At 70.5% G+C, this 55,613-nt stretch carries 55 protein-coding genes (1 of these 55 cut by a window edge); 22 read left to right on the top strand and 33 right to left on the bottom strand.

The window, feature by feature from the left end; translation table 11 throughout:
- Positions 1-128: 128 nt before the first annotated feature.
- Positions 129-338, bottom strand: a complete 210-nt coding sequence (locus ACIRRY_RS27960; protein WP_200691709.1) for a hypothetical protein — start codon at positions 336-338, stop codon at positions 129-131.
- A gap of 212 nt (positions 339-550) precedes the next feature.
- On the bottom strand, positions 551-826 hold the full coding sequence (locus tag ACIRRY_RS27955) for a hypothetical protein (RefSeq protein ID WP_033282228.1): 276 nt from the start codon (positions 824-826) through the stop codon (positions 551-553).
- 196 nt (positions 827-1,022) lie between these two features.
- Here ACIRRY_RS27955 and ACIRRY_RS27950 point away from each other — a divergent pair, with 196 nt between their 5' ends.
- Positions 1,023-2,396 (top strand): serine/threonine-protein kinase, encoded by a 1,374-nt coding sequence (locus ACIRRY_RS27950; RefSeq protein ID WP_403977540.1) that lies wholly within the window; start codon positions 1,023-1,025, stop codon positions 2,394-2,396.
- 188 nt (positions 2,397-2,584) lie between these two features.
- On the opposite strand, the gene ACIRRY_RS27945 is transcribed toward ACIRRY_RS27950, so the two are convergent.
- The 10 genes from ACIRRY_RS27945 to ACIRRY_RS27900 all read right to left on the bottom strand — a co-directional run bounded on the left by ACIRRY_RS27945 (position 2,585) and on the right by ACIRRY_RS27900 (position 15,483).
- Positions 2,585-2,980 (bottom strand): NUDIX domain-containing protein, encoded by a 396-nt coding sequence (locus ACIRRY_RS27945; protein WP_403977538.1) that lies wholly within the window; start codon positions 2,978-2,980, stop codon positions 2,585-2,587.
- 9 nt (positions 2,981-2,989) lie between these two features.
- Entirely contained in the window at positions 2,990-3,808 is an 819-nt protein-coding gene (locus tag ACIRRY_RS27940) for an RNA methyltransferase (RefSeq protein ID WP_093624585.1), read from the bottom strand.
- 64 nt (positions 3,809-3,872) lie between these two features.
- Positions 3,873-5,105 (bottom strand): uroporphyrinogen-III C-methyltransferase, encoded by a 1,233-nt coding sequence (gene cobA / locus ACIRRY_RS27935; protein WP_403977536.1) that lies wholly within the window; start codon positions 5,103-5,105, stop codon positions 3,873-3,875.
- Positions 5,106-5,254: 149 nt separating this feature from the next.
- Entirely contained in the window at positions 5,255-9,229 is a 3,975-nt protein-coding gene (cobT, locus tag ACIRRY_RS27930; RefSeq protein WP_403977534.1) for a nicotinate-nucleotide--dimethylbenzimidazole phosphoribosyltransferase, read from the bottom strand.
- Positions 9,230-9,625: 396 nt separating this feature from the next.
- Positions 9,626-10,849: a precorrin-6y C5,15-methyltransferase (decarboxylating) subunit CbiE gene (gene cbiE, locus ACIRRY_RS27925; RefSeq protein ID WP_403977532.1), complete on the bottom strand. Its 1,224-nt coding sequence runs from the start codon at positions 10,847-10,849 to the stop codon at positions 9,626-9,628.
- Between the two features lie 115 nt (positions 10,850-10,964).
- Entirely contained in the window at positions 10,965-11,603 is a 639-nt protein-coding gene (locus tag ACIRRY_RS27920) for a GNAT family N-acetyltransferase (protein ID WP_403977530.1), read from the bottom strand.
- 196 nt (positions 11,604-11,799) lie between these two features.
- On the bottom strand, positions 11,800-12,639 hold the full coding sequence (locus ACIRRY_RS27915) for a MetQ/NlpA family ABC transporter substrate-binding protein (RefSeq protein ID WP_403977528.1): 840 nt from the start codon (positions 12,637-12,639) through the stop codon (positions 11,800-11,802).
- 132 nt (positions 12,640-12,771) lie between these two features.
- Entirely contained in the window at positions 12,772-13,476 is a 705-nt protein-coding gene (locus ACIRRY_RS27910; protein WP_403977526.1) for a methionine ABC transporter permease, read from the bottom strand.
- Positions 13,473-14,507 carry a methionine ABC transporter ATP-binding protein gene (locus ACIRRY_RS27905; RefSeq protein ID WP_403977524.1) on the bottom strand — a complete coding sequence of 345 codons (1,035 nt, stop codon included), beginning with the start codon at positions 14,505-14,507 and terminating at the stop codon, positions 13,473-13,475. Before ACIRRY_RS27905 ends, ACIRRY_RS27910 begins: the two co-directional genes overlap by 4 nt.
- Positions 14,508-14,832: 325 nt before the next feature.
- Entirely contained in the window at positions 14,833-15,483 is a 651-nt protein-coding gene (locus tag ACIRRY_RS27900; protein ID WP_403977522.1) for an HAD family hydrolase, read from the bottom strand.
- 50 nt (positions 15,484-15,533) lie between these two features.
- Between ACIRRY_RS27900 and ACIRRY_RS27895 the strand changes: the two genes are divergently transcribed.
- Together ACIRRY_RS27895 and ACIRRY_RS27890 are read left to right on the top strand one after the other, a co-directional pair.
- Complete coding sequence (locus ACIRRY_RS27895) at positions 15,534-15,893, top strand: hypothetical protein (RefSeq protein ID WP_403977520.1); 360 nt, start codon at positions 15,534-15,536, stop codon at positions 15,891-15,893.
- A 1-nt stretch (position 15,894) separates the two neighbouring features.
- Positions 15,895-16,344 carry a hypothetical protein gene (locus ACIRRY_RS27890; protein ID WP_403977518.1) on the top strand — a complete coding sequence of 150 codons (450 nt, stop codon included), beginning with the start codon at positions 15,895-15,897 and terminating at the stop codon, positions 16,342-16,344.
- On the opposite strand, the gene ACIRRY_RS27885 is transcribed toward ACIRRY_RS27890, so the two are convergent.
- The 3 genes from ACIRRY_RS27885 to ACIRRY_RS27875 all read right to left on the bottom strand — a co-directional run bounded on the left by ACIRRY_RS27885 (position 16,334) and on the right by ACIRRY_RS27875 (position 18,639).
- The gene (locus ACIRRY_RS27885; RefSeq protein WP_403977516.1) at positions 16,334-16,831 is read right to left on the bottom strand and encodes a GNAT family N-acetyltransferase; all 498 of its coding nucleotides are present in this window, start codon (positions 16,829-16,831) and stop codon (positions 16,334-16,336) included. The two genes, ACIRRY_RS27890 and ACIRRY_RS27885, sit on opposite strands and share 11 nt — an antisense overlap.
- Before the next feature lie 46 nt (positions 16,832-16,877).
- Entirely contained in the window at positions 16,878-17,384 is a 507-nt protein-coding gene (locus ACIRRY_RS27880; RefSeq protein ID WP_403977514.1) for an RNA polymerase sigma factor, read from the bottom strand.
- Positions 17,385-17,457: 73 nt separating this feature from the next.
- Positions 17,458-18,639 carry a glycerophosphodiester phosphodiesterase gene (locus tag ACIRRY_RS27875; protein ID WP_403977512.1) on the bottom strand — a complete coding sequence of 394 codons (1,182 nt, stop codon included), beginning with the start codon at positions 18,637-18,639 and terminating at the stop codon, positions 17,458-17,460.
- A 320-nt stretch (positions 18,640-18,959) separates the two neighbouring features.
- On the opposite strand from ACIRRY_RS27875, the gene ACIRRY_RS27870 reads away from it, so the two are divergent.
- On the top strand, positions 18,960-19,631 hold the full coding sequence (locus ACIRRY_RS27870; RefSeq protein ID WP_403977598.1) for a lysophospholipid acyltransferase family protein: 672 nt from the start codon (positions 18,960-18,962) through the stop codon (positions 19,629-19,631).
- Between the two features lie 304 nt (positions 19,632-19,935).
- On the opposite strand, the gene ACIRRY_RS27865 is transcribed toward ACIRRY_RS27870, so the two are convergent.
- The 4 genes from ACIRRY_RS27865 to argH form a co-directional block, all read right to left on the bottom strand.
- Positions 19,936-21,462, bottom strand: coding sequence for an MFS transporter (locus ACIRRY_RS27865; protein WP_403977510.1), 1,527 nt, complete (start codon positions 21,460-21,462; stop codon positions 19,936-19,938).
- Complete coding sequence (locus ACIRRY_RS27860) at positions 21,459-22,040, bottom strand: TetR/AcrR family transcriptional regulator (protein WP_403977508.1); 582 nt, start codon at positions 22,038-22,040, stop codon at positions 21,459-21,461. Before ACIRRY_RS27860 ends, ACIRRY_RS27865 begins: the two co-directional genes overlap by 4 nt.
- Before the next feature lie 117 nt (positions 22,041-22,157).
- Entirely contained in the window at positions 22,158-23,129 is a 972-nt protein-coding gene (locus ACIRRY_RS27855; RefSeq protein WP_403977506.1) for an aldo/keto reductase, read from the bottom strand.
- A gap of 179 nt (positions 23,130-23,308) precedes the next feature.
- Positions 23,309-24,739 (bottom strand): argininosuccinate lyase, encoded by a 1,431-nt coding sequence (argH, locus tag ACIRRY_RS27850; RefSeq protein ID WP_403977504.1) that lies wholly within the window; start codon positions 24,737-24,739, stop codon positions 23,309-23,311.
- A 255-nt stretch (positions 24,740-24,994) separates the two neighbouring features.
- Between argH and ACIRRY_RS27845 the strand changes: the two genes are divergently transcribed.
- Together ACIRRY_RS27845 and ACIRRY_RS27840 are read left to right on the top strand one after the other, a co-directional pair.
- On the top strand, positions 24,995-25,861 hold the full coding sequence (locus ACIRRY_RS27845; protein WP_403977502.1) for a hypothetical protein: 867 nt from the start codon (positions 24,995-24,997) through the stop codon (positions 25,859-25,861).
- 131 nt (positions 25,862-25,992) lie between these two features.
- Entirely contained in the window at positions 25,993-26,709 is a 717-nt protein-coding gene (locus tag ACIRRY_RS27840; protein WP_403977500.1) for a L,D-transpeptidase, read from the top strand.
- Positions 26,710-26,788: 79 nt separating this feature from the next.
- On the opposite strand, the gene ACIRRY_RS27835 is transcribed toward ACIRRY_RS27840, so the two are convergent.
- The gene (locus ACIRRY_RS27835; RefSeq protein WP_403977498.1) at positions 26,789-28,303 is read right to left on the bottom strand and encodes a sensor histidine kinase; all 1,515 of its coding nucleotides are present in this window, start codon (positions 28,301-28,303) and stop codon (positions 26,789-26,791) included.
- Positions 28,303-29,040 carry a response regulator transcription factor gene (locus ACIRRY_RS27830; RefSeq protein WP_403977496.1) on the bottom strand — a complete coding sequence of 246 codons (738 nt, stop codon included), beginning with the start codon at positions 29,038-29,040 and terminating at the stop codon, positions 28,303-28,305. Before ACIRRY_RS27830 ends, ACIRRY_RS27835 begins: the two co-directional genes overlap by 1 nt.
- Before the next feature lie 151 nt (positions 29,041-29,191).
- Here ACIRRY_RS27830 and ACIRRY_RS27825 point away from each other — a divergent pair, with 151 nt between their 5' ends.
- The 5 genes from ACIRRY_RS27825 (at position 29,192) to ACIRRY_RS27805 (ending at position 34,080) form a co-directional block, all read left to right on the top strand.
- Positions 29,192-30,544 carry a ferric reductase-like transmembrane domain-containing protein gene (locus tag ACIRRY_RS27825; protein WP_403977494.1) on the top strand — a complete coding sequence of 451 codons (1,353 nt, stop codon included), beginning with the start codon at positions 29,192-29,194 and terminating at the stop codon, positions 30,542-30,544.
- A gap of 7 nt (positions 30,545-30,551) precedes the next feature.
- Entirely contained in the window at positions 30,552-31,016 is a 465-nt protein-coding gene (locus ACIRRY_RS27820; protein WP_403977492.1) for an FMN-binding protein, read from the top strand.
- A 77-nt stretch (positions 31,017-31,093) separates the two neighbouring features.
- Positions 31,094-32,476 carry a ferric reductase-like transmembrane domain-containing protein gene (locus ACIRRY_RS27815; protein WP_403977490.1) on the top strand — a complete coding sequence of 461 codons (1,383 nt, stop codon included), beginning with the start codon at positions 31,094-31,096 and terminating at the stop codon, positions 32,474-32,476.
- 19 nt (positions 32,477-32,495) lie between these two features.
- Positions 32,496-33,284, top strand: a complete 789-nt coding sequence (locus ACIRRY_RS27810; RefSeq protein ID WP_403977488.1) for an FMN-binding protein — start codon at positions 32,496-32,498, stop codon at positions 33,282-33,284.
- The gene (locus ACIRRY_RS27805) at positions 33,277-34,080 is read left to right on the top strand and encodes an FAD:protein FMN transferase (RefSeq protein WP_403977486.1); all 804 of its coding nucleotides are present in this window, start codon (positions 33,277-33,279) and stop codon (positions 34,078-34,080) included. Before ACIRRY_RS27810 ends, ACIRRY_RS27805 begins: the two co-directional genes overlap by 8 nt.
- Before the next feature lie 176 nt (positions 34,081-34,256).
- Here the strand turns inward: ACIRRY_RS27805 and ACIRRY_RS27800 are convergent, their stop codons facing one another.
- The 5 genes from ACIRRY_RS27800 to argC are packed head-to-tail and all read right to left on the bottom strand — an operon-like array spanning position 34,257 to position 39,153.
- Positions 34,257-34,796, bottom strand: a complete 540-nt coding sequence (locus ACIRRY_RS27800) for an arginine repressor (protein ID WP_200684196.1) — start codon at positions 34,794-34,796, stop codon at positions 34,257-34,259.
- 19 nt (positions 34,797-34,815) lie between these two features.
- Positions 34,816-36,012, bottom strand: a complete 1,197-nt coding sequence (locus ACIRRY_RS27795) for an acetylornithine transaminase (protein ID WP_403977484.1) — start codon at positions 36,010-36,012, stop codon at positions 34,816-34,818.
- The gene (gene argB, locus ACIRRY_RS27790) at positions 36,009-36,977 is read right to left on the bottom strand and encodes an acetylglutamate kinase (protein WP_403977482.1); all 969 of its coding nucleotides are present in this window, start codon (positions 36,975-36,977) and stop codon (positions 36,009-36,011) included. The genes ACIRRY_RS27795 and argB overlap by 4 nt, the downstream gene beginning before the upstream one ends.
- The gene (gene argJ, locus ACIRRY_RS27785; protein ID WP_403977480.1) at positions 36,974-38,128 is read right to left on the bottom strand and encodes a bifunctional glutamate N-acetyltransferase/amino-acid acetyltransferase ArgJ; all 1,155 of its coding nucleotides are present in this window, start codon (positions 38,126-38,128) and stop codon (positions 36,974-36,976) included. Before argJ ends, argB begins: the two co-directional genes overlap by 4 nt.
- Positions 38,125-39,153, bottom strand: a complete 1,029-nt coding sequence (gene argC, locus ACIRRY_RS27780) for an N-acetyl-gamma-glutamyl-phosphate reductase (protein ID WP_403977478.1) — start codon at positions 39,151-39,153, stop codon at positions 38,125-38,127. Before argC ends, argJ begins: the two co-directional genes overlap by 4 nt.
- Before the next feature lie 170 nt (positions 39,154-39,323).
- Here argC and ACIRRY_RS27775 point away from each other — a divergent pair, with 170 nt between their 5' ends.
- The 5 genes from ACIRRY_RS27775 (at position 39,324) to ACIRRY_RS27755 (ending at position 43,600) form a co-directional block, all read left to right on the top strand.
- On the top strand, positions 39,324-40,064 hold the full coding sequence (locus ACIRRY_RS27775; RefSeq protein ID WP_403977476.1) for a DUF6193 family natural product biosynthesis protein: 741 nt from the start codon (positions 39,324-39,326) through the stop codon (positions 40,062-40,064).
- Positions 40,065-40,128: 64 nt separating this feature from the next.
- Positions 40,129-40,767, top strand: a complete 639-nt coding sequence (locus tag ACIRRY_RS27770; RefSeq protein WP_403977474.1) for a TMEM175 family protein — start codon at positions 40,129-40,131, stop codon at positions 40,765-40,767.
- Between the two features lie 60 nt (positions 40,768-40,827).
- Positions 40,828-42,618: an SMI1/KNR4 family protein gene (locus tag ACIRRY_RS27765; protein WP_403977472.1), complete on the top strand. Its 1,791-nt coding sequence runs from the start codon at positions 40,828-40,830 to the stop codon at positions 42,616-42,618.
- 47 nt (positions 42,619-42,665) lie between these two features.
- Positions 42,666-43,154 (top strand): MerR family transcriptional regulator, encoded by a 489-nt coding sequence (locus tag ACIRRY_RS27760; protein WP_403977470.1) that lies wholly within the window; start codon positions 42,666-42,668, stop codon positions 43,152-43,154.
- Positions 43,151-43,600 (top strand): carboxymuconolactone decarboxylase family protein, encoded by a 450-nt coding sequence (locus ACIRRY_RS27755; RefSeq protein WP_403977468.1) that lies wholly within the window; start codon positions 43,151-43,153, stop codon positions 43,598-43,600. Before ACIRRY_RS27760 ends, ACIRRY_RS27755 begins: the two co-directional genes overlap by 4 nt.
- On the opposite strand, the gene ACIRRY_RS27750 is transcribed toward ACIRRY_RS27755, so the two are convergent.
- Entirely contained in the window at positions 43,587-46,073 is a 2,487-nt protein-coding gene (locus ACIRRY_RS27750) for an alpha-L-arabinofuranosidase C-terminal domain-containing protein (RefSeq protein WP_403977466.1), read from the bottom strand. The genes ACIRRY_RS27755 and ACIRRY_RS27750 overlap by 14 nt on opposite strands.
- A gap of 151 nt (positions 46,074-46,224) precedes the next feature.
- On the opposite strand from ACIRRY_RS27750, the gene ACIRRY_RS27745 reads away from it, so the two are divergent.
- On the top strand, positions 46,225-46,476 hold the full coding sequence (locus tag ACIRRY_RS27745; protein ID WP_403977464.1) for a hypothetical protein: 252 nt from the start codon (positions 46,225-46,227) through the stop codon (positions 46,474-46,476).
- Between the two features lie 2 nt (positions 46,477-46,478).
- Positions 46,479-46,922 carry a DUF6314 family protein gene (locus ACIRRY_RS27740; RefSeq protein ID WP_403977462.1) on the top strand — a complete coding sequence of 148 codons (444 nt, stop codon included), beginning with the start codon at positions 46,479-46,481 and terminating at the stop codon, positions 46,920-46,922.
- A gap of 127 nt (positions 46,923-47,049) precedes the next feature.
- Here ACIRRY_RS27740 and ACIRRY_RS27735 read toward each other — a convergent pair whose 3' ends face one another.
- Positions 47,050-47,643, bottom strand: coding sequence for a histidine phosphatase family protein (locus tag ACIRRY_RS27735; RefSeq protein ID WP_403977460.1), 594 nt, complete (start codon positions 47,641-47,643; stop codon positions 47,050-47,052).
- A gap of 104 nt (positions 47,644-47,747) precedes the next feature.
- Positions 47,748-48,185, bottom strand: coding sequence for a GNAT family N-acetyltransferase (locus ACIRRY_RS27730; RefSeq protein WP_403977458.1), 438 nt, complete (start codon positions 48,183-48,185; stop codon positions 47,748-47,750).
- Between the two features lie 91 nt (positions 48,186-48,276).
- Here ACIRRY_RS27730 and ACIRRY_RS27725 point away from each other — a divergent pair, with 91 nt between their 5' ends.
- A complete protein-coding gene (locus ACIRRY_RS27725; protein WP_403977456.1) occupies positions 48,277-48,903 on the top strand; it encodes a DUF6461 domain-containing protein in 627 nt (208 codons plus the stop codon).
- Positions 48,904-48,909: 6 nt separating this feature from the next.
- Here the strand turns inward: ACIRRY_RS27725 and ACIRRY_RS27720 are convergent, their stop codons facing one another.
- Positions 48,910-50,349: a PLP-dependent aminotransferase family protein gene (locus ACIRRY_RS27720; RefSeq protein WP_403977454.1), complete on the bottom strand. Its 1,440-nt coding sequence runs from the start codon at positions 50,347-50,349 to the stop codon at positions 48,910-48,912.
- Between ACIRRY_RS27720 and ACIRRY_RS27715 the strand changes: the two genes are divergently transcribed.
- Positions 50,348-51,289 (top strand): DMT family transporter, encoded by a 942-nt coding sequence (locus tag ACIRRY_RS27715; RefSeq protein ID WP_403977452.1) that lies wholly within the window; start codon positions 50,348-50,350, stop codon positions 51,287-51,289. The genes ACIRRY_RS27720 and ACIRRY_RS27715 overlap by 2 nt on opposite strands.
- Positions 51,290-51,329: 40 nt before the next feature.
- Here ACIRRY_RS27715 and ACIRRY_RS27710 read toward each other — a convergent pair whose 3' ends face one another.
- Positions 51,330-52,574, bottom strand: a complete 1,245-nt coding sequence (locus ACIRRY_RS27710; RefSeq protein ID WP_403977450.1) for a glycoside hydrolase family 10 protein — start codon at positions 52,572-52,574, stop codon at positions 51,330-51,332.
- 170 nt (positions 52,575-52,744) lie between these two features.
- Between ACIRRY_RS27710 and ACIRRY_RS27705 the strand changes: the two genes are divergently transcribed.
- Both ACIRRY_RS27705 and ACIRRY_RS27700 read left to right on the top strand, forming a co-directional pair.
- Positions 52,745-53,620 carry a 3-hydroxybutyryl-CoA dehydrogenase gene (locus ACIRRY_RS27705; RefSeq protein ID WP_403977448.1) on the top strand — a complete coding sequence of 292 codons (876 nt, stop codon included), beginning with the start codon at positions 52,745-52,747 and terminating at the stop codon, positions 53,618-53,620.
- 209 nt (positions 53,621-53,829) lie between these two features.
- A complete protein-coding gene (locus ACIRRY_RS27700) occupies positions 53,830-54,087 on the top strand; it encodes a hypothetical protein (protein WP_403977446.1) in 258 nt (85 codons plus the stop codon).
- Here the strand turns inward: ACIRRY_RS27700 and ACIRRY_RS27695 are convergent.
- Positions 54,084-54,704, bottom strand: a complete 621-nt coding sequence (locus tag ACIRRY_RS27695; protein WP_403977444.1) for an NUDIX hydrolase — start codon at positions 54,702-54,704, stop codon at positions 54,084-54,086. The genes ACIRRY_RS27700 and ACIRRY_RS27695 overlap by 4 nt on opposite strands.
- 76 nt (positions 54,705-54,780) lie before the next feature.
- On the bottom strand, positions 54,781-55,613 hold the 3' portion of the coding sequence (locus ACIRRY_RS27690) for a transcriptional regulator (RefSeq protein ID WP_403977442.1). It continues 508 nt past the right edge of the window; 833 of the gene's 1,341 nt are visible here — the last part of the coding sequence; its start codon lies beyond the right edge, outside the window; it ends in the stop codon at positions 54,781-54,783.

Genomic DNA, 55,613 nt, shown 5'->3' with positions numbered 1-55,613 from the left:
CAAAGCAAAGCCGGCGCAGCTCCCCAGCTGCGCCGGCTTTTTTTGCCGTCCGCCGCACCCCCGTCCCCACGGGGTTTCATGGGTTGATGTCCCCGCCCGGACCGCTCATCCGGGCCTGGGGTCGCCGCTCAGCGCCCCAGCATCACTCCCACGGACGACGCCTGTGTGGCCACGGTCTCCCAGCCGTCGAAGACGACGAGGAGCAGGACCGCCAGGGGAAGGGCCATCAAGGTCGCCACCAGTGGGTGGCGACGGCCTGTGCGGCGGGTGCGGAACGCCGCGTTGTACGCCTTGCGTCCCTCTTCGCGGATCAATGCCCGCGGTGCCGTGTAGGCCATGGTCCCTCTCCTGACCGTGCTCCGTTGACCGAACTCAGTTGTCGTTGGCAGCGGCGGGTGTCTGACCTCGGGGGACGAGTGCTGCACCCGCCGCTTGACCTCAAATCTAGGCGTGCGGCGGGTGCGGGTCGTCATGCCCTCGTACCGATTGGCGGGCCTCCCGGAGGATGAGCGATGACCTGCGAAGTACTCCCCTGGGTGGAGACCGGCTCCTACGTCTCGGGGTCTTCCCGGAGGGGGAGTCCGGTGTGCCCCGCTTTCTCTGAGCTGTCCTCGCGCGGGACCGGCTGCTCGACCAGGGCGAGGACCCTGGTCGCCATGAAACGGGCGGTGCGCACGACGGAGCCGCTGCGGGTGACTTCGCTCACTTCCACCACCCCTCGGCGTACCGCCGTCTCCACCCGACGGCCCGCCCTGCTCGCCACCACCTCATATGTACGTGTTGTGTCGCCGGCGTCCACCACTATCTCGACGCGATCACCCTTCACGCGCTCAATCCCCCTTCTGTGATGGTTGGTTGAGGTCCGGGACGGTACGAAGTCCTGCTGTTCGCACGGGCTCTGACCACCCTTCAAGTTTCCCACCCGGCACTGACAATCCGTCGGTCCGAGAGGGCGCGGCCTTTGCGCGCGGGCGGCTGAGGAAACGTAAGCTGTCGCTCGTCACACGGACCGGGCAGCGGGGATGAACATGGCGATGATGCGCCTGAGGCGCGAGGACCCGCGCGTCGTCGGCTCGTTCAGGCTTCACAGACGGCTCGGCGCGGGCGGAATGGGCGTCGTCTATCTGGGCTCCGACCGCAAAGGCCAGCGGGTCGCGCTGAAGGTCATCCGGCCGGATCTGGCCGAGGACCAGGAGTTCCGTTCGCGGTTCGCGCGCGAGGTCTCGGCCGCGCGGCGGATTCGCGGGGGCTGCACGGCCAGGCTGGTCGCGGCGGACCTGGACGCCGACCGGCCGTGGTTCGCCACGCAGTACGTGCCCGGGCCCTCGCTGCACGACAAGGTCGCCGACGAGGGGGCGCTCGGTGCGGCCGAGGTCGCCTCGATCGGGGCCGCGCTGTCCGAGGGGCTCGTCGCCGTCCACGAGGCCGGGGTCGTCCACCGGGACCTCAAGCCGTCGAACATCCTGCTCTCCCCCAAGGGCCCGCGGATCATCGACTTCGGTATCGCCTGGGCGACCGGGGCCTCGACGCTCACGCACGTCGGTACGGCGGTCGGTTCGCCCGGGTTCCTCGCGCCCGAGCAGGTGCGGGGGGCGGCGGTGACGCCGGCCACGGACGTGTTCTCGCTCGGGGCCACGCTCGCGTACGCCTCGACCTCCGACTCGCCCTTCGGACACGGCAGTTCCGAGGTGATGCTGTACCGCGTGGTGCACGAGGAGGCGCAGTTGCACGGGGTGCCGGACGCGCTCGCCCCGCTCGTCCGCGCGTGCCTCGCGAAGGACCCGGAGGAGCGGCCCAGCACCCTCCAACTCTCCCTCCGGCTCAAGGAGATCGCCGCCCGCGAGGCCCAGGGCATGGCCGACGTACGGCCGCCCGCGCCGCGCGCCGCGGAGGCGGACCGGCCGACCGGGCGGCTCACGGACAGCTACCCGGAGCAGCAGCGCACTCAGGGTGGGCGGCGGCCACAGAGTCCGCAGGGCACTCCGGCGCCGCGTGGTGCGGCTTCGCCGCCGTCCCGGGGTGGCGGTGGTCCCTCTCGCAGAAGTGGCGGGACTCCGTCGCGTGGGAGCGGTGGCGGTGGTGTCCCTTCCCGGCCCGGCTCGGCGCGGCCCGCTCCGTCGGGGCGCAACACCACCCGCTCCGGGAGCGGCAGTCGGCCCGCTCCTCGCAGTGGTGCCGGACGGCCTGGGCCGCGGACCACGGGGACCGGACGGCGGCCCGCGAATCCGCGGTTGTTGCGGCAGCGGCTGTTCGTGTTCGTCGTGGTCACGTTGCTGGTGGCGCTCGGTATCGCGGTGGCTCAGGGGTGCTCGGGGCCTGCCCATGGGCTCGGTCGTACCGGGGGTGTCGGGCAGCAGGAGCGGGCCGTTGTTCCGGGTGGCGGTACGGCGGTGTAGGCGTCGTGGGGTTTTTCTTTCGCCCCCGCCGCCCCTACCCGTCCCGTCCCCAGGGGCTGCCGCCCCTTGCGCCCCGCCTGGGGGCTTCGCCCCCTAACCCCCTGTCGGCCCCGGAAGGACCTCGTCCGCAAGCGCCGGACGGGCCGAGGAATGCCGGCCTCCCCTGGAAGTGCGCGGGAGTTGAGCGCTTACAGACCCGGCAGCACGTGCTCGAAGAACTCTCGGTCCGCGTCGAAGAGCGGGGCGAGGGTCAGGAACTCGGTCGGGGTGACCCAGCGGACCTCGGAGACCTCGGCCGGGTCGGGGACGATCGTGCCGTTGCCTGTTTCCGTGGCGGTCCACCAGTGGAGGCGGAAGCGGCCGTCGTCCGCCTGGGACTCCCAGACCTTGGTCAAGGGGGAGACCGCGAGGCCGACTTCCTCGTGGACCTCTCGGACCAGGGCCTCTTCCTGGGTCTCCCCCGGTTCGAGTTTGCCGCTGAGTGGGGCCCAGTAGCCGGAGCGGGCCGAGTCGGGGCCCCGGCGGATGACCAGGAGGCGGTCCGCCCGCCGGAGTACCGCGACGATCGCCTCGCGCTGGGCCAAGCCGTGCTCCTAGAGTTCGGGGCGGCCGGTGGCCACCGCGTAGAAGGCTACGGCAGCGGCGGCGCCGACGTTGAGTGAGTCGACGCCGTGGGCCATCGGGATGCGGACCCATTCGTCGGCGGCGACCAGGGCCTGGGTGGAGAGGCCGTCGCCTTCCGCGCCGAGCATCAGGGCGACGCGGTCCATGCGGTGCGGGGCCGCCTCGTCGAGGCTCTTCGCCTTCTCGTCGGGGGTGAGCGCGAGGAGCGTGAAGCCCGCCTCGCGGACCGACTCCAGGCCCTTGGGCCAGCTGTCGAGACGGGCGTAGGGGACGGAGAAGACCGCGCCCATCGAGACCTTCACGCTACGGCGGTAGAGAGGGTCCGCGCAGTCGGGGGACAACAGGACCGCGTCCATGCCCAGCGCCGCCGCCGAGCGGAAGATCGCGCCGATGTTGGTGTGGTCGTTGACCGACTCCATGACGACGACCCTGCGGGTGGTCTGGAGGAGTTCGTGTGCGGTGGGGAGGGGTTTGCGCTGCATGGAGGCGAGGGCGCCTCTGTGCACGTGGTAGCCGGTGACGCGTTCGGCCAGTTCCGGGCTCACCGCGTAGACGGGGGCGGGGAGTTCGTCGATGACGTCCCGCATGACGTCGACCCACTTCGCGGACAGCAGCATCGAACGCATCTCGTAGCCCGCGTCCTTGGCCCGTCTGATGACCTTCTCGCCCTCGGCGATGAACAGACCCTCGGCCGGTTCACGCTTGCGGCGCAGCTCTACGTCGGTCAGGCCCGTGTAATCACGCAGGCGCGGGTCGTCGGGATCCTCAACGGTGATGAGATCGGCCACAGGGTGATACTGCCTTGTCCTGGGTGTGGTGCCAACGGCTGGGAACGGGTTGTGTTACCCGGGGTTACGCAAGAGCCTCCGGGCCTACGGTGACCACCGCGCCGATGACGATCACCGCCGGCGGCCGCACGTCCTCCGTACGCACGGTCTCGCCGACCGTCGCGAGGGTCGCGTCCACCCGGCGTTGGGCGGCCGTCGTGCCCTCCTGGACCAGGGCGACCGGGGTGTCGGCCGGCTTGCCGTGCGCGATCAGGGTCTCGGCGATCTTCCCGATCTTGTCGACGCCCATGAGGACCACCAGCGTGCCGGTGAGCTTCGCGAGGGACGCCCAGTCGACCAGGGAGCGCTCGTCGTCGGGGGCGACATGGCCGCTGACGACGGTGAACTCGTGGGCGACGCCCCGGTGGGTGACCGGGATGCCGGCGGCTCCGGGCACCGAGATCGAGCTGGAGATGCCGGGCACCACCGTGCACGGGATGCCGGCCTCCGCGAGCGCCTGGACCTCCTCCATGCCACGGCCGTAGACGAAGGGGTCGCCGCCCTTCAGTCGTACGACGGACCTGCCCTGCTTGGCGTGTTCGATCAGGGCGTTGTTGATGGCCTCCTGGGCCATGTAGCGGCCGTAGGGGATCTTCGCCGCGTCGATCACCTCGACGTGCGGGGGGAGTTCGGCGAGGAGGTCGCGGGGGCCGAGGCGGTCGGCGATGACGACGTCGGCCTCGGCGAGGAGGCGGCGGCCGCGGACCGTGATCAGGTCCGGGTCGCCGGGGCCGCCGCCGACGAGGGCGACGCCCGGGGTGCGGGTGCGGTGGTGGGGCGCGACGAGGGTGCCGTCGCGAAGGCCTGCCACGACCGCGTCCCGGATCGCGGCGGTGTGGCGGGGGTCCCGGCCGCGCGCGTCCGTGGTGAGTACGGCGACGGTGACGCCCTCGCTGTGGCCGGTCGCCGGGGTCCAGGCGGTGGCCTGGTCGGCGTCGTCCGCGCGGACGCACCAGACACGGTGGGCTTCCGCCTCGGCCGAGGCGGCGGTGTTGGCCTCGGGGTCGGTGGTGGCGATCAGGGCGTACCAGGCGTTCGCGAGGTCGCCCTCCGCGTACGGGCGTCGCTCCCAGGCGATCTCGCCCGCGTCCGCCATCGCCTCCACGGAGGGTGTTGCCTCCGGGGACACGAGGGTGATGTCCGCGCCCGCCGCGATGAGCGCCGGGAGGCGGCGCTGGGCGACCTGGCCGCCGCCGAGGACGACGACCCTGCGGCCGGTGAGGCGGAGGCCTACGGGGTAGGCGGGGTGTTCGGCCATGAGGGTGCGGCTCCTCGGACGGGCATGCGATGGGCGCTACGGCTCTGGAGCGGCCCTGACGTGCGGATTTTAGAGTGCGTTCAGCGTACGGCGGGGGTGGGGTGGACGCGATGGAACGCGTGCCCACCCCACCCCCGGTCCGGGTCGGTCTACTTCTCGGTGACGCCCGCCGAGTCGAACGTCGCCACCTCGTGCATCGCCCGCGCCGTGCTCTGCACCAGCGGCAGCGCGAGCAGCGCGCCCGTGCCTTCGCCGAGGCGGAGGTCGAGGTCGACCAGGGGGCGCAGGCCGAGCTTGTTGAGCGCGGCCACGTGACCCGGTTCGGCGCTGCGGTGGCCCGCGATGCAGGCCGCGAGGACCTCGGGGGCGATCGCGCGGGCGACCAGGGCCGCCGCGCCGGCGCTGACGCCGTCCAGGATCACCGGCGTACGCAATGACGCGCCGCCGAGCAACAGGCCGACCATCGCCGCGTGTTCGAAGCCGCCGACCGCAGCGAGCACGCCGATGGGGTCGGCCGGGTCCGGCTGGTGGAGGTCGATCGCGCGGCGCACGACCTCCGTCTTGCGGGCGAGGGTCTCGTCGTTGATGCCGGTGCCCCGGCCGGTGACCTCGGCGGGGTCGGTGTCCGTGAACACCGAGATCAGGGCGGCGGACGCGGTGGTGTTCGCGATGCCCATCTCCCCTGTGAGCAAAGCCCTGTTGCCGGCCGCCACGAGGTCACGGGCCGTCTCGATGCCCACCTCGATGGCCTGCTTGGCCTCCTCGCGGGTCATCGCCGGGCCGGTCGTCATGTCGGACGTACCGGCACGGATCTTGCGGGGCAACAGGCCGGGCGTGGCGGGGAGTTCGGACGCCACGCCCACATCCACGACACACACCTCGGCGCCGACCTGGCTCGCGAAGGCGTTGCAAACGGCGCCGCCGCCGAGGAAGTTGGCGACCATCTGGGCCGTGACCTCCTGCGGCCATGGCGTGACGCCCTGTGCGTGCACACCGTGGTCGCCCGCGAAGATCGCGACGGCCGCGGGCTCCGGGATCGGCGGCGGGCACTGCCGGGAAAGACCGGAGAGCTGCGCGGAGATGATCTCCAGCATGCCGAGCGAACCCGGCGGCTTCGTCATCCTCTTCTGCCGCTCCCACGCCTCGCCGAGCGCCTTCGCGTCCAGCGGGCGGATCCCGGCGACGGTCTCGGCGAGCAGGTCGTGCGGGTCCTCGCCGGGCAGGGCACGGCGGCCGTACGTCTCCTCGTGCACGACCCAGGACAGCGGGCGCCGCTTGGACCAGCCGGCCTGCATCAACTCGGGCTCTTCCGGGAACTCGTCGACGTAGCCGACACAGAGGTACGCGATGACCTCCAAGTGCTCCGGCAGACCGAGCGCGCGGACCATCTCCCGCTCGTCGAAGAAGCTGACCCAGCCGACCCCGAGGCCCTCGGCGCGGGCCGCGAGCCAGAGGTTCTCGACGGCGAGGGCGGCGGAGTACGGCGCCATCTGCGGCTGCGTGTGCCGGCCCAGGGTGTGCCGGCCGCCGCGGGTCGGGTCGGCGGTGACGACGATGTTCACCGGGGTGTCGAGGATGGCCTCGATCTTCAGTTCCTTGAACTGCTTCGCCCTGCCCTTGGGCAGCGACTTCGCGTACGCCTCGCGCTGGCTCTCGGCCAGTTCGTGCATGCTCCGGCGGGTGTCGGCGGAGCGGATGACCACGAAGTCCCACGGCTGGGAGTGCCCGACGGACGGCGCGGTGTGCGCCGCCTCCAGCACGCGCAGCAGCACGTCGTGCGGGATCGGGTCGCTGCGGAAGCCGTTGCGGATGTCCCGGCGCTCGCGCATCACCTTCAGCACGGCCTCGCGCTCGACGTCGTCGTAGGCGGGCGCGGCGGGGCCGGTGGACTCTCGTACGTCTTCCACTACGGCCGTGCTCTCTTCTTCCTGATCGGCTGCCCGGGTGTCCAGGTCGTCCGCGTGCTGTACGAGTTCCGGTTCGAGGTCGGGATCGGCATCGGCCTCGCGGGGGGCGGGGACGGCGGCGAACGCTCCCTCTGTACCGACCAGTTGCTCCTCCGGGGGGAGCGTCAGGGGGTGCGGCGGGGTCGGTGCGAGGTGCGGGGTGGTGGGCACGGAGCCTTCCACCGGCACGAAACGGCCGAGGGAGTCGTCCGGGTGGGGCTGGAAATGGAGGTCCGACTGCGGCTCCGCCTCCGGCTCCGGTTGGGCACCGGCCGCGAAGGAGGCCTCGTCGGTCTGTGGGGCGAGATGAGGGCCCTCGGGGGCTGTCGCCTCCGTCACGAGAGCTTCCGCTACGACGGGCTGGGGGGCCGGTGCGAAGGCGACTTCGGCTACGGCCGCTTCGGTTTCGGTCTCGGCGAGTTGGGGCGGGGCGGGGATGTCCTCGACGAGGGGTGTCTCAACTGCCGGGAAAGCGGGCGGAGTTTGCCCGGCCTCCTGGAAGGCGGCGGCCTCGTCGACGGGGACGGTCTCATGAGTGTGACCGTGAGGGGCCTCGGGAGCCGGGTCGACAGCGGGGGCGTACACGACGGCCTCTGTCCGGAACGGCTCCGGAGCGGCGACCTCTTCGGTCGTCCGGTCGGGAGTGACTACGGCCTCGGGGGGCTGCTCGGCGCCATGAGGCGACACGACCTCGGGCGCGGGGACAAGGGAGACAAGGGGGACAGGGGCGACAACCGGCTCGGCGACGAAGGCCTCGGCACTCCGGGCGAGTACCGGCTCGTCACCCTGAACCGGCTCAACCTCAGCACCCTGCTCGTTCGCGACAGCGAACCCGGCGTCGTAGACCTCTCCGGCCTCCGCCACCACGCCGACGGCCTCCGGCAACACCTGGCCCTCCGGGGCGAACACGCCCTCAGGACCCGGCACCACCGCGGACTCCTGCACCACCTCAGGCTCCGGCGCGGCCTCGGCGGCAACCGGCACGGCGACGGCGACCTGCTCCGGCTCCTGCCCGCCGCCCGGCACGAACCCCATGTCGGAGCCCTGCCCATCGGCCTGCCCCTGCGTCTCACCCTGCACCGGCGTCTGATCCTGCACCGGTGCCTGATCCTGCACCGGTGCCTGCACCTGGTCCTGCACCGCTTCCTGGTCCTGCACCGGCCCCTGGTCCTGCCCGGCAACCGAACCCTCGGCGCTCACCGGCAGCTGCCCCGTCTCAGGAACACCGGCGTTCCCGGAACTCTCCGTGCTCACGTGGCTCACCTGGGCGAAAGCGGACACGGGCTCCCCCGCGAACGACTGCCCATGCCCCTGCCACGCCCCACCGGCGTCGGGAGCCTGCGCCAAGCCGACGCCTGGAGCCGTGGCTGTAGCCACACCCGCGTCCAGTCCGACGGCCGCGACCGGACCCGGATCGGCCACGGCGACCCCGGTGTCCACGGCCATGGCGATTCCCCCGCCGATGGACTCGCCCGCCGATTTGCCAACCGGAACAACCGTTTCCGCTCCGGGCGCCCCCGCGCCCACCGGCGCCTGGGCGCCCCAGGGAGCAGCGCCCTGCGGGGGCAGGTCGCGGAGCTGGGGTGCGTCGAAGTACTCGGGGCCGGTCACCGGCGGGCCCGGCTGCCGTACCGGCGCGCCCGCGGGACCGCGGTCGGCGAGGGAGCGGACCGGGCTCGCGGAGGTGTCGGGGAGGGGCGGGCCGAGATGCAGTGGTCGGCGCGGCGGGACCGGCGCGGGCGGCGGCACGGGAAGTCGTACGCCACCCAGATCGACGGAACCGCTGTCACGGCCGGCCGTCTCGTGCGGACCCGGCTCGTGCGTGACGGCCTCATGCACGGCGGCCTCATGTGCGGCGGTCTCATGTGCGGAGGCCCCGTGCACGGCCGGCTCCTGCGCGCCGGTCTCGTGCGGACCCGGCTCGTACCCGGCGGCCTCGTACACCGCGGGCTCGTGCCGGGCGGGCTCGTTGGCCGTCTCGACGACGGGCTCGGGGGCGGGGGGCGGGACCTCGTTGCCCCACGCGCCCTGGGCGCCCGGCAGCAGCAACAGGTCCTCGTCCTCGGCGGTGGTCTCGGAGAGGTAGGTGTACGCGCCGTGCGCGGGAACGCCTGGCTGTTCCACCATGCCTGCGTTCTCCGGCAGCCCCTCGGCCGGGATCTGGCCGGTGTCGGTCATGCGTACCCCTCGCCCATCGGTTAGTGCTTCTACGACCCACTCACCGGGAACGGCGCACCGACCGCCCCGCAGTGAAGAACGAGCGTGCCTGTCCAGCGGCACGAACGACCCGACGCCAAAAAGCGACAAAGCCATTTAGACGACAAAGCCACTGACTGGCATTGTCGCGGCCGTTGCGCCGTCGCGACAGGTTGATCCGCGACGGCCCGCTGTGGACTGCGCCACGTTGCGCGTCCTCCGGTTCCGCCGTACCACACTCACCCCAAAACGGGCGGGTTTTCCGGACATTGACGAACGAAGTGCCGGGTCACCCGATGCGGTACAACAGTCCGCCAGCCTACCGCGCGCAGTACGACAACAGGATCACGGGGACGGTACGAGGGGTGGGAAAAGGGGTCACGAAACGCGCTCCGGAAGGAGGCCGCTGAGCAGGAACGCGACGCTCCGTTCCGTCTCCGTCCAGGCCCTGGTGTCGAGTTCGACGGACTGGAGGAGGGCGCACTCGACGTGGTAGCCGTGCTCCGTCAGGTCGCGGCCGACGAGTTCGGCCTCGTCGCGGGTGGAGGCGTGCGCCACGATGCGCTGCGGGCGCCGGTCGGCGACCGCGGAGACGACGGCCACTCCCCCGCCCCCGACCCGTACTACGTCGGGTTCGGGGAGGTTCTCCAGGATGTGCGGGGCGTCGCCCTGGACGATCTGGAGGTGCACGCCGAAGCTGCGGGCCGCGGAGTCGGTGCGGGTGCAGGCCTGGGCGTCGCGGTCGACGGCGATGACGGCGGCTCCGGCGCGGGCCGCCTCGATGGCGAAGGCGCCGCTGCCGCAGCCGATGTCCCACACCAGGTCCCCGACGCGCGGGCCGAGGCGGGCGAGCTGGGCGGCCCGGAGCAAGTCCGTCTCGCCCTCGCCGAGTTCACCGCCGTAGGCCTCGGCGGGCAGGGTCCAGCCGCGGGCGACGGCGGCCGGGTCGCGGCCGGCGATCCAGCCCTCGCTCGTGACGGCCGAGAGGGCGGGGCCGACCGGGCCGCCCATGACGATGACGACGTTGGGGTCGCGCCAAGTGCGGTCGGCGGCCTTGTCGGAGGTGAGGACGGTGACCTGCTCGCGCTCGGTGCCCAGTTCCTCGCAGATGACGAAGGTGCGGTGGACGCCCTCCAGCAGCAGGCCGAGTTCGGCGGGGCCGGCGCCCGGTGAGGTGAGAACGGCGACTTTTGTGTGGGCCCGGCATACGTTCACCGCGCGTCGCAGGGTGCGTCTGTGTGCGACGACCACCTGTGCGTCGTCCCAGGGCATCCCGGCGCGGGCGAAGGCGGCGGCCACCGAGGAGACGGCCGGGACGACCTCCACCTCCAGGCCGAACTCCGGTGCGCGCAGGGTCCGTACGACTCCGAAGAAGCCCGGGTCCCCGTCGGCGAACACGACCGCGGTACCGCGGTGCCCGGCGATCCGGCGGGCGGCGAGGGCGACGCTGCCGAGGCGGATGCGCTCGGCGCGTTCCTGTACCTCGGGGAGCGCGAGATGGTGGGGCGCGCCGGCCACCAGGGTGGCGGCGGCGAGGGCGGAGCGTGCCGCGGCGGTCAGCGGAGAGCCGTCCCAGCCGATCACCGTGACGCGGTCGGCCATCGTCGTCAGTCTCCTGGGGTGATTCGCAGGTCGTCGGGGGAAGCGGCCCGTACGCGGGCACCGTGAGGGTACCTGGTGCCGCCGGGCGGTGCTCCTTGTGCCGTACCCGCCGAATTCAGTTCCAGTCGGCGAGTGACGTGAAACCGTCGATGTCCGCGAGTTGTTCGGCCGTGCCCTCCAGGTCCTCCGGGAGGAGGCTCCACACGATGAAGTCGGTACGGACGTCGCTCCAGGTGCCGTCGTCGCCGTGGACATGCGCTATGCACGCGCCCCGCAGGACGCCCTCGCTGATGCAGCCGATCTTCTGGGCCACCTGCTGGGAGGCGGTGTTGTCGGCGGCCGTGCGCAGTTCGATGCGCTCCAACTTCTGGTCCCCGAACAGCCATTGGGCGGTGGCGAGCGCGGCTTCGGAGGCGTAGCCCTCGCCACGGGCCCAGGGGGCGATGATGTACGACAGCTCCGTGGACCGGATGTGCCAGTCGGTCTTGGTCAACTGGACGATGCCGACGAGCCGTTGGGTGAGGAACTCGGTGACGGCGAGGTCGAGGCCGCGGCCCGAAGTCCGTTCGCCGGGCGCGTAGTCGGTGATCCACGCACGGGCACCGGCCTCGCTGAACGGCTGGGGAACGTCGGTCCAGGCGGCCACCTGCTCGTCGTTCATCATCTCGGCCAGGGCCTGCACATCGTCCTCGTCGAGGGGCCGCAGCACCAACCGCTCCGTGCTGATGGAGATGTTGGGGAAGGTGCTAGTCATGCGCCACTCCGTAACCGTTGGAAAATGTTCAGGGCCCCCTGAGCTGTCCAGCATGCAGCATGAAAGCGCCCAACCGCACCACGGGGTCCACCCGCGGTGAGCGAGTGGACCCCGTGCGTGGTGATACGCCGTATACGCCCCCGTCAGCCTGAAGTGACCGACGGGACAGAGCCCTTGTACTCGTGTACTCGGACTGTCAGAAGGACGGGATGACGGAGCCGGCGTACTTGTCCTCGATGAACTTCTTCACCTCGGGCGAGGTCAGCAGCTTCGCGAGCTTCTTGACGCGCGGGTCCTTCTCGTTGCCCTTCTTCACGGCGAGGAAGTTGCCGTAGGGGTTGTTCGTCGCGGACTCCAGGACGAGGGCGTCCTTGGAGGGCTTGATACCGGCCGAGATCGCGTAGTTGCCGTTGATCACCGCAGCGTCCACGTCGTCCAGGGAGCGCGCGGTCTGGGCCGCCTCGATCTCCTTGAACTTGAGGTTCTTCGGGTTCTTGGCGATGTCCTGCGGGGTCGCCTCGGTGCCGGCGCCGTCCTTGAGGGTGATGAGCCCGTTGGCGGCCAGCAGTTTGAGGGCACGCGCCTCGTTCACCGCGTCGTTCGGGACGGCGACGGTCGCTCCGCTCTTCAGCGCGTCGGCGCTCTTGACCTTGTGGGAGTAGAGACCGAGCGGCTCCAGGTGCACCGTCACGACGGGCACGATGTGGGTGCCGCGCTTCTTGTTGAAGTCGTCGAGGTACGGCTGGTTCTGGAAGTAGTTGGCGTCCACCGAGCCGTCCTCGGTCGCCGTGTTCGGCACGATGTAGTCCTGGAACTCCTTGACCTCCAGGTCGAGTCCGGCCTTCTTCGCCAGGTGGTCCTTGACGTAGTCGAGGATCTCGGCGTGCGGCGTGGGGCTCGCGGCGACGACCAGCGGTCCGCTGTAGTCGGCGGAGGCCGAGGAGGAGCTGCCCTTGTCCGAGCCACAGGCGGAGAGCGCGAAGGTGAGCGCTCCGGCAGCGAGGACGGCGGTGGTGAGCTTTGCGGTGTTACGCACGAAAAGTGCCTTTCCTGAAGGGTGTCGCGTACTACGACCCCTGGGATCAAGGGGTGTCGGCACGCAGTGCCGTCGTTGAGGGGTGGTGGTCGGGCGACGGGTGGGCAGTGCGGGGAGCCTGGGTGGGTGGGCCTACGCGGCTTTCAGCAGCCGGAGCCTCGGCGCGGGACCCGACTGTCCGCCGCGCCGGTGCACCGAGCGGGCCGCGTAGTCGCCGGCGAACTGGATGAGGGAGATGACGACCGCGAGGATCGCCACGGTGATCCACATCAGCTGGGTCTCGAAGCGCTGGTAGCCGTAGCGGATGGCGATGTCGCCGAGGCCGCCCGCGCCGACCGTGCCGGCCATCGCGGAGTAGCCGATGAGCGCGACGATCGTGGTGGTGGTGCTGGAGATCAGCGAGGGCAGGGACTCCGGTACGAGGACCTTGCGCACGATGGTCCAGGTGTTGCCGCCCATCGACTGCACGGCCTCGACGAGCCCGCCGTCCACTTCGCGGACAGCCGTCTCAACCAGGCGCGCGAAGAAGGGAATCGCCCCGATCGCGAGCGGCACGATCGCGGCCTCGCGACCGATCGTCGTCCCCGTGATGGTCCGCGTGAAGTTCATCAGCGCGACCATGAGAATGATGAACGGCAGCGAGCGGGCCACGTTCACGATCTGCCCGATGACCTTGTTGGCGGCCACGTTCTGGAGCAGTCCGCCGCGGTCGGTCAGCACGAGCAGGATGCCGAGCGGAAGTCCGCCGACGACGGCGACGACCGTGGACCAGCCGACCATGTACAGCGTGTCCCAACACGCCTGGGACAGCAGGGGCTGCATCTCGGACCAGCTCACTTGGCACCCTCCTTCAGCAGTACGGGCTCCTGGCCCAACACGTCGATCTGCAGGCCCTGTTCGCGCAGGAAGCCGATCGGCACGACGTTGTCGTCGTAGCGGCCGGGCAGTTCGATGCGCATACGGCCGACCTGGAGTCCGCCGACGGTGTCGATGGCGGCGCCGAGGATCGAGATGTCGATGTTGTAGGTGCGCGAGAGCTGGGAGATGACGGGCTGGGTGGCGGCCTCGCCGTGGAAGGTGACGTCGACGACGGTCCGGTCCTCGCCATGCGCCTCGCCGCTGACCGGGAAGAGCGCGGAGGCCAGCTCGGAGCCGGGGGTGGCGAGCAGTTCGCTGACCGTGCCGGACTCGACGATGCGGCCGTTCTCCATGAGGGCGGCCGAGTCGCACACGTTCTTGACGACGTCCATCTCGTGGGTGATGAGCAGGACGGTCAGGCCCAGTTGCCGGTTCAGGTCGCGCAGCAGCTGGAGGATCGAGCGGGTGGTCTCCGGGTCGAGGGCGCTGGTGGCCTCGTCGGAGAGCAGCACCTTGGGGTCGCCGGCCAGGGCGCGGGCGATGCCGACGCGCTGCTTCTGACCGCCGGAGAGCTGGGCCGGGTAGGCCTTCGCCTTGTCGGCGAGCCCCACGAGGTCGAGCAGCTCAAGTGCCTTGCCGGAGCGCTCCCTCCCCGACTTCCCGAGGATTTCGAGCGGCAGCTCGATGTTGTCCTGCACGGTCCGCGAGGAGAGCAGGTTGAAGTGCTGGAAGACCATGCCGATACGGCTGCGCGCCTGCCGGAGTTCCCGTCCGGCGCGCGGTCCGCGCCCGGCGAGGGCGGTGAGGTCCTGCCCGTCGACGGTGACCGTGCCGGCGGTGGGCCTCTCCAGCAGGTTGACGCAGCGGATGAGCGAGGACTTGCCGGCGCCGGACTGGCCGATGACGCCGTACACCTCGCCTTCGCGGACGTGGAGGTCGACGCCGTCGAGGGCGGTGACCTCACGGCCGCGTGAGCGGTAGACCTTGGTCAGGCCCGATGTGGTGATCACTGGGGTTCCATGACTGTCGAGCACGCGGGCGTGGGTGTGCCCTCGTACGGATGGGAAATGTGCGCGGGGAGGCGTCGGTCACGTAGGACATACGGACATGCCGCAACGACTCGCTTCGGGGCGCGAGGCTCGGGGCGCTAAGCCCGGGGGGTGGTGCGAGGGCCCTCTAGAAGGCGCACATTCGACACATACAGCGAGCACCGGGCGTCAGGGTCGCCTCGGTCGCAAGGGTGCGGCTGCTCGTCGTGGTCATGGAATCAGTAAAGCAGACGTACGGTCCTGACAAAGTGCCGCTGTCCGCATGCCGGACACCGGCGGACGGCCGTCAGCGGCGCTCGGAGATCTCCACTCCCCCGTCGCTGACCAGCGCGGACAGGGCTGACAGGTTGTTCACAACAAAGTCCGCGTCGAGCTCGTGGGCCTCGTGCGTTGTGGCCAATGCCACGGTGATCATCCCGGCCGCGCGGCCCGCCTGGAGTCCGGCCGGGGCGTCCTCGAAGACGACACAGTCGGCCGGGTCGACGCCGAGCTGACGGGCGGCGAGGAGGTAGGGCTCGGGGTCGGGCTTGCCGCGCGTGACGTCCTCGGCGACCACGAGGGTCTTGGGGAGGATGCCGGCGTGCGCGAGCCGGGCCTCGGCGAGCCGGCGGGTGGCGGAGGTGACGACGGCCCAGCGGTCGGCGGGCAGCGAGTCGAGGAACTCCTTGGTACCCGGCAGCGGGACGGCACCCCCGTTGGGCACGTCCTCGACCTCCAGCGCCTCGATCCGCGCGACCGCCACCGGGACGACATGGGCGGGCAGCAGGTCGGCGGCTATCTCCACGGCGGTCCGTCCGTGCAGCTCGACCCGTGCGAAGTCCTCGGCGGTGATCCCGAACTCGTCCGCCCACCGGGTCCAGCACCTGCGCACGGATTCGAGGGAGGAGACGAGCGTGCCGTCGTTGTCGAACAGGAGGGCTTGAGCATGGATCGTCATGCACTCGACCCTACGGTCACCGGGCTTATGGCCCGTAATAGGGTCACTGCATGCTTGATGCCCTGACACTGACGATCGGTGTCGCCGCGCTGCTGCTCGCCGCCTGGACCGGGTGGGCCGCCTACCGCGACCAGTCGACGAAGGACTGGCACTTCATCGGAATGGCCGTCGTCACTCTGCTGGCCACGGTCCAACTGGTGGTCGGGATCGTGCAGTTGGCGCGCGGCGAGAAGGCGGAGCAGGGCACGACGATCTTCGTGGCGTATCTGCTGGGCGCGTTCGCGACCGTCCCGGCGGCGGGCCTCATGTCACTGACCGAGCGCACCCGCTGGGGTTCGATCACGGTCGCGGCCGGCGGCGTGGTCCTCGCCGTGCTCGAAGTGCGGCTATACGACATCTGGGGAAGCTGAGATGACCGCCGTGGAAGAGAACACCGTGGAAGAGAAGCCGAAGCGGCTCATCAGCGGGCCCGGCATCCTGCTCGTCTGGTTCTACGGCGTGATGGTCGTCGGCGCGGTCTCCCGCTCCGTCTACCAGATCGCCACCGAGTTCGACCGGGCCCCGCTCGCCTACTCCCTGTCGGCGGTGGCGGGTGTGGTGTACGGGTTCATCACGTACTCCCTGATCCGCGGCGGCGAGAAGGCCCGCAGGGCGGCACAGGCGTGCTGCGCCGCCGAACTCGCGGGTGTCCTGATCGTGGGCACGCTGACCGTGATCGACAACTCGGCCTTCCCGGACGCGACGGTCTGGTCGTACTACGGCGCGGGGTACATCTTCATCCCCGTACTGCTGCCGCTGTCCGCGCTGTACTGGCTGCGGAAGAACCGCACGGCCGACACCGCCGGCACCGTCACGCCGTAGCGACGTACGCCTCGACCGGCTTCTCCAGGACGATCATCGGTACGCCGTCGTCGCCCTGGGAGGTGCCTACGGTCTCGTAGCCGACGCGGCGGTACAGGCGGAGGTTGCCCTCGCTGCGGTGGCCGGTGTGGAGGCGGAACTTCTTGGCGCCGCGCTCCCCGGCCAGGGCGGCTTCGGCCGCGCGGAGGAGCCGGGCGCCGATGCCGTGGCCCTGGAGGCGCGGGTGGACGCAGAGTTTGCCGATGGCCGCCGCGCCGTCCTCCGTCACCGTGCCGCGGACCGAGCCGACCACCTCCTCGCCCAGCCGGGCGACGAACACGCAGTCGGCGACGACCTCGTCCCGGACCGAGTCGAGACTCTGGACCAGCGGGTCGATGCGGTAGTTGCCGTACAGCGCCGCCTCACTCTGGAAGCACAGGTACTGCAGCCTGAAGATCTGCTCTGAGTCCTGCTCGGTCGCCACCGAGATGGTCACGCTCATGCCCATGTGCGCACGCCTCCCGCTCACCTGATCGCCACTTGATTCCTCACTCCTATCCCCGTGCTTCGTGAGCCGCAACCTCCGGCGTCAGCAATCGCCGAAGACATCCCAGACATCTGGAACGTTCCGGGCCGAGACTGCCCTGTGAGATACCCAACTCCCCCGCGATCTCGCGGTAGGTGAGGTCCTTGGGCGAGAGCAGCGCCGCCATCAGCCGGGGGCAGCGGCCCGGCAGCCGGCGCACCGCGTCATGCAGCGCGCGATGCCGCGCCGCCGTGAGCGCGGCCTGCTCGGGGCCGCGGTCGCGGTCGTCGACCGGATCATCGTCGTACGACTGCTCAAGCCGTGCGGTACGGCGGGTGCGCTGGGCCTCCGAGCGGACCGCGCGGCGGAGCCAGCGCTGGGGGTCGACGGGTGGGCCGGAGGCGTCGAGGCGCTCCAGGAGGCGGAGCCAGACGGCCTGTTCGAGGTCGCCCGGCTCGGCTCCGGAGGCATATGCCTCGGCGGAGGCCTCGGCGGCGAGCAGTGGGCGCAAGGCGGTGAGGAGCTGGTGTGTCATATGCGGCACGACGCGGCCGCCCCGGCGGAAGGTTGCCGGGGCGGCCGTCTGTCACTCCAACGGGGCGCGGGGCTCAGCCGTTGACGAAGTCCGCGCGGGCGAGCAGACCGGTGTCGGCGTTGTCGGTGAAGACACCGTCGATGCCGGTGGCGAAGTAGCGCTTGAAGGCGCCGAACGCGTCGCCGTATGCGTCCACGGCGGTGCCCTTGCGGTACTCCAGCGGCAGGAAGGGGTTCTCGTTGCGCATGGTGTAGGGGTGCAGGATCAGGCCGGCCTTGTGCGCGTCGGCGACCAGGGTGGTCTCCTTGTTCAGGCTGCCGTCGGCGTTCTTCGTGATGATCAGGTCGAGGGTCGGGCCCAGGCCCTGCGCGTACGTCGCGATCTCGGCGAGGCCCTTGGGCTTGACCAGGTCGTCGACCGTGCGCGGGTCGCCCTGGTCGATGAAGTCGAAGGGCCGGGTGCCCGTGCCGGACAGCAGCACCACCAGGTTGTTGCCGACGAGCCTGCTGATCTTCTGGATGCTGGTCGGCTCGAAGGACTGGATGAGGACCGGCGAACTCCGCTTGTCCTTGCCGTGCTTGCGCAGGATCTTCGAGAGCAGCTTCTCCATCTCGAACCCGCGCTTGCGGAAGTAGGTGGGGTGCTTCATCTCGGGGTAGATCCAGACCTGCTTGCCGCGCTTACGGGTCTGCTCGTCCTGCCACTTGAGGACCTCTTCGAAGGTCGGGATCTCCCAGCGGCCGTTGTAGAGGGTGTTGTGCGGGCGGTTGGCCGGAATGCGCTCGATCGCGCGCAGGGTCTTCAGCTCGGCGAGCGTGAAGTCCTCGGTGAACCAGCCGGTCGTGGAGACACCGTCGAGCAGCTTGGTGGTCTTGCGGCTCGCGAACTCGGGGTGATCCGCGACATTCGTGGTGCCGCCGATCTCCGGCTCGTGCCGGCAGACCAGGTGACCGTCCTTGGTGGGGACGAGGTCACCGGCCTCGACGATGTCGGCGCCCAGGTCGAGGGCCAGGTTGTACGAGCCGAAGGTGTGCTCGGGGCGGTAGCCGCTGGTGCCGCGGTGACCGACGATCGTCGGCTTGGGCAGGTCCTTCAGACCGCCACCGTGCCGGGCCGACGTGGCCTCGGCGGCTCTCGCCGTACCGGCCGGTCCCAGTGCGGCCACCCCCGCGCCGAGCACGGCGGCGCCCAACAGCGCCCGTCGTCCGGTGCCGTTGACTCGCTCGTCCGGCTCCTGCGTTCCCTGCGTGTCCATGAAACCTCCTGGCGTCGCCCCGTCGGTGCGCGCCGATCGTAGGTGCGCGTACATGACGGGCGGGAGACCTCGGCCGGAACACGGCGCTGACGCTGGATGTCGTACCGGCCGGCAGGTTTGACCCGCCGTCACCATGGAACGCGAGATGTGTCACAACATGGCGGCCCGGTTACGGGACGGCTCCGGCGCGACACCGCAGGTAAACGTACGTCAACACTGCGTAAGACCTCGGTGAACCCGATGTGCAATACCCCGGGCGCCGCGAGTATCGTCCTCACCTGCACACATTTATATCGAACCCCTTGACACCGGAGGGCCCGTTGTCCCGCTTCGCGCTCATCAAGGCACTGCTCGGACCGATCATGCGCCTGATGTTCCGCACACGGGTGGAGGGGGGGGAGCACATCCCCGGTGACGGTCCGGTGATCCTCGCCGGCAACCATCTCACCTTCATCGACTCGATGATCCTTCCGCTGGTCTGCGACCGGCAGGTGCTCTTCATCGGCAAGGACGAGTACGTCACCGGCAAGGGTTTCAAGGGCCGCCTCATGGCCTGGTTCTTCACCGGCGTCGGCATGATCCCGGTCGACCGGGACGGCGCGAACGGCGGCGTCGCCGCGCTGATGACCGGCCGCCGCATCCTGGAGGAGGGCAAGGTCTTCGGCATCTACCCCGAGGGCACGCGCTCGCCCGACGGGCGGTTGTACCGGGGCCGCACCGGGATCGCCCGGCTCACGATGATGACCGGGGCGCCGGTCGTTCCCTTCGCGATGATCGGCACGGACAAGTTGCAGCCGGGGGGTGCGGGGATTCCGCGGCCCGGGCGGGTAACCGTCCGCTTCGGTGAGGCGATGGAGTTCTCACGGTACGAGGGGATGGACCGGGACCGGTATGTGCTGCGGGCTGTGACCGACTCCGTGATGACCGAGGTCATGCGGTTGTCGGGACAGGAGTACGTGGACATGTACGCAACGAAGGCGAAGGCCGCCTGACCTGAGTCCAACTCCTTTGGGCCGTGCGCACCTTGGTGGTGCGGGCGGCCCTTTTGGGTTGCGGGCGGATGGGGGACGCGGGGCGGGGGAAGAGCTGGATCTTGGTCGCCGTGACCCGAAGTGCGTGATCTGCGGCCGGACACGGACGATCCTCACGGCGTTCACCGAGGTCCCGCCCGAGCAGGACGTGTCGTGGCCGGATTCGGCGGGCTCGCGCGCCGCGAGAGCCCGCCGCCGGCGGCGGAACTCTACGCGCGCCGGTACCCCGTGATCGCCCGCTTCAGCTCCCGCACGGGCGACCGGATCAACCGCTGACGTCCTCCAGCCGCTGGCCCCGGAGCATGAACCAGGCCGCAACCGCCGTTGCCAGCAGGACCGTTGCGCCCACCGCCGACGCGACGCTCAGACCGCTGACGAAGGCCTCTCTCGCCGAGGCCAGCATCTGCTGGGCCGCCTGCGACGGCATGTCCGCCGCCGCCTCCACCGCGCCGCCCAGCGACTCGTGCGCCCCGCTCGGGGTGCCCGCCGGGGCCGCGAAGTCCCGGTACACGCCCGTCACGATGGAGCCGAGGACCGCGATCCCGAGGGCGGCGCCCAGTTCGTACGCCGTCTCCGAGACCGCCGATGCCGCGCCCGCCTGTTCCTTCGGTACGGAGGAGAGGATCACGTCGGCCGTCACCGTGAAGGAGAAGCCGGCCCCGATGCCGACCACCAGAAGCGCGGCGCCGAGTATCGGGTAGCCGGTCGACTGGCCGAGGGTCGTCAGGACGGCCAGTGCCAGGCCGACCGCCGCGAGGCCGCCCGCGACCACCGCGCGGACCGAGAAACGGCGGGCCGCCCTTCCCGCTATCAGGCCGGCCGCCACCGCGCCCACGGCGGCGGGGATTTCGGCCAGGCCCGCCTCGAACGGGCCCCTCCCCTGGACGAGTTGCAGGTACTGGGAGAGGAAGAACACCAGGCCGGACAGACCGAGGATGGTGAGCAGATCGGCGAGGACGGCCGCGCTGAAGCCGCGGTTGCGGAACAGGCGCATGTCCAACAGGGGGGCGGGGAGCGTGAGTTGGCGGCGTACGAACCAGTACAGGGCCGCCGCGCCCAGCGCGCCCACCGCGAGTGCGGGCCACTCGAAGCCGTGGGTCGCGGCCTCCTTGACGGCGTAGACCACGCCGATCACGCCCACCAGGGACAGGACCACGCTGATCAGGTCCCACGGCCCGGGGTTGGGGTTCTTCGACTCGGGGAGCATCTTGATGCCGACCAGGACGAGGACCGCCATCACGGGCAGGTTGATGAGGAAGACCGAGCCCCACCAGAAGTGTTCGAGGAGGAAACCGCCTGCGACCGGCCCGACTGCCGTACCGGCGGAGGCGGTCGCGCCCCAGATGCCGACGGCGAGGCTGCGTTCGCGCGGGTCGTGGAAGAGGTTGCGGATCAGGGCGAGGGTGGCGGGCATCAGGGTCGCGCCCGCGACACCGAGGAGCGCCCGCGCCAGGATCATCAACTCCGGTGTCGTGGCATAGGCGTTGAGGATCGAGATCGCGCCGAAGGCGGTCGCTCCGATCAGCAGGATGCGCTTGCGGCCGATGCGGTCGCCGAGGCTGCCCATCGACACGAGCAGGCCCGCGATGACGAAGGAGTAGACGTCGCCGATCCAGAGGAGTTGGGTGCCGGACGGCTTCAGGTCCTCGCTGATGTACGGGGTTGCCAGGCCGAGGACCGTCGCGTCCACGGCCACCAGCAGCACGGCGAGCACGAGCACGGAGAGCGCGAGCCAACGGCCCGGGCGCTTCTCCGTCTCGGTCACAGCCGCCGGCTGCAGGGTGCTGGTCATGATTCCTCTCTCCGTGTCTCGTGTCCTCGTGTTTCGTCTCTGCGTACCGCGCCGCCGAGCAACAGCTCGACGATCATGTGCGTGAAGTCGTTGGCGGCCACCCGGCCCTCCTGCACGGCCCACGCGCCGGAGGCCATCAGCCCGTACAGGGCCTCGGTGAGCCAGGCCGGAGTGAGGTCGATGCGGAACTCGCCGCCGGCCTGGCCGCGCCGGAAGAGGGTGGCGATCCGGTCGTCGAGCCGGGTCCAGCCCTCGTTCTGCTGCTCGCCCTCGAACAGTTGGTTCTCGGTGTAGAGGAACGCGAGCAGACCGGCCGCGGGCTCCAGCGCGCGCACCAGCCGCCGAACGGCGTCGGCGGCCGGACCGTCGTCCAGCCGGGCCGCGTCCAGCGCGGCCTCGCACTCGGCGATGCCCAGCGCCTCCAGCGCACGCACCAGCGCGTCACGCCCCGCGAAGTGGCGGTGCAGCGTGGCCCTGCTGATCCCGGCCGCCTTGGCGACCTCGTCCATGGTGGACGTGGATTTCCGGGTGAGCAGGGCGGCTGCGCTGCGGAGTACGTGGTCACGGTCGACGGCCATGAGACAACAGTAACCCATGTGAGACACAAATGTCTCACGGTGGGCATGCGTGACTCATTCCTCATGCCTCAAGGCTCGGGTCGAATCGGCTCGGGGTCGGTTCGGATCAGGTGATCGTCAGTGCCAGGGCAGTGAGCCCCGCCGCTCCCAGTACGTGTGCGGGTCCTCGGCCAGCGCGTCGAGACGGGCGAGCTGGTCCTCGTCCAGGTCCGCGACCGCCGCGTGCAGGTTGGACCCGAGCTGCCCCACGGTCGCCGCGCCGGAGAGGACCACGCCTGCCCACGGGCGGCGCAGGATCAATGCCAGGGCGATCGCGTCCGCACCGAGTGACGTCTCCTCGGCTACGGCCTTCAGGGCGTCCGGTGCGTACGGCTGCGCCAGCCGTCCGTTGGCCATGCCCTCCTTGACGATCACCGTGAGTCCGGCGTCGTGGGCATCGGCGAGGGCCGGGCCGGCCGAGGTCTCCAGGGCGTTGTACGTCGACTGGACGGTACGGAAGAGGGGCTCGCCGTCCACCGTCACGGTGAGCGCGGCCCTGATCGCGTCGGCCTGTGCGGGACCGCTGGTGGAGAAGCCGATCGTCACGCCCGTCGCCGCCAACTCCCCCAGTTTCGCGTGCAGTTCCTTGTCGGTGAGGGCCGGGCTGTCGGGGGTCACCGAGTGGATCTGGTAGAGGTCGAGGCGAGCGCCGAGCAGTGCGGCGGTTTCGCTTCGCTGGCGGTCGTAGGTCTGGACGCTGTGGTCCTTGACCTCGTGCTTCTCGGCGTCGGTGGTCCAGTCGGCGGTGTAGGTGTAGCCCCACTTGCTGCCGATGACCACGTCGTCGATGCCGGTGCGGGTGGTGAGCCAGTCGGCGAGGAACTCCTCCGAGCGGCCGTAGGAGCGGGCCGCGTCGAAGTAGCGGACGCCTTGGGCGTAGGCGGCGTCGAGGAGTTCGTGGGTGCGGGTGCGGAGGGTTTCTACGGTGCGGTGCTCTCCGAGGTCTTTTTCTCGGCCCAGGTTGATGTAGCCGGGGCGGCCTACTGCGGCGAGGCCCAGTCCGAGGTGGCTGGTGGGGGTTGTCGCTGTTGCCAGTCGGGCGAAGGGCATCGCGGGCTCCGTTTTGGTCGGCTCCGGTAGGGCTGCTGACCAACGTAACCCGCGATGACCTGCGCTTCAGAGCTCGGGTTCGTGCGGTGTTCTGGCGACTGCGGGTGCTTCGTGGCTTGTCGCGCAGTTCCCCGCGCCCCCAGAGGGCCTGCGGCCCTTGGGGGCAGAATGGCCCAGGCCTATTTCTTTTTCGCCGTCGCCCACTCGTGCTGTACCGCCAAGTTCCGCTTCACCTCGGCCAGTTGGATGGCCACCGCGCTCGGGGCCGTACCGCCACGGCCGTTGCGGGAGGCCAGGGCGCCGGGGACGTTCAGAACCGTCCGCACCTCCGGGGTCAGGTGGGCGGAGATCTTCGCGAACTGTTCGTCGGTGAGGCCGTCGAGTTCGACACCCTCGGATTCCGCGACCTTGACGCACTCGCCGGCGACCTCGTGGGCGACCCGGAAGGGGACGCCCTGCTTGACCAGCCACTCGGCGATGTCGGTGGCGAGGGAGAAGCCGGCCGGGGCCAGTTCCTCCATGCGGTCGCGGTGGACGGTGAGGGTGGCCATCATGCCGGTGAACGCCGGGAGCAGGACCTCGAGTTGGTCGATGGAGTCGAAGACCGGCTCCTTGTCCTCCTGGAGGTCGCGGTTGTAGGCGAGGGGCAGCGCCTTGAGCGTGGCCATGAGGCCCGTCAGGTTGCCGATCAGGCGGCCCGACTTGCCGCGCGCCAGTTCCGCGATGTCCGGGTTCTTCTTCTGCGGCATGATCGACGAGCCCGTGGAGAACGCGTCGTGCAGCGTCACGAAGGAGAACTCCTTCGTGTTCCAGATGATGATCTCCTCGGCGATCCGGGAGAGGTTCACCCCGATCATCGCCGTGATGAACGCGAACTCGGCGACGAAGTCGCGGGACGCCGTGCCGTCGATGGAGTTCCCGACGCTGCCGTGCTCGAAGCCCAGGTCCTTCGCCACCGACTCCGGGTCCAGGCCCAGGGAGGAACCCGCCAGGGCGCCCGAGCCGTACGGGGACACCGCCGTGCGCTCGTCCCACTGGCGCAGGCGTTCCGCGTCCCGGGACAGGGGCTGGACGTGGGCCAGCACGTGGTGGGCGAACAGGACCGGCTGGGCGTGCTGAAGGTGGGTGCGGCCGGGCATCGCCACGTCCGGGTGGGCCTCCGCGAGCCCGATCAGCGCGTCCTGGAGGTCGGCGATCAGACCGCCGACCGTCCGGGCGTGGTCCCGCAGGTACATGCGGAAGAGGGTGGCGACCTGGTCGTTGCGCGAGCGGCCGGCGCGGAGCTTGCCGCCGAGGTCGGGGCCCAGGATCTCCAACAGGCCGCGTTCCAGGGCCGTGTGGACGTCCTCGTCGGCGATCGTGCCGACCAGGGTGCCGTCGGCGACGTTCGCCGCGAGCTGGTCGAGGCCCGCCAGCATGCGGGTCAGCTCGTCGTCGGTGAGCAGGCCCGCCTTGTGCAGCACGCGCGCGTGGGCGCGGGAACCGGCGATGTCGTAGGGCGCGAGCCGCCAGTCGAAGTGGACGGACGCGGACAGCTTCGCCAGGGCCTCGGCGGGACCGTCGGCGAAACGACCGCCCCAGAGCCGTACGTCACCGCTGTTGCTGCTCACTTGCGCTGCTCCTCAAAGGCCGTGGACGGGGATCGGCGTTCTGTGGTGTTCCTGCATTGTCTCGCATGCACACCGCCTCGCTTGCATGATTATGCAGAGCTCTGCATGATTCGTCAATTTGAAAGACCCTTGAACAACCTTGAACACCAGCAACCGCTTTCCCGTATTTCTCGCCGGACGCAGGCGCCGCGTTTCTCCCCACGAGCAACCCACGAGTCACCTTCAGTTCACCCCTGACCCGAGTGAGGCATTCGCATGTCCAGGGCTCTCCCCAAGTACAACAAGCGTCGCGTCGTGTTCATCGGCGGTGCCGCCGCCGTGGCGCTCACCGGTGCTGTCATCGCCGGTACCGCCCTTGCCGGGACGCCGGACAAGAGCAGCACCACGCAGAGCGCCCGGACGTTGTCCGACCCCGGGACGATCTCCTGCCCGGACGTGAAGTCGCAGCTTCCGGCCATCCCGGCGTCCGCGCAGGCCGAGGTCGACCGCAACCTCGCCCTCCTCGACACCCAGATCGCCGAGGCGAACAAGCGACTCGTCGACACCGTCGGACAGGGCGGCGCCAACTTCGTCCAGAACGCCATCCTCGGCCCGCTGAAGGACAAGCGCGTCTCCACCATCGACCGCATCGCCATCTCCATCGGACGCCAGGGCACCAAGCCCACCGGGTTGGACTCTCTGGCCACCTGCACGCTCAACGCGGCCGGTGCGACGGGCGCCACGGGGTCGACCGGTGCGACGGACACCGCGACCGCGGCCCCGAGTGCCACGGCTGCCGCCACGGAGGCGGCCGGGGGTACGGAGGACACCGGCGACGCGGCGAGTGCGGTCGGGACGATCTCCTGCCCGGACGTGAAGTCGCAGCTCCCGGCCATCCCGGCGTCCGCGCAGGCCGAGGTCGACCGCAACCTCGCCCTCCTCGACACCCAGATCGCCGAGGCCAACAAGCGACTCGTCGACACCGTCGGACAGGGCGGCGCCAACTTCGTCCAGAACGCCATCCTCGGCCCGCTGAAGGACAAGCGCGTCTCCACCATCGACCGCATCGCCATCTCCATCGGACGCCAGGGCACCAAGCCCACCGGTCTCGACTCCCTGGCCGCCTGCACGCTCACCAAGTGACGTGACAGGCAGCCGTGGCCGCCCCGATGAACGCCGGCCGGGGCGGCCACGGTGATGTCCGGAGCGGGATGCGTTGCCTGATCGGCCCATTTGAGGTGCCGTCAGTGTGTCCGGCCTCTAGCGTCTGAGCCATGCGTCCTGGTGTCCTCGCTCTCGCCTCCGCGTCCGCGTCCCTGCTTCTGCCGCTCACCGCGGGGGCGGTGCCCGCGCTTGCCGTGGAGCCCTTGTCGCCCTTGTCGCTCGCGGACACCGGGGGCGGGAGTCAGCTGATCCTGGCTCAGGCGCCCACGGTCAAGTCCACGTCCGGGACGCTCAGTTGGTGGGAGCGGCGGGGTGGGGAGTGGGTGAAGGTCGGTTCCGCCGTCGCCCGGTTCGGGGCGAAGGGGCTGGTCGAGGGGCGGGCCCGTAAGCAGGGGTCCAACACGACTCCCACCGGGTTGTACGACCTGCCGTACGCCTTCGGGATCAAGGGTGCGCCGGGTGGGACTCGGGTCAAGTACCGGCGGGTGAACGGGAGTTCTTGGTGGTGTGAGGACACTCGGTCTCGCGTGTACAACCGGTGGAGTGAGCCCCTGGCGAGCGATTGTCGGGCGTCCGAGTCCGAGCGGCTGATCTCTTACACGGCCCAGTATGCGTACGGGGTTGTCATTGGGTTCAACTACGCCAAGCCCGTGAAGGGGCGGGGGGCCGGGATCTTTTTGCATGTCAACGGGCGTGGGGCTACCGCCGGTTGTGTGTCTGTGCCGGTGGGGGCGATGCGGGGGATCTTGCGATGGGTTGATCCTGGGAAGTCGCCGCATATTGCCATGGGGACGGCTGGTGGGGTTACCGCGATCTCTCGGTACTGAATCGCTGTCGCGCCGTTCAGGTCTCGGTTTTATGGCGGGTGCGGGCCCGTCGTGGCTGGTCGCGCAGTTCTCCGCGCCGCTAGGCAAGTCCCCTGGGCGGGAGTTGGACCGTGAACGTTGTTGAGCCCGGGCGGCTCTCCAACTCGACGCTCCCTCCATGCGCCTCCGTCACCGCCGCCACGATCGACAGGCCCAAGCCCGCTCCCCCGCCGATGCCGCCGCCTTCCGCCCGGCGGCGGTCCGCCCTCGTGAAGCGTTCGAAGACGCCCGGCTGGACCTCTTTGGGGACGCCCGGGCCGTCGTCGTGGACCACCAGATAGGTCGCCGCGGCGTCCGTCTCCACCGTCACCGTCACCTTCGTGCCAACAGGTGTGTGCGAACGTGCGTTGGCCAACAGGTTGGCCAATACCTGTTGGAGGCGGTGCGCGTCGCCTGTGACCGTGACCGGTTCCTCGGGGAGTCGCAGGGCCCAGCGGTGGTCGGGGCCGGCGGCACGGGCGTCGGCGACGGCGTCGAGGACCAGGCGGGTCAGGTCGACAGGGCGGCGTTCCAGGGGACGGCCCGCGTCGAGGCGGGCGAGGAGGAGCATCTCGTCCACCATCACGCCCATGCGTGCCGACTCGGCCGCGATGCGCTCCAGTGCCCGGGTCACCTTCGGCGGGACGGGGTCCGGGTGGAGGAGGGCCAGTTCGGCGTGGCCCCGGATCGACGCCACCGGGGTCCGCAGCTCGTGGCTGGCGTCGGCCGCGAAGCTGCGCAGTCGTTCCTCGCTCGCGTGCCGGTGGGTGAGCGCGTCCTCGACATGGCCGAGCATGCGGTTGAAGGCACCGGCGACCCGGCCCACCTCGCTGCGCGGGTCGGACTCGGGCGCCCGGGACGGCAACGCCACCTCGCCGCTGGCCAGCGGCAGTTCACTGACCCGGGTGGCGGTGGCGGCGACGCGGCTGAGCGGCCGTAGCGACCAGCGCACCCAGAGCGCGCCCGCGAACCCGGTGATCAGGAGGGCGGCGCCGAAGACGATCGCGGCCACCGTCTCCAGCCTGTGGACGGCGGCCTCCACGGACTCCAGAGGGAGTCCGGTGATCATCACGTCGCCGTCCCGGCCCTTGGCGGCGAGGACGCGGTACTTGCCGAGGGACGAGAGGTGGATGGTCTGGGCTCCGCCGCCGACCGGAACCTCGGCGAGTTCCCCGCGGTCCCGGGCGGTCAGCGGGACCTTCAGGTCGGTCGTGGTGTCGTCCTTGTCCGCGGGCACGACCCCCGAGTTGGTGACGACGCCGTTCACCAGGCGGGCACCGAAGGTGTGCGGTGCCTGCCTGCGGGTGTCGCCGCGTTCCCGGTCGTCGGCGTCGTGGTCGGTCAGCGTCTGGCCCTTGTGCTCCAGGCTGGCGGGGAACTGCGTCCCGACCTCGGTCAGCTGCTGGTCGAGCCGGCCGGTGAGAAAGCCGTCCAGTTCGATCACCGCGGCCACCCCGACGGCCGCGCAGCTCACCGCGAGCAGCACCACCAGGCCCGCCGTCAGCCGCGCCCGCAGGGTGTGCGGCCGGGGCAGTCGCCGCAGCCACCGCCCGACGGCCCGCGGCCACCCGCCCATCAGACGACCGGCTTGAGCACGTACCCGGCCCCGCGCACGGTGTGGATCATGGGCGCCCGGCCGGCGTCCACCTTCTTGCGCAGATACGAGATGTACAGCTCGACGACATGGGCCTGGCCGCCGAAGTCGTAGGACCAGACGCGGTCGAGGATCTGGGCCTTGCTGAGGACACGGCGCGGGTTGCGCATGAGGAAGCGGAGCAGTTCGAACTCGGTCGGTGAGAGGTCGACGATCCGGCCGGCCCGGCTGACCTCGCGGGCCTCCTCGTCCATGACCAGGTCCCCCACGGTGATCCGGGGGCCCTCCTCCTGCTGGCGGGCCATGCCCGCGCGGCGCAGCAGTCCGCGCAGCCGGGCGACGACCTCCTCCAGGCTGAAGGGTTTCGTCACGTAGTCGTCGCCGCCCGCGGTGATACCGGCGATGCGGTCCTCGACCGTGTCCCGGGCGGTGAGGAAGAGCACGCAGACGTCGGGCTTCATCTCGTGCAGGGAGCGCAGCACGGCGAAGCCGTCGGTGTCCGGGAGCATCACGTCGAGGACGACGGCGTCCGGCCGCAGTTCGCGCGCCCCGGTTAGCGCGGTGGCTCCGTCGCCCGCCGTACGCACCTCCCAGCCCTCGTAGCGCAGGGCGCCGGAGAGCACCTCGGCCAGGTCGGGGTCGTCGTCGACGACGAGGACGCGCACCGGGGTGCCGTCGGGGCGGGTGAGGGCCGGTCGGCCGGAGCGGGTCGTGTTCATGGCACTTACCAGCATCGCTCCTCACACCGTCCCCGGCCGCCGCGAGGGCCTCTGAGTTTCCTCTGAGAACTCTGAGAACCGCGTCCGCTCAGAGTTCCCTCAGAGGTTGTGCCCGCACAGTTGTGTGCAGGACAGGTGAAAGGACGCACACATGACCACCGTGTACGAGCAGCGGAAGGCGCCGCCCGTGCCGCGTGCTCCCCGACGCTCACCGGCGGGCCCGCTGCTCGCCCTGCTGTGGGCCGGGGCGGCGGCCGTCGTCGCGTTGTGGTGGGCGGACACCGGGTCGGTGGTCGGGGCGGCGGGCTGGCTGACCGGGGCCGGGCGGATCGCCGGGCTGCTGTGCGGGTACGCCTGCGCGGTGCTGGTGGGTCTGATGGCACGGGTGCCGCTGCTGGAGCGGCGGATCGGCTCGGACCGGGTGGCACGCTGGCACGCGATGGCCGGCCGGTACACGGTCTGTCTGCTGGTGGTGCATGTCGTGCTGATCCTGCTCGGGTACGCCGCCCAGGACCGTGCCTCGGTCGTGCACGAGACGGTCACCGTCGTCCTGGACTACCCGGACATGCTGAAGGCGACCTTCGGGGGGATCATCCTGTTCGCGGTCGGCATCACGTCGGCGCGGGCCGCGCGCCGCAGGGTGAGTTACGAGTTCTGGTACTACGTCCATCTCCTCACGTACGTCGCCGTGTTCCTCGCCTTCTTCCATCAGCTGTCCCTGGGCGAGCAGTTCAGCGGGCGGGCGGGAGCAACGGACGCCTGGTACGCGCTGTACCTCGGTGTCGCGGCCCTTCTCCTCTGGTATCGGATCCTCGCTCCGGTGCGGCTCAATCTGCGGCACCGGCTGCGGGTGGAGTCGGTGCACCGGGAGGCGCCGGGGGTGTACTCCGTCGTCGTACGCGGGCGGCGGATCGACCAACTCGGGGCGGAGTCGGGGCAGTTCTTCCGCTGGCGGTTCTTCGGCGAGGGCATGGGCTGGACGTCGACGCCGTACTCGCTGTCTGCGCCGCCGCGCGGGGATCTGCTGCGGATCACGGTGAAGGCGCTCGGCGACCACAGCGCGGCCGTGCCCTTGCTGCGGCCGGGCGCGCGGGTGTGGGCGGAGGGGCCGTACGGCTCGCTGACCGTCGAACGGCGCACCGGGCAGCGGTCGTTGCTCGTCGCGGCCGGGGTAGGCATCACCCCGCTGCGGGCGCTGTTCGAGACGCTGCCCGGTCAGGTGACGCTGCTCTACCGGGCGCGGACGGCCGAAGACCTGGCGCTGGGCGCGGAGTTGGAGGCGATCGCGCGCTGGCGCGGGGCGAAGGTGCTGTACGCGCTCAACGGGCCGCAGGGGCAACGGCCTTCGCTCACCCCGGCGTATCTGCGCGCGGCCGTGCCCCAGCTCGCCGGGCACGACGTGTACATCTGCGGTCCGCACGCCTTCGCCCAGGAGCTGTACGGGGCGCTGTCCGCCGCCGGTGTGCCGGACCGCCGTATCCACCACGAGTCGTTCGAGCTGTGAGGCCGTCGTGCATCCGTTGAGGAAGAACCGTCCGCTGCGCCGGATCGTGCTGGCGAGCGCGGTCACCGCGTCCGGTCTGGTGATGCTGCTGGCGCTGAAGCCGCACACGGCGCCCGAGATCGCGGCGGCGCCTTCGAGCAGTTCCAGTTCGGGCGCCGACTCCGCTACCGGGTCCGGTGGTTCGACCGCCACCGGCACCAAGACCGTCACCGGCGACACCGTGCAGACCCGCTGGGGTCCCGTACAGGTGAAGATCACCGTGAAGAGCGGCAAGATCACCGATGTCACCGCGGTCCAGTCCCCTTCGGACAATCCGCGCGACCAGGAGATCAACTCCTATGCCCTGCCCCAGTTGAAGAGCGAGGTCCTCGCCGCGCAGAGCGCGAAGATCGACACGGTGTCGGGAGCCACCTACACAAGTGACGGTTACCGCCAGTCACTCCAGTCCGCACTGGACTCCGCCGGACTCTGAACGCACGGGCGCAACGGCACGTACTTCAGGGCCAAGGGGCCACGCCACCCCCCTTGTGCCCCGTCCACGGAGGAACCGTGACCACCACGCTCGCAGGCGGACGTGCCGCCCGCCGACAGACGATGCGCCGCATCCGCCCGCGCCGCTCCCCAGCGACCCTGCTGCTGCTCGCCGTCTGGGCGGGAGCGGTCGGGGTGCTGTGGATGTGGTGGCACAACACGCCGTCCATCGCCGACCAGAACGGCAAGATCCTCAACGCGGGCCGTATCACCGGCCTGTTGGCCGGATATCTGATGGCACTCGTCGTGCTCCAGATGGCCCGCGTGCCCGCCCTGGAGCGCCGGGTCGGCTCCGACCGGGTCGCCCGCTGGCACGCGATGAGCGGTCGCTACACACTCTGCCTGGTCTTCGCGCACGTCTTCCTGATCATGTGGGGCTACGCCCTCCAGGCGGGCAAGACGCTGAGCGACATCGTCCAGCAGACCATCGACTCGGTGAACCAGCTGCCCGACATGGGCAAGGCGGCCATCGGCACCGGCTTGTTCCTCCTGATCGGCCTCTCGTCGATCGGCGCCGTCCGCCGCAGGATCCCGTACGACACCTGGTACCACGTCCACCTGCTGACGTACGCGGCGGTGTTCCTGACCTTCTGGCACCAGATCACCACCGGCAACGACTTCGCGCTGACGCCGCTCGCCAAGACCGTCTGGTACGGGCTGTACGGCACGGTGACCGCGCTGGTGGTCTGGTACCGGATCCTCACCCCGATCCGCCTCAACATGCGGCACCGGATGTACGTCGAGGCGGTCATCGAGGAGACGCCCGGCATCGTGTCGGTGCTCATCGGCGGGCGGAAGCTGCACCGGATGGGCGCGGAGGCCGGGCAGTTCTTCCGGTGGCGGTTCCTCGCGCCGGGGATGCGGTTCAGCTCGCACCCGTACTCGCTGTCGGCGGCGCCCCGCCCGAACATGCTGCGGATCACGGTCAAGGCGATCGGCGACCACAGCGCCCGGCTGCGCGAACTGCGCCCCGGCATGAAGGTGTGGGCCGAGGGCCCGTACGGCGCGCTGACCTCGCAGCGGCGCACCCGCGGCAAGGTGCTGCTGGTCGCGGGCGGCGTCGGCATCACGCCGATGCGGGCGCTGTTCGAGACGCTGCCCGGCGCGGCCGGTGACATCACGCTGCTCTACCGGGCCAACACCACGCAGGACCTGGCGCTGTGGGACGAGTTGGCGAAGATCGCCGACGAGCGCGGCGCCCGGCTGATGTACGCGGTCAACAGCCCCGACGGGGAGCGCCCCGACATCTCGGCGGACTCCCTGCGCCGCAAGCTGCCCGACATCGACAACCACGACGTCTTCATGTGCGGGCCGCCCGGCTTCGCGCAGTCGGTCTACGAAGCACTGCGCGGCGCGGGGGTCCCCGCCCGCCGTATCCATCACGAGTCGTTCGAGATGTGAGCGACGGGAGTCAGGAGCAATGAAGAAGAGCCACCCCATCCGGCGTGTTCTGCTCGCGAGCGCCGCCACCGTGTCCGGGATCGTTCTGCTGCTCTCCCTGAAGCCGGCGACCGACTCCTCCTCGGCGTCCGCGCAGGGGGCGGCCCAGGGTGCCGCCGCCGCGCAGGAGTCGCCCCAGGGCGGTGCCGCGGCGGCCGGGACCTCGACGGTCACCGGCACTGCCACGCAGACCGAGTACGGGGTCGTCCAGGTACGGCTGACGGTCGCCAACGGCAAGATCACCAAGGCCGAGGCGATCCAGGCGCCCAAGGGCGGCACCAGCGACCAGAAGACCGCGCTGTCCGTGCCCAAGCTCAACCAGGAGGTCGTCGCCACCCAGAGCGCGGACATCACGTCCGTGTCCGGGGCCACGTACACCAGCGGCGGTTACAAGAAGTCGCTGCAGTCGGCCATCGACAAGATGAAGGCCGCCGGTGCCAACACGGCCGCCCCGTCGCAGAGTTCGGCCGCCGGGTCCGGGGCGGGCGCCGCGCAGGCCAAGACCGTCACCGGTGACGTCGTGACGACCGAGTACGGGCCGGTCCAGGTCCGGATCACGGTCGCGGGCGGCAAGATCACCAAGGCCGAGGCGGTACAGGCGCCGAGCGGCGGGACCAGCGACCAGAAGACGGCGCTGTCGATCCCCAAGCTCAACCAGGAGGCCGTAGCGGCCGGCAGTGCGAACATCGACTCCGTGTCGGGCGCGTCGTACACGAGCGGCGGTTACAAGAAGTCCCTGCAGTCGGCGCTGGACAAGGCCGGTGGCTGACACGGTGACCGATCCCGCGGAGGCTCCCGCCGTGTTGCGGCACGCCGAGGAGGTCATGGGGACGGTGTTCTCCTTCGACATCCGCGGCGGGGAGCCGGAGGCCGTCCGGACCGCGCTGGACCTGGCGGTCGCCCAACTGCACCGCGTCAACGAGGTGTTCAGCACCTACCGCGACGACAGCCAGGTCTCCCGGCTGGCCCGCGGCGAGCTGACCGTGGCCGAGTGCGACCCCGAGGTCGCCGAGGTGCTGGAGCTGGGCGCCGAGGCGGAGCGGGTGAGCGCCGGCTGGTTCAGCACGACGTACGAGGGACGGCTCGACCCGACCGGCATCGTGAAGGGCTGGGCCGCCGAGCGCGCGGCCGAGCTGATCACGGCGGCGGCCGGGGTGAGCGGGGTCAGTGTGAACGGCGGCGGTGACGTCCAGATGTTCGGCACGCCGGATCCGCACCGGCCCTGGCGGGTCGGGGTGTCCGATCCGCTCCGCCCGGGCGGTCTCGCGGCCGTGATCTCCGCCGCGGGCACCGACGAACTGGCCGTGGCCACCTCCGGCACGGCCGAGCGCGGCGCGCACATCGTGGACCCGTCCACCGGCAAGTCCGCGGTGACCGACCTGGTCGCCGTCACCGTGGTGGCACCCCGCCTGACCTGGGCCGACTGCTGGGCCACCGCCGCGTTCGCGATGGGCTCACGGGAGGGCCTGGCCTGGCTGGAAGCACTCCCGGACGTGGAGGCCCTGCTCATCACGGCGGGCGACGAGGTCCGCTGCACGGGCGGACTGGCGGCCCGCCTGGGCTAGGGGATCCCCCATGCGAGTCGGGGGGGGGGGGGGGGGGGGGGGGGGGGGGGCCCGCGGCGGGGGGGGGGGGGGGGCCCCCCGGCCCCCCCCCCCCCCCCCCCCCCCCGCGCGCCCCCCCCCCCCCCCCCCCCCCCCCCCCCCCCGACTCGTGGTTCCTCGGTCGTACGGGTAAGTCGTCAGTGGTCGTTCTGCGCCAGCCGCAGCAGATGGTCCGCGAGGGCCTGTCCGCCGAGCGGGTCACGGCTGATCAGCAGGAGCGTGTCGTCGCCGGCGATGGTGCCGAGGATGTCCTGGAGTTCGGCCTGGTCGATCGCCGAGGCGAGGAACTGGGCGGCGCCCGGCGGGGTGCGCAGGACCACTAGGTTGGCGGAGGCCTCCGCGGAGATCAGCAGCTCGGAGGAGAGCCGCCGCATCCGCTCCTCCTTCGCCGACTCCCCCAGCGGTACGCGCGGGGTGCGGAAGCCGCCCTCGCTCGGTACCGCGTAGATGAGGTCGCCGTCGTTGTTGCGGATCTTCACCGCGTTCAGCTCGTCCAGGTCCCGGGAGAGCGTCGCCTGGGTGACGCTCAGCCCGTCGTCGGCCAGCAGCTTCGCCAACTGGCTCTGGGAACGCACCGGTTGCCGGTTGAGGATGTCCACGATCCGCCGGTGGCGGGCGGTGCGGGTCTGCGGCACGGCCGGCCCCGCCGACTGTTCGTGCTCCTGCGCCTGACTCATCGTCGACTCATTCTCCGGATCATCCGTCCCCCTTGGCCACGTCCAGGACACCGGGCAGCGCCCGGAGGAACGCGTCGCTCTCGTCGTCGCCGAGGTTCAGCGGCGGCATCAGCCGTACGACATCGGGAGCGGGCGCGTTGACCAGGAAACCGGCGTCCTGAGCCGCCTGTTGCGCCTGGGGCGCGAGCGGCTCGGTGAGCACGATACCCAGGAGGAGGCCCGCACCCCGGACATAATCGATCAGCGGGTGACCCAGCGACTCGATCCCGTCCCGCAACCTCTCGCTCTGCCGCTTGACGTTCTCCAGCAACCCCTCGTTCGCGATGGTGTCGAGGACGGCGAGTCCGGCGGCGCAGGCGACCGGGTTGCCGCCGAACGTCGTGCCGTGCTGGCCCGGTTGGAGCAGGTCGGCCGCGCGTCCGAAGGCGACGGTGGCGCCGAGCGGCAGTCCGCCGCCGAGTCCCTTGGCGAGGGTCACGACATCGGGGAGCACGCCTTCGTGGGCCTGGTACTCGAACCAGTGCCCGGTACGGCCGACCCCGGTCTGCACCTCGTCCAGGACCAGCAGCGCGCCGTGCGCGGCGGTGATCGCGCGGGCCGCCTTCAGATACCCGGCGGGCGGTACGACGACCCCGCTCTCGCCCTGGATCGGCTCGATGATGACGAGCGCGGTGTCGTCGGTGACGGCGGCGGCGAGGGCCTGCGCGTCGCCGTAGGGCACGTGGGTCACGTCACCGGGGAGCGGCAGGAAGGGTTCCTGCTTGGCGGGCTGACCGGTGAGGGCGAGGGAGCCCATCGTCCGGCCGTGGAAGCCGCCCTGGGTGGCGACCATGTGCTGACGGCCCGTCAACCGGCCGATCTTGAAGGCGCCTTCGTTGGCCTCGGCGCCGGAGTTGCAGAAGAAGACCTTGCCGTCCCGGCCGAAGCGCTCCAGCAGCCGCTCGGCGAGGGCGACGGGCGGTTCGGCGATGAACAGGTTGGAGACATGGCCGAGTTCGGCGATCTGCTTGCTGACCGCCTCGACGATCGCCGGGTGCGCGTGGCCGAGCGCGTTGACCGCGATACCGCCGACGAAGTCGGTGTACTCGTTGCCGTCCGCGTCCCAGAGCCTGGCGCCCGCGCCGCGCACGAGGGGGAGCTTCGGGGTGCCGTAGTTGTTCATGAGCGACCCCTGCCAGCGCTGGGTCAGCTCCGCATTCGTCACGGTCCCGGTCATTCGGCATCCCCCTGCTTCTTGCCGGCCTTCTTGGCGGACTTCTTGGCGAGCTTCTTCGTGGGCTTCTTGTCGGACAGTTCGTCCGGCACGACCATCGTGCCGATGCCCTCGTCGGTGAAGATCTCCAGCAGGATCGAGTGCTGGACCCGGCCGTCGATGACGCGGGCGGTGGTCACGCCGTTGCGGACGGCGTGCAGACAGCCCTCCATCTTCGGCACCATCCCGGAGCTCAAGTCCGGGAGCAGCTTCTCCAGTTGGGAGGCGGTGAGGCGGCTGATCACCTCGTCGCTGTGGGGCCAGTCCTCGTAGAGACCTTCGACGTCCGTGAGGACCATGAGGGTCTCGGCCCCAAGAGCAGCAGCGAGTGCCGCAGCCGCCGTATCAGCATTGACGTTGTAGACATGTCCGTCGTCCTCGCTCCTCGCGATCGACGAGACGACCGGGATACGGCCGTCGGCGAGCAGTGCCTCGATCGCGCCGGTGTCGATCGCGGTGATCTCGCCCACCCGCCCGATGTCGACCAACTCCCCGTCGATCTCGGGCAGATGCTTGGTGGCGGTGATGGTGTGCGCGTCCTCGCCGGTCAACCCGATGGCGAGCGGCCCGTGTTGGTTGAGCAGCCCGACCAGTTCGCGCTGGACCTGCCCGGCGAGGACCATCCGTACGACGTCCATGGCGTCCTCGGTGGTGACGCGCAGGCCGGCCTTGAACTCGCTGACGATGCCGTGCCGGTCGAGGGCCGCGCTGATCTGCGGGCCGCCGCCGTGCACGACGACGGGCTTGAGGCCCGCGTGGTGCAGGAACACGACGTCCTGGGCGAACGCGGCCTTCAGGTCCTCGTCGATCATGGCGTTGCCGCCGAACTTGATGACGACGGTCTTGCCGTTGTGCCGGGTCAGCCAGGGCAGCGCCTCGATGAGGATCTGCGCCTTGGGCAGCGCGGTGTGCTTGCGGGTAGTGCTCATGACGAGTACGCGCTGTTCTCGTGGACGTAGTCGGCGGTGAGGTCGTTGGTCCAGATCGTCGCGGTCTCGGACCCGGCGGCCAGGTCGGCGACGATGTGCACCTCGCGGTAGCGCATGTCGACCTTGTCGCGGTCCTCGCCGACTCCGCCGTTCTTGCACACCCACACGCCGTTGATGGCGACGTTGAGCTGATCCGGCTCGAAGGCGGCCTTCGTCGTGCCGATCGCGGACAACACCCGTCCCCAGTTGGGGTCTTCGCCGTGGATCGCGCACTTGAGGAGGTTGTTGCGGGCGATGGACCGGCCCACCTCGACGGCCTCGTCCTCGCTCGCCGCGTTGACGACCTCGACCTTGATGTCCTTGCTGGCGCCCTCGGCGTCCCGGATCAGCTGCTGCCCGAGGTCGTCGCAGACGGCCCGCACGGCCTCGGCGAACTCCTCGTACCCCGGGGCGACTTGGGAGGCACCGGAGGCGAGCAGCAGCACGGTGTCGTTGGTGGACATGCAGCCGTCGGAGTCGACCCGGTCGAAGGTGGTGCGGGTGGCGGCCCGAAGTGCCTTGTCCAGTACGTCGGTTTCGACGTCGGCGTCGGTGGTGAGGACGACGAGCATGGTGGCGAGACCGGGGGCGAGCATGCCGGCGCCCTTGGCCATACCGCCGACGGTCCAGCCGTCCTTGGCGGTCACGACGGCGGTCTTGTGCACGCTGTCCGTGGTCTTGATGGCGATGGCGGCCTTCTCGCCACCGTGCGGGGAGAGTTGGGCGACTGCGGTCTCGACTCCCGGCAGCAGCTTGTCCATCGGGAGCAGGAGTCCGATGAGCCCGGTGGAGGCGACGGCGACCTCGGCCGCGTTCAGACCGAGCGTGTCGGCGACCTTCTCGGCGGTGGCGTGCGTGTCCTGGAAGCCCTTCGGACCCGTACAGGCGTTGGCGCCACCGGAGTTGAGGATCACGGCGGAGACCCGGCCGCCCTTCAGCACCTGCTCGGACCACAGCACCGGTGCGGCTTTGACACGGTTGGAGGTGAAGACGCCCGCGGCGGCGAGGCGGGGCCCGTTGTTGACCACGAGGGCCAGGTCCGGGTTGCCGTTCTCCTTGATCCCGGCGGCGATGCCCGCGGCCGTGAATCCCTGTGCTGCCGTCACACTCACGGCGCGACTCCGATCGTAGAGAGCCCGGTGGTCTCGTCGAGCCCGAGGGCGAGGTTCATGCTCTGGACGGCACCGCCCGCGGTGCCCTTGGTCAGGTTGTCGATGGCGCTGATCGCGATGATGCGGCCCGCGGCCTCGTCGTACGCGACCTGCACCTGAACGGCGTTGGAACCGTAGACGGACGCCGTCGCCGGCCACTGCCCCTCGGGGAGGAGGTACACGAAGGGCTCGTCGGCGAAGGCCTTCTCGTAGACGGCGCGCACGGACTCGGCGGTCACCCCGGGCCTGGCCTTGGCGCTGCACGTGGCGAGGATGCCGCGGGGCATCGGCGCGAGGGTCGGCGTGAAGGAGACGGTGACCGGCTCACCGGCCGCCGCGCCGAGGTTCTGGATGATCTCGGGGGTGTGCCGGTGTCCGCCGCCGACGCCGTAGGGCGTCATGGAGCCCATGACCTCGCTGCCGAGGAGATGAGCCTTGGGCGCCTTGCCTGCACCCGAGGTCCCGGAGGCGGCGACGATCACGGCCTCGTTCTCGGCCAGCCCGGCGGTGTACGCGGGGAAGAGCGCGAGGGAGGCGGCCGTCGGGTAGCAACCGGGCACCGCGATGCGCTTGGACCCCTCCAACGCGGCGCGCGCGCCCGGCAGTTCGGGCAGGCCGTAGGGCCAGGTACCGGCGTGCGCGGAGCCGTAGAACTTCTCCCAGTCGGCCGCGTCCTTCAGCCGGAAGTCGGCGCCCATGTCGACGACGAGGACGTCCGGGCCGAGCTGCTCGGCGACGGCGGCGGACTGACCGTGCGGCAGCGCGAGGAAAACGACCTCGTGTCCGGCGAGGACTTCCGGGGTAGTTTCCTGGAGGACTCGACCGGCGAGCGGCAGCAGGTGCGGTTGCAGCGCGCCGAGTTTCTGCCCAGCGTTCGAGTTGCCGGTCAGAGCGCCGATCTCGACCTCGGGGTGGGCCAGGAGCAGACGCAGGAGTTCCCCACCCGCGTATCCACTCGCTCCGGCCACTGCCGCACGTACCGCCATGGAACCCTCCTCATCGATGGCATGACTATACGTTTCGCTGCACGTTTATGCAATCTGGGGCTGCGGGTAAGGGGAATGGATGCATAGGATCGCCGCCGCATCCGCAGGCTTCGATCGGCTGGACCCGATCGGCATCCGAAGCGGGCCCGGCTCGGGCACAATCGGCAGGCGTGCCCACACCTCCCGCTCCCGCCCTCCTGTACCCCGATGTCATGGCCCACGGCAGCCTCGCCGCAGCGCTCCGGGACGCGGCGCACGGCCGCCTCGACGCCGTCCCCCTCAGTTCCTCGGACATCGCTCCGCTGATGCGCGCGACTGTCGACAGCGTCCTGCCGCACCGAAGGTCGTTGCACGTCAGCGCGGGGCCGTGGGAACGGCGGTGGTCGATCTGCGGCAGCGAACCGCTCCAGGACCTGGCCCTCGTCGACGGCAGCACGGACAATCTGGCGGAGGTCGGCGAAGCCGTCCGGGCCTGGCATGACGGTGTACCGCTGGAGGAGATCCGCCGAGCGGCCCCCTTCGTCCATCTGACCGGCCGGTTCGAGGTGCCCGACCGCGATCCCGCGCAGTTGGCGGAGTCCGAGTGGCGGCATCTGCGCTGCGAGGCAGCCGAACTGGAGTACCACTGGCGGGAGACGCACCAGGCCCTGATCGAGACGGCGTACGCCGAGCCGGCGCTGCGCGCCCTCTACCCGTTCACAAGTCACTGGGCGCTGCGCTTCGCGACCGACACCCGCCCCCGCCTGACCATCGTCGGACCCATGCTGTCCGCGAGAGGCGACGGCGAGTACGAGGTGAGCCGGAGCCTCCTGGCCAACGATCTGGGTCGGTTCGCCACGGCGCAGGAGGCCGTGGCACAGGCCGTACGCCACCTGCCGTCCGGCCTCGGCCCGGTCACGCTCGGCGGATGACGCCGCAGGACGAGCCCCCGCCCCGTGCGTCGCGGCCGGATCGCGGCGCTCTACTCCCATCGCCATGACGGAGCCAGTGGCAGAGACCCACCCGCACGAGAACATCCCGGGCACGGCACGCCTGATCGCCCTGTCCGACGGGATATTCGCCATCGCGATGACGCTGCTGGTCATCAATGTCGCCGTCCCCGCGAATCTGGCCGACGCCGCCTTCCACAAGGCGCTGAACGACGCGCTGCCCAGCCTGGGCGCCTTCGCGCTCAGTTTCACCCTCATCTCCGGGTTCTGGCGTGACCACCGCCGCATCCTCACGGCGCTGCCCGCCGAGACGACCGTGGTCACCCGTCTGACCCTGCTCGGCCTCGGTCTGGTCGCCCTGCTGCCCTTCCCCACCGGACTCCTGGCCGAGTACGCCTCCCAGCCCGACGCCGTCGCCCTCTACGCGAGCGCCATGGCCGCGATCCACGCGGTGCACGTGGCCCTGCTGCTGCTCACCCAACGCCAGGTGCACCCCGCACCCACGTCCCCAGCCGCCCTGGCCCGCCGCCGTTTCACCGCCCAACTCGCCTCCAGCGTCCTGGTCTTCGGCCTCTCGATCCCCCTGGCCTTCGTCGACACGAAGGCCGCCATGTGGTTCTGGATCGCCCTCGTCCCCGCCCACTACGTCATCGGCCACTACCGCCGCCGCCAACCGCGGCCCTGACACCTCCCGCGCGAACATCTCCTTCCCCGCAGCGATCACCCGCACGGCAGACTTCTCGCCATGGACGATACGGAGCAGGCCGTACGGGAGTCGTGGGGCCGTATAGCGCAGTGGCTGGGGACGCATGTCCCCGCCGGGCCCGTGCGGGCGGTGGCGGATCTGGAGCGGGTCGGTGCGGCGGTCGCGGGCGTGCCGGGAGCGGCTCTGCCCGCGGACCTGGCCGCGTGGTGGCGGCTCGACGGCATGGCCGCCACGGCTTGGATTCCCCTGGAATTCACCCCGTTGGAGCCGGCCGAGGCGCTGGACGTCAGGGACATCCTGGTGCTGGTCGCCCGGGACGAGGCGGCGCACTCGGACGCCCTTGCCGCCGCCGCGGAGTACCTCCCCGCGTTCCTTCCGATCGCCGACGACGCGGGCGGCGACCACCTGCTGGTCGATCTCCGGTCCGGGCAGCCGACGTTCGGTGCCGTCTTCCTCTGGGACCACGAACTGCCCGGGCCTGGCGTACCCCTGTGGGACTCGGTGTCCGAGCTGCTCACGGACACGGCCGAGGCACTCACCACCGGCACACCGGCCCTGTCCCGGCACGCCGGGCGCGGTGGCGTCGAACGCCCCTGCGTCGCCGCGATCACCGGCTCCCGTGAACTGGTCTGGGACGACGTCCACCCCGACATCGCGTCCTTCACGAGCCCCTCCACCGAGACCGAGCGCCCGCCCGTCCCCGTCCCCGTCGACTGGACGGCCGTAGAAGCGTGGCTCGGACTGCGACTGCCGGACGACTACAAGCAACTGGCCGACGGCTACGGCCCGTTGGACTTCGGCGAGTACCTCTGGATCCACGTGCCGTGCGTCCGGCGGGACCGCTTCGACTACGGCGACTGGCTGCGGGAGACACATCGCGCGGCCCGCATCGCGACACGCCAACTACCGGAGAACGTACGGCCGTTCGTACATCCGGCACCCGGCGGGCTACTGGCGTGGGGCTCCAGCCGGAGCAGTGACGTGCTGTTCTGGGACACCTCGGTCTCCGAGGACCCGAACCGCTGGACGGTCGTCGTGCGGCACTCCCACCCGGCGCCCGGCAGCGGTCTGTTGCCGTTCCACCGCTACGACCTCACGCTCACCGGCTATCTGCGGCACACCGTCCGTCACACCGGAGAGCCCCCGCTGCTCGGCCCGCTTCCCGGCACCATCGCCCGCACCGCGTACCTGCCCACGGCCGAGCCATGGACCCCACCCGCGCCCGTCCCACCCCGGCTGACCGAGGCCGAGCGCCGCGTCGCGCTGGAGACCGGCACGGGCCTCGACGCCCTGCGGCTGCTGTCCCCACCGCCCGAACGTCCGTATCTCGGCGACGGCACCTGGGAGGAACTCTTCATCGAGCTTGGGACGCAACTACCCAAGGAATACGTCGAGTTGATGGAGGTGTACGGCGCCGGCGACTGGGGCACGTGGCTGCGCTTCCTGACGCCGCTGCGCACCGGCGAACGGCGCTTCGTCACTCACGTCGAGGAAACCCTCGACGCGTATCGGATGCTGAAGGACAACTACCCGGACGGGTATCCGCTGACCGTCTGGCCGGAGCCCGGCGGCTTCCTGCCCTTCGCGAACTCCTACGACGCCGACCACCTGGGCTGGCTCACGCAGGGCCCGGACCCGGACGCCTGGCCCCTGATCGTGTGGCCCCGCCACACCGACCAGGGGCCCGCATTGGCCGGCGGCCTGACCGACACGCTCCTCGCCTGGCAGCGCGGCACACCGGCCGTCCCTGGACTGGCCGCGCTCGACGAGGAGGACGACCCTGTCGAGTGCGCCGGTTTCGACGGGTGGGACGACCATGCGTACTGGTGACACTCCGGCTTGACCTGGAGCGCGCTCCAGGTTCTACCGTTGTGTTCATGAGCAGCGGACAGCCCCTGAATCCCCTCCCCCGGGACCGGGAACCGACCCTGACCATCGCCCAGGTCGCCGAACGCACCGGCCTCTCGCACGACACGCTGCGCTACTACGAGAAGGCCGGCCTGATCGAACGGGTCGGCCGGAGCACCGGCAACCAACGGCGTTACCAGGCGGCGGACTTGGCCTGGCTGGAGTTTCTGCTGCGGCTGCGCGGGACGGGCATGTCGATCGCCGACATGCAGCGGTTCGCGGCGCTGCGGGCGGCGGGGGATGTCACGGTCGCCGACCGGCTGGCGATGCTCCGCGAGCACCGCGCCGAACTGGCCGACCGGATCAGGACGTTGCGCCGCAACGCGGTGGCACTGGACAACAAGATCGACCACTACGAACAGCTGCTCCTCGACGAACTCGGGCGCGAGCACGAGCCCGAGCCCGAGCCCGAGCCCGAGAACGAGAACGAGCAGCCGGGATCGGATGAACCGACATGAGCGCGAGCACCACCCGTGAAGAGCGTTTCTCCCACGGCCTGGAGGTCCTGAAGCGGGTCGACGGCGAGGCCGGGCAGCGGGTCGTCGACTCGCTCGCCGACATCAACCCCGAACTGGGTCACCAGGTCGTCGCCTGGGCCTTCGGCGAGATCTACGACCGTCCCGGACTCGCCCCGCGCGACCGGCAGTTGGTGACGCTGGGCATGCTCACCGCGCTCGGCGGCTGCGAGGCCCAGCTCGATGTGCACGTGAACGCGGCACTGAACGTGGGCCTCGCACCAAAGGAGATCGTCGAGGCCCTGACGCACTCCGCCGTGTACTGCGGCATGCCCAAGGCACTCAACGCCACCTTCGCCGCGAAGAAGGTCTTCGCCGAGCGTGGACTGCTGCCGTTGGGACAGCGGCCCACGCCCGACACGGCGGACTCGGAGGCTACTTCTGTTTGATCCTCAGGAACGTGACGGAGTTCGCCGGGAACGTGTAAGCGAACTTGTCGGCAACTCCCTTGAAGGTGGACACGACCGGCGCGACCGCGGTGGCCGTCTCACTGTTCACCGCGTCGGGCGCGGCGGCGAGCGTGGTGACCTTCGCCTTGGACGCGACCTTGAGGCCGCCCAGGTCGATGGCCGTACGGGCCGCCGAGGACTGGTCGTTGACGACCTTGACGATCAGGTCACCGGTCTTCGCGTCCTTGGTGACGACCTGGCGGAACGGCTCGGCCGGCTTGTCGTCGGCGAAGCTGCCCCACTCCTGCCCGTCGAGGTAGAGGGTGACCTGACGGCCTCTCACCTTGATGTCGACGTCGTAGGCGCGGCCCGTCTCGATGGTCCCCGGCTTGGCGATCAGCGTCGACTTGCCACCGTCCACGGCCTGTTCGACGGCGGTCTGGGTGTTGTTCCAGCCGCCCAGGTTCCACCAGTAGTAGTTGCCGGTGTCCTTGACGCCGAACGCGACCAGGAAGCCTTCCTTCCCGGACCGTTTCGTCGCCTTCACGTGCAGGTCGTAGTCGTGCCAGGCCGGGTCGCCCGCCGACACCATGGTGTTCTCGGCGGCGGTGTCGGTCTGGACGTACTGCCCGTCCTCAAGGCTCCAACTCCCGCCTCCCGTATGGGTCCACCGGGTCGCGCCATCGGAGAAGTCGTCGGAGAGCAGCGCCGAACCGTCCGCCGCCGTCACCTTCACATCGTCGTACGCCGCGCTCGTCGCCCAGGTCGACAGGCCGACCGCGCCGGAGATCGGGGCGACAAGTGACGGCGTTCCGGTGGCCGTTGAGGGCACGACCCGGCTGCCGACGTTGGTCATGAACAGCTTCTGGACCTCGTAGTTGGCGGAGCCCCAGGAGGCGTGGTTGTTGAACCACACCAGGTCCGGGCGCCACTGGACGTAGTCCTCGTTGGCGAACAGCGGTGCGTACGAGGCGAGTTTGACGACGTCCGCGTTGCGTTCCAGGCCGGTCATGTAGGCGGCCTCGGCGAGGCCGTTCTTGAACGCGTTGCCGCCGGAGGCGTATTCGCCGAGGAAGACCTTCGGGCCGGTGCGGTCGTAGGAGTCGTAGCGGCTGTTGTTCTGCAGGAACCACTGCGGGCTGTTGTAGTAGTGCTCGTCGACCATGTCGACCCGGGCGTCCTTGTTGAGCTGCCAGGCCGTGTCGAAGGTCGAACCGCTGTCGTCCGGGCCCGCGTTGGAGATCACGGTCATGTACGGGTACTTGGCCGCGATCGCCGTACGGAACTGGGTGAAGCGGGCGAAGAACTCAGCGGGGAGGTTCTCCTCGTTGCCGACCTCGATGTGGGTGAGGTGGAAGGGCTTGGGGTGGCCCATCGCGGCGCGCACCTTGCCCCACTTCGAGGTGACCGGGCCGTTCGCGAACTCGATGAGATCCAGGGTGTCCTGGATGTGCCGCTGGAGCAACGCCGGGTCGTCCACGGCCTTGTTCTGGCCGCAGCCGGTCACCAGGGCCGGCACGACGGGCAGCGGCATCGCGCCGATGTCCTCGGCGAGGCGGAAGTACTCGTAGTAGCCGAGGCCGTAACTCTGGTTGTAGCCCCAGAAGTTGGAGTTCACGGCGCGGGTCTCGACCGGGCCGATCGTGTCCTTCCACTGGTACGAGCGCTTGCGCTGGTAGCCGGAGGCGGCGCTGTAGTCCTGCATGGAACCGGTGTTGACGAGGCAGCCGCCGGGGAAGCGTACGAAGCCCGGGTGCAGGGCGGCGATCTTCTCGGCGAGGTCCTTGCGGAGGCCGTTCGGCTCGCGCTTGTAGGTGTCGCGGGGGAAGAGGGACACCATGTCGAGGGCGGTCGCGGCGTCGGAGGCGACGGTGAGGCGGCCGGTGGTGCTCGTGCGGGTGGCGGTGAACGTGGCCCTGTAGCGAGCCCAGCCGCTCTTCCTCACCTCCACCTGCCGTGCGGTGGCCAGCGTGCCGCCCGCGTCCTGGAGGCCGACGCCGAGCGTGGTGCCGCTGCCAGCGCGGGCCCACACGGAGAAGTCGTACTTCTTGCCGTCCTCGACGGCGATGCCGGTGTTGTAACCGGCGTTCGTGACGGATGAACCGGCCGCCAGGGAAAGGTAGTTGCGGTTGGTCTCGTTGAGGCCGCCGACGTCGTTCACCACCTGGGCCGTACCGGCGACCGTCCAGGCGGTCAGCGGGGTGTACGACTTGTTGTCGTCGGTGGAGTACTCGAAGGACCGGTTCTGCACGAGCTCGGCGTACAGGCCGCCGTCGGCCGCGCGGTTGATGTCCTCGAAGAAGACGCCGTACATCGTCCTGTCGATCTTGGCGCCGTGGGTCGAGGGGTCGACGGTGATCGCGTAGTCGGTGACGTCCTCGGCGTGGGCGGGGGCCGGAACAACGGCCGTCGCCAGCAGGAAAGCGCTTGCCCCCAAGGCAAGTCTCAGGCGGGTGCGGCTGGTGCGTGACATGGATACTCCGCGGCTCTTGTCGGATCGTGTGCGGCACTCGAACGTGGGGTTCGAGATACCGGACGTCGGTCAGCACTTCGAACGGCAAGATAGGCAAGGGGCGTGAGCACGTCAATGGGACCGGCGCGTGGCGGGACGTAGGGTCGAGGGCATGCACGCGCTGTCGCCGTACCTGACCCTGTTCGGCTTCCTCGCCGCGGCACTCGGTTTTTTCACCTGGCTCGCCCGTCGCATCCAGCGCCGCGGCACCGCCGGCGGCGGCATGAGCGGCGCCCTGGCCGCGTACGAGGAGGCCTTCCGCGCCACGAGCCACGCGGCGCACCACGAGATCCGGGCCCAGGGCGAACGCAGGGCGCCCGCCGACTCGCCGGACGGTCGGCGCCGGCCGCGCGGGAGGGCGTGACGATGGGCGAGTTCCGGCCGGTGCCCGATGTACTGGCGTATCTGTCCGGAAGGTGGCGGGTACGGCGGTCCGTACGGGACCTGACGAGCGGCGACGAGGGCGACTTCGCGGGCACGACGGTCTTCAGCACACTGCCGGAAGGGGGCCTGCTCCACAGGGAGTCGGGCACCTTCACCTGGCAGTCCGTCCCCCGCCCCGCCGAGCGCACCCTGCGCTTCCTGCCGGGGCGAGCACCGGGCACGGCGGACGTACGCTTCGCCGACGACCGCCCCTTCCACGACCTGGACCTCACCTCCGGGCACCATGTCACCGGCCATCCGTGCGCGGCGGACCTGTACCGGGGCGAGTTCACGGTCCTGGACGCGGACCACTGGCGGACGGTGTGGCGGGTGGGCGGGCCTGCGAAGGATCTGGTGTTGAGTACGGGGTACGTGCGGGTGGGGTGAGCCGGAGCAGGGGGCATGACGACCGTGCGGGGTGAGAAACGGTCAACTTGGCTGGTTCCGGGCGGAGTTCGAGTTCGTACCGGCCTACGCGGCGCAGCCTGAACCGAGGGCGACCACCCGCCCCGCCCTACGCCCGCGTCGGCTGCACCGATGCCCCGTCGAACCGTAGGTTCCAGCGGCCCGCGTGGCCGGTGACCGTGGTGGTCGACAGGGGGCGTACGTCGATGTTCCAGTACGTCGACGGGGGCGCCTTGAGGGCGTAGACCAACGCGGCCCGGATGACGGAGGGTTCGGCCACGGCGACTATGCGGCCGCCGTCCTCGAAGGGGCGGGTGTCCAGCCAGCCGCCCACGCGGGCGATAAAGGTCAGCAGGGATTCGCCGCCGTGCGGGGTGGAGCGCGGGTCGGCGAGCCAGGCGTCCACCAGGGCCGGTTCGCGGGCCATCGCCTCGCCGAGGGTCAGCCCGCGCCAGCGGCCCATGTCGCAGTCCCGCAGGGCGAGTTGCACCAGCGGGGTGTAACCGAGGCCGTCGCCGGTGGTCCGGCTGCGCGGGGTCGGCGAGCAGTAACGCAACTCCGCCGCCGCCAGCGGCAGCAGGGCCGGGACGGCTCGCTGCACCTCGTCCCATCCCGCCTGGTCCAGCGGGCGGTCGTCCTCGAAACGCTCCGCGAGCAGCGGGGAGCTGCGCGCGGCGGCGACGAACGTGACCCGAATCGGCATGCGGCGATCGTGATCCCGCCGAAGTACCGAGGTCAAGGGGTGCCGGACGAGAGTTACCCAGGGTTGGCGAAACCCTACTTCGAGGTCAGGACCAGGCGGACAACTCACTCGAAATAGAGGGCCATCCATTGGTCGGGCCGCTCCAGTGGCTTGAATCCGACCTTCTCGTACACCCCGTGCGCGTCGTGCGTGGCGAGCAGGATCCGCCGCAGTCCGAACGGCCGCAACTCCTCGCGTACGGCGCCGACGAACGCCGTACCGATGCCCTTGCCGCGCGCCGACGGGGCCACGTACACATCGCACAGCCACGCGAACAACGCCCCGTCGGTCACCACGCGCGCGTACGCCACCTGCTCGCCCGAAGCCGTGTCGTACACCCCGTAGTTCCGCGAGGCCGCGACCGCGCGCTCGTGCTGCTCGCGGGGGCGGTCCTTCGCCCAGTAGGCGTCGGTGGACAGCCAGTGGTGGGTGCGGTCGATGTCGACGCGGGCGGAGTCGGCGGAGAACTCGTAGCCGTCGGGAAGGCTCGGGATGTCGTTCATGGCCGGAGAATCGCAGGCCAGGGATGCCGGCGTCGAGCGGTTTTCCCCTGCGGCCCGGGCGTTGTCAGTGGCGGGTGGCAGGCTTCGGAACATGACACGGACGACGACGGCCGACGACTACACCTGGCTCCGCGAGCGGCATGCCTCGCTGATGGAGGCGTACTGCGTCACGCTGGTCCGGGCGATCACCCCGGACCGACTGCTCCATGAGCTGGGGGCGGAACCGGGCATACGGGTCAGGGGTGTCGAGGCCTTGTGCGAGCCGTCGTACAAGTCGTGGGACGAGCACGACTGGGACCCGCTGTTCGTCGGCGTCGCCGCGCTCGGCGAGTGGTCGCTGATGGTCGAGTACAACGGCTTCGTGGGCGTCACGAGCGCGGCCATGCTCCCGGTCTCGCGCGGGCGCTCTGTGGTCTCCCACTTCCGCAACGTGAACGCGGTGGACCACTTCTACTGGTTCGAGGACGGGGAGACACGGCTGCACTTCGAGCCACTCTTCGCCTACCACCGGGACGGCAGCCACGCGGACGAACTCCTCACCGAGATACGGGAGTCGGGCTTCGACCTGAGCGAGGACGAGGACGAGGACCAGAGCTACGACCTGCACACCGAGGCCGCGTTCGCCCTCGCCCATCGGGTCACGGGCGTCCGCCTGACACCGGAGCTGTTCGCGTCCCTGGAGTTCACCGGCGCCCTGGTACCGATGCCCCGGGGTTAGAGCACCTCAGGGCCGGAGCACCTCGCCGCAGGCCGCCCGGAGCCGTCGTACGCCCTCCGCGATCTCCCCCGTCCCCGCGACCGCCGCGAAGCTCAACCGGACGTGGGCGGCCGGGGGTTCGGCGCTGAAGTAGGGGCGGCCGGGGGTGATGGCGACGCCCGCGCGGAGGGACGCCGTCGTCAGCGACAACTCGTCCATGCCGTCGGGGAGGCGGAGCCAGAGGTGGTAGCCGCCGGAGGGGATGTGCGGGAGGGAGAAGGCGGGGAGTTCCAGACGCAGGGCGGTGGTCATCGTGTCCCGGCGGGTCTTCAACTCGGCCGAGATGGCGCGGAGATGGCGTGGCCAGGCCGGGGAGCCGACGAGTTCGAGGGCCGCTTCCTGGAGCGGGCGGGGGACGAAGAAGGTGTCGACGACCTGGATGGCGCGCAGGCGTTCCAGTACCGGGCCGTGCGCGGCGAGCGCGCTGACCCGGAAGCTGGGCGAGGTCGCCTTGGTGAGCGAGCCGACGTGGACGACGACTCCGTCGGGGTCGTCGGCGGCCAGCGGGCGCGGCAGCGGGCCCGCGTCCTCGTGCACCAGCCGTCGTACGAAGTCGTCCTCGATGACGAACGCGCCCGCGTCCCGGGCGATGCGCAGGACCTCCGGGCGGCGGGCGGGGGCGAGGACCGCGCCGGTCGGGTTCTGGAACAGGGGCTGGCAGACGAACACCCGGGCGCCGGTGGCGCGGAACGCGTCGGCGAGCAGGGACGGTTTCACGCCGTCCGCGTCCACCGGCACCGGGACAGGCCGCAGGCCCGCCGCGCGCGCGATCGCCAACATGCCTGGATACGTGGGGGATTCGACGAGGACGGGGGCGCCGGGAGGCGCGAGGGCGCGCAGTGCGGTGGTGAGCGCGGTCTGACCGCCCGTGCTGATCAGTACGTCGGCGGCCGTCATCGCGCCGCCGATGCCGCGCGCGAACCACTCGCGGAGTTCCGGCAGGCCCTCCATCGGCGGCCGGCCCCAGGCGCCGGGGCGGCGGCCGGCCCGGGACAGGGCCGCCGCCATCGCCCGCTCGGGCTGGAGGGAGGGGTGCAGATAGCCGCCGTTGAACTCGATCACGCCCGGCGGCGGGGCGGCCAGCGTGGCCAGGACCGCGGACGCGTCCACCGTGCGCGGTACGAGTTCGGCGGTGCCGTCCGCGCTGAGCGCGACCTCCTGCCAGGAGGTGTCCCCCGCGGCGGGGGTCGCGGGACGGGGCGTCGCCCGGAACGCGCCGGCGCCGGGCCGGGTGACCACCAGCCCCTCGGCGGCCAGTTGCGCGAGGGCGCGCGAGACGGTCACGGGGCTCACCCGGAACCGCTCGACGAGTGCCCTGCTCGACGGCAGCTTTCCACCGACAGAGTAGCGGTCGAGTTCCACACGGAGGTGATTCGCCAGCTCACCCACACTGCTACGCTCTTGCATGAGAGCACACGATAGCGCTACTGCCACGACCCCGATAGCGGTCAGCGCCGACACCATCCCCGCCGCACAGGCCCCCGTGCCCGGAGTCCGCGCCGGTACCGTCCAGGCCGCGCTCGGTGTGATCGCCTTCTCCCTCACCTTCCCCGCCACCGCCTGGGGACTGGAGGGCTTCGGTCCCTGGTCGTTGGTGGCCGTGCGCTGCGTCCTCGCCGCGGTCGTCGCGGGCGGCTGTCTGCTGGCGCTGCGCGTCCCCGTGCCCGACCGCCGGCACCGGGCCGGGCTCGCCGTCGTGGCCGCCGGGGTGGTGGTCGGTTTCCCCCTGCTCACCACGCTCGCGCTGGAGACGTCGACCACCGCGCACGCGGCCGTCGTCGTCGGACTGCTGCCGCTGACGACGGCCGCCCTGTCCGCGCTGCGCACCGGCATCCGCCCCTCGCGCACCTTCTGGACCGCCGCGCTCGCGGGCGCCGGCGCGGTGCTCGCGTTCACGGTCCAGCAGAGCGGCGGCGCCGTGACCACCGCCGACCTGTATCTCCTCGCCGCGCTGCTGGTCTGCGCGGCCGGTTACACCGAGGGCGGCCGGCTGGCCCGGATCATGCCCGGCTGGCAGGTCATCGCCTGGGCACTGGTCCTGTGCCTGCCGCTGAGCGTGCCGGCCGCCGCGATCGCGCTGTCGTACGACACCCCGCACCTCACCGCGCACAGTGTGGCCGGGCTGCTGTGGGTCGCCGTCGGTTCACAGTTCCTCGGGCTGGTCGTCTGGTACCGAGGCATGGCGGCCATCGGCGTCCCGAAGGCGAGCCAACTTCAGTTGGCTCAGCCGCTGTTGACGCTGGTGTGGTCGGTGCTGCTGCTCGGCGAACACCTGACCGTGGCCGCCCCGCTGACCGCGGCGGCGGTGCTGGTGTGCATCGCCGTCACCCAGCGGGCCCGGAGTTGAGAACCATCGGGACATCAACTCCCATCCCCGGGACGGCAGTTCAGCGCGGAGGCTTCGCCGACTGCTGGTAGTGGTCGGCGACCACGCGGGCCATCGCGCCGATCGGGTCCACCGCCACCTCCCGGGCGGCGAAGAAGACATGCCCGCCGACCTGGGGGTACCTGGCTGCGAGGGTCAGATGCCGGGACAGCTCGGCCGGGTCCTGCCAGGCCGCGGGCTGCGCCGGGTCGCCCGCCTTGTACAGCGCCTCACCGGCGTACAGCCGCGTCTTCGTGCCGCGCGCGACCTCCGCCCACCAGGGCAGCAGCTTGGCGTAGTCGGCGGCGGCGAAGCCGATGTTCCAGTACAGCTGCGGGACGATGTAGTCGATCCAGTTCTCGCGCACCCATTTCCGGGTGTCCGCGCAGAGGTCGTCGTACGTCTGCACCCCCGCCCGGGTGTCGGAGCCGCGCGAGTCGGTCGCGAGGTTGCGCCATACGCCGAACGGGCTGATCCCGAACCGGGTTCCCGGGCGCACCTGTTGGATGCGGGCCGCGGTCTCGCGGATCAGTTTGTCGATGTTGTCGCGGCGCCACGCGGCCCGGTCGGTGAAGCCGTCGCCGTACCTGTCGTAGGCCGCGTCGTCGTCGAAGGTCTGGCCGGCCACCGGGTACGGGTAGAAGTAGTCGTCGAAGTGGACCGCGTCCACGGGGTACTTCTTCACCGCGTCGAGGATCGCGTCCTCGACGAAGGCGCGGACCTGGGGCAGCCCCGGGTTGTAGTAGAGCTTCCCGCCGTACGCCACGACCCAGTCGGGGTGCTTGCGCGCGGGGTGCGAGGCGACGAGTTTCGTCAGGTCGGTGCTGTTGGCGATGCGGTACGGGTTGAACCAGGCGTGCAGTTGCAGCCCCCGCACGTGCGCCTCTTCTACGGCCGTCTTGAGGGGGTCCCAGCCGGGGGCCTGTCCCTGGGTGCCGGTCAGGTACTGGGACCAGGGTTCGTACGGCGAGGGCCACAACGCGTCGGCGGTGGGCCGTACTTGGAAGATCACCGTGTTGAGGCGGTCGCGGACGGCCGCGTCGAGGTGGGCGATCAGTTCGGTGCGCTGCCGGTCCGGTGTGAGGCCCGGGCGGGAGGGCCAGTCGCGGTTGGCGACCGTCGCCAGCCACACGCCCCGCATCTCCGTGACCGCGCGTGGACGCCCGGCCGGTACCGGCGCGCGCCCCGGCTCGGCCGCCGCGCTGCCGGTCGTGGCCAGCGTCGACAGCGCGGCCATCGCGAACGCCCGACGTGACAAACGCCCCATCTGCACACCCCCATACGCTGTGGATCCGTGCCGTCACGGATCGTCTCCGCGCCCCAGAATGCCCGACCCCGGCGATCGATCATCGATACTTGCGGGTAACGTGCACGATCGGAGCAGACTCCGGACAACGAGGTTCCGGCAGAGCCCGCAGAAGCAGCGAAGGGGACGATGTGACGGACATCCCAGCGGAAGACATCACGCGCGTCGGAGTGGTCGGCTGCGGCCAGATGGGCGCGGGTATCGCCGAGGTGTGCGCCCGTTCCGGCCTGGACGTGAAGGTCGCCGAGACCACCGGCGAGGCCCTGGAGATCGGCCGGACCCGGCTGTTCAACTCGCTGACGAAGGCCGCCGAACGCGGCAAGATCTCCGCCGAGGAACTGGCGGAGACGCAGGCGCGGCTCAGCTTCACCACCGATCTCGGCGAGTTCGCCGACCGCGACCTCGTCATCGAGGCGGTCGTCGAGAACGAGCAGGTGAAGACCGAGATCTTCCAGGTGCTCGACCAGGTCGTGACCCGTCCCGACGCGATCCTCGCCTCCAACACCTCCTCGATCCCGCTGGTGCGGCTCGCGGTCACCACCTCGCGCCCCGACCAGGTCATCGGCATCCACTTCTTCAACCCGGCGCCGGTGCAGAAGCTCGTCGAGCTGATCCCCGCGCTGACCACCTCCGAGGGCACGCTCGGCCGCGCCCAGCTCTTCGCCGAGAAGGTGCTCGGCAAGCACGCGATCCGCGCCCAGGACCGTTCCGGCTTCGTGGTCAACGCGCTGCTGATCCCCTATCTCCTGTCCGCGATCCGGATGTTCGAGTCGGGCATCGCCAGCCGCGAGGACATCGACAACGGCATGGAGCTCGGCTGCGCCCACCCGATGGGCCCGCTGAAGCTGGCCGACCTGATCGGCCTCGACACGGTCGCCTCGGTCGCCTTCTCGATGTACGACGAGTTCAAGGAGCCGCTGTACGCCGCTCCCCCGCTGCTCCAACGCATGGTCGACGCGGGGCGGTTGGGCCGTAAGTCCGGCTCCGGGTTCTACACCTACGGCTGAGCGCCGCCGTTCGTCCGCGGCAACTCACCGTGATACGGCGGCTGTTACGGGCCCGGCACTCTTCGGAGTGCCGGGCCCGCGTCATTCACACACCGTGTGCGCGCCGGGCCCGCATATGCCGCACGCACACTCTCCCCCGGTACCCACCAGGCGAGTTGACTCTTCACGCGCATGCAAGGGATGTTCCGACTACGGAAAGGAGCGGACCCGTGACCGCCGACCCCGAGCATCCCGTGGTCCATGGAGAACTCGCAGAGTTACGCCGCCGCCTCGACGTCGCCTATGCGCGGGTCGAGGGAGGGCTGGCGCTGCTCAGCCATCGCACCGAGGAGACGGACAAGGAGGTGGATGAGCTGAGCGCGCGGATCGTTGCACTGGAGCACACCAGGTGGCCGCTGCCGGCGATAGCCGGTTTGACCGCCGTGGGTGCGCTTGTCGTTACGGTGTGGCAGGCCTTGGGGCGCTAGACATGCCGCTCGAAGGCCTGTGGGTCGGGTGCGGATCCGTCGTGGCTGGTCGCGCCGTTCCCCGCGCCCCTACGGGGCGCTGGATCCTCCCCCAGCCTCAAATGGTGCAACAGCAGTAGTGCGGCTGCCATGTTGGCGGCCGGGACCTCCCCGCGGGCGACCATGTCGGGTACGAGTTTGAGCGGGACCCACTCCCGGCGGTCCGACTCGAAGTCGTCCACGGGGTGTCCGGTGTACTCGCCCTCGTCAGCCCAGTAGATGTGGTGTCGGGCGTCCGTGAGCCCGTTGGACGGTTCCACGCTCATCAGGTGGCGCAGGGGCCCCGGCCTCCAGCCGGTCTCTTCCTCCAGTTCCCTGGCGGCCGCGCGCGCGATGTCCTCGCCGTCCTCCACGACGCCGGCCGCGAGCTCCCATCCCCAGCTGTCGGTGATGAAGCGGTGCCGCCACAGGAGGAGCACTTCGTTCGATTCGTTGACCACCGTCGCCACGGCCACCGGCCGCAGCCGTATCAGGAAGTGGTCGAGGTGTCGGCCGTCGGGTAGTTCGACATCCGCGAGATTGACGCTGAACCAGCGGTTTGAGTACACAGTTTGTTCGTTCTGTTTCGTCCACTGCACGGTTCTGCCACCTTCCGTCGAGTAAGTGGCAATATCGCAGCAGGAACTGTGTCGTGTGCGTCTATGAGTCGTCGGTCTACAGCGGTACGCGCAGTGCCCCGTCGATGAGTTCGGCCGCCTCCGCCGTACCCGCGCAGTCGCTGCGCACCAGGTACTCGCGTACCGCGCGGAGTCTGTCGCGCAGCCGCTGGGACTCCATCCCCCTGGCCTGTTCGGCCATCTGCACCGCGGTGACCACCGCCTTGTCGGCGTTCCCCTGGCGCAGTTCGATCTGGCTGAGCATGGCGAGGCGGTGCACCCGTCCCCGGTCGTGCGCCGGGGTGTCCACGGCCGCCATGGCGTGCTCCCCCGCCGCCGTCAGATCGCCGAGGCTGAGCAGCGCCTCCGCCACCTGGACGTTGACCAGGCCCGGCTGGACATAGCCGGTCTCGTCGGGCTCGTATCCGCGCCGGATGCGTTCGGCGGCCTGCTCGGCACGGCGGATGCAGGACAGCGCGCTCGTGCCGTCACCGAGGTGTGCGTACGCCTTCGCCTGCATCGCGTAGAGGTCGGAGGCGAGCGCCGGGGTGATCTGCCGGCCGGCGGCCCGCAGCGCGGCCTCCGCGAAGGCGACGGCCTGGCGGAACTCCCGCATGAACAGCGACTGGTTGACGAGCAGCGCGATGACGTACGCGCCAAGTCCCCTGTCGTTGCTGGCCTTCGCGAGCCGCAGGGCCTGGTGGAAGTAGCGCTGGGCGAGGCCGTGCGCGTCGGAGTCGTAGGCACAGATGCCCGCGATCGCCACCAACCCGCCGGTGGCCCGGTGCAGTTGGCGGCCGGTGGCGTCGGTGTAGCTGCCGCGCAGCAGCGGGGCGGTCTCGGAGTTGAGGAAGCCGACGATGCGGGTGCGGGTCGCGACGCCGCCGGCCT

It is taken from the genome of Streptomyces sp. NPDC101776 (genome assembly GCF_044766845.1).
Lineage (GTDB): Bacteria > Actinomycetota > Actinomycetes > Streptomycetales > Streptomycetaceae > Streptomyces.
The sequence above is the reverse complement of the archived record's forward strand: the minus strand, read 5'-3'. Positions and strand labels throughout refer to the sequence as shown.

Bases quoted from the DNA above. Each gene is read 5' to 3' on its own strand.
- ACIRRY_RS27710 (WP_403977450.1), bottom strand. From the start codon at position 52,574: ATGGGGCGTTTGTCACGTCGGGCGTTCGCGATGGCCGCGCTGTCGACG.
- ACIRRY_RS27730 (WP_403977458.1), bottom strand. From the start codon at position 48,185: ATGAACGACATCCCGAGCCTTCCCGACGGCTACGAGTTCTCCGCCGAC.
- ACIRRY_RS27875 (WP_403977512.1), bottom strand. From the start codon at position 18,639: ATGGACACGCAGGGAACGCAGGAGCCGGACGAGCGAGTCAACGGCACC.
- ACIRRY_RS27895 (WP_403977520.1), top strand. From the start codon at position 15,534: ATGCTTGATGCCCTGACACTGACGATCGGTGTCGCCGCGCTGCTGCTC.
- ACIRRY_RS27860 (WP_403977508.1), bottom strand. From the start codon at position 22,040: ATGGCCGTCGACCGTGACCACGTACTCCGCAGCGCAGCCGCCCTGCTC.
- ACIRRY_RS27865 (WP_403977510.1), bottom strand. From the start codon at position 21,462: ATGACCAGCACCCTGCAGCCGGCGGCTGTGACCGAGACGGAGAAGCGC.
- ACIRRY_RS27745 (WP_403977464.1), top strand. From the start codon at position 46,225: ATGCACGCGCTGTCGCCGTACCTGACCCTGTTCGGCTTCCTCGCCGCG.
- ACIRRY_RS27770 (WP_403977474.1), top strand. From the start codon at position 40,129: ATGACGGAGCCAGTGGCAGAGACCCACCCGCACGAGAACATCCCGGGC.
- ACIRRY_RS27800 (WP_200684196.1), bottom strand. From the start codon at position 34,796: ATGAGTCAGGCGCAGGAGCACGAACAGTCGGCGGGGCCGGCCGTGCCG.
- ACIRRY_RS27715 (WP_403977452.1), top strand. From the start codon at position 50,348: ATGAGAGCACACGATAGCGCTACTGCCACGACCCCGATAGCGGTCAGC.
- ACIRRY_RS27825 (WP_403977494.1), top strand. From the start codon at position 29,192: ATGACCACCGTGTACGAGCAGCGGAAGGCGCCGCCCGTGCCGCGTGCT.
- ACIRRY_RS27760 (WP_403977470.1), top strand. From the start codon at position 42,666: ATGAGCAGCGGACAGCCCCTGAATCCCCTCCCCCGGGACCGGGAACCG.
- ACIRRY_RS27835 (WP_403977498.1), bottom strand. From the start codon at position 28,303: ATGGGCGGGTGGCCGCGGGCCGTCGGGCGGTGGCTGCGGCGACTGCCC.
- ACIRRY_RS27855 (WP_403977506.1), bottom strand. From the start codon at position 23,129: ATGCCCTTCGCCCGACTGGCAACAGCGACAACCCCCACCAGCCACCTC.
- ACIRRY_RS27740 (WP_403977462.1), top strand. From the start codon at position 46,479: ATGGGCGAGTTCCGGCCGGTGCCCGATGTACTGGCGTATCTGTCCGGA.
- ACIRRY_RS27795 (WP_403977484.1), bottom strand. From the start codon at position 36,012: ATGACCGGGACCGTGACGAATGCGGAGCTGACCCAGCGCTGGCAGGGG.
- cbiE (WP_403977532.1), bottom strand. From the start codon at position 10,849: ATGGCCGACCGCGTCACGGTGATCGGCTGGGACGGCTCTCCGCTGACC.
- ACIRRY_RS27950 (WP_403977540.1), top strand. From the start codon at position 1,023: ATGAACATGGCGATGATGCGCCTGAGGCGCGAGGACCCGCGCGTCGTC.
- ACIRRY_RS27845 (WP_403977502.1), top strand. From the start codon at position 24,995: ATGTCCAGGGCTCTCCCCAAGTACAACAAGCGTCGCGTCGTGTTCATC.
- ACIRRY_RS27920 (WP_403977530.1), bottom strand. From the start codon at position 11,603: ATGACTAGCACCTTCCCCAACATCTCCATCAGCACGGAGCGGTTGGTG.
- ACIRRY_RS27960 (WP_200691709.1), bottom strand. From the start codon at position 338: ATGGCCTACACGGCACCGCGGGCATTGATCCGCGAAGAGGGACGCAAG.
- ACIRRY_RS27755 (WP_403977468.1), top strand. From the start codon at position 43,151: ATGAGCGCGAGCACCACCCGTGAAGAGCGTTTCTCCCACGGCCTGGAG.
- ACIRRY_RS27750 (WP_403977466.1), bottom strand. From the start codon at position 46,073: ATGTCACGCACCAGCCGCACCCGCCTGAGACTTGCCTTGGGGGCAAGC.
- ACIRRY_RS27880 (WP_403977514.1), bottom strand. From the start codon at position 17,384: ATGACACACCAGCTCCTCACCGCCTTGCGCCCACTGCTCGCCGCCGAG.
- ACIRRY_RS27830 (WP_403977496.1), bottom strand. From the start codon at position 29,040: ATGAACACGACCCGCTCCGGCCGACCGGCCCTCACCCGCCCCGACGGC.
- ACIRRY_RS27810 (WP_403977488.1), top strand. From the start codon at position 32,496: ATGAAGAAGAGCCACCCCATCCGGCGTGTTCTGCTCGCGAGCGCCGCC.
- ACIRRY_RS27735 (WP_403977460.1), bottom strand. From the start codon at position 47,643: ATGCCGATTCGGGTCACGTTCGTCGCCGCCGCGCGCAGCTCCCCGCTG.
- ACIRRY_RS27900 (WP_403977522.1), bottom strand. From the start codon at position 15,483: ATGACGATCCATGCTCAAGCCCTCCTGTTCGACAACGACGGCACGCTC.
- ACIRRY_RS27885 (WP_403977516.1), bottom strand. From the start codon at position 16,831: ATGGGCATGAGCGTGACCATCTCGGTGGCGACCGAGCAGGACTCAGAG.
- cobA (WP_403977536.1), bottom strand. From the start codon at position 5,105: ATGGCCGAACACCCCGCCTACCCCGTAGGCCTCCGCCTCACCGGCCGC.
- ACIRRY_RS27765 (WP_403977472.1), top strand. From the start codon at position 40,828: ATGGACGATACGGAGCAGGCCGTACGGGAGTCGTGGGGCCGTATAGCG.
- argC (WP_403977478.1), bottom strand. From the start codon at position 39,153: ATGGCGGTACGTGCGGCAGTGGCCGGAGCGAGTGGATACGCGGGTGGG.
- ACIRRY_RS27725 (WP_403977456.1), top strand. From the start codon at position 48,277: ATGACACGGACGACGACGGCCGACGACTACACCTGGCTCCGCGAGCGG.
- ACIRRY_RS27840 (WP_403977500.1), top strand. From the start codon at position 25,993: ATGCGTCCTGGTGTCCTCGCTCTCGCCTCCGCGTCCGCGTCCCTGCTT.
- ACIRRY_RS27720 (WP_403977454.1), bottom strand. From the start codon at position 50,349: ATGCAAGAGCGTAGCAGTGTGGGTGAGCTGGCGAATCACCTCCGTGTG.
- argB (WP_403977482.1), bottom strand. From the start codon at position 36,977: ATGAGCACTACCCGCAAGCACACCGCGCTGCCCAAGGCGCAGATCCTC.
- ACIRRY_RS27890 (WP_403977518.1), top strand. From the start codon at position 15,895: ATGACCGCCGTGGAAGAGAACACCGTGGAAGAGAAGCCGAAGCGGCTC.
- cobT (WP_403977534.1), bottom strand. From the start codon at position 9,229: ATGACCGACACCGGCCAGATCCCGGCCGAGGGGCTGCCGGAGAACGCA.